The organism is Type-C symbiont of Plautia stali, assembly GCF_059730935.1.
This window is the reverse complement of the sequence record NZ_AP035923.1, coordinates 916,418-974,088: the sequence shown is the minus strand read 5'-3', so window position 1 is coordinate 974,088 and position 57,671 is coordinate 916,418. Positions and strand designations below refer to the sequence as shown.

Here is a 57,671-nt window from a genome sequence, read left to right as displayed (position 1 = left end):
TGTAAGATCCTGCCGATTTTTGCGGGTGCGCACTGCTGCACACCCGCAGCAATTGCGCCCGTCAGCCTTCGTGTAACCCGCATTCGCGTTTGAGGCCGAAAAAGCGCGTCTCTTCCTCAGCCATCCCCGGCTCCCACTTGCGCGTGGTGTGCGTGTCGCCCACGGAGAGGTAACCTTCGTCCCACAGCGGATGGTACTTCAGCCCATGCTGCTTCAGATACTGGTGCACCTGACGGTTATCCCAGTCGATGATCGGCAGGATTTTGAACACGCCACGCTGCACGGCCAGTACCGGCAGGCTGGCACGGCTGCCGGACTGATCGCGGCGCAGGCCGGCAAACCAGGTCTGCGCACCCAACGTTTGCAGCGCGCGGTTCATCGGCTCGACTTTGTTAAGCTGGTTGTACTGCTCGATCCCTTCAACGCCCTGCTCCCACAGCTTGCCGTAGCGCGCTTCCTGCCACGCGGGTGAGGTTTCGGCGCGGAAGATCTGCAGATTCAGGTTCAGCTGCTGCGTCAGTTCATCAATGAAGCGGTAGGTCTCAGGGAACAGATAACCGGTATCGGTGAGGATCACCGGAATATCCGGGCGCTGCTGCGTGACCATGTGCAACAACACCGCCGCCTGAATACCAAAACTCGACGACAGCACAAAGGTGCCCGGCAGCTGCTCCAGCGCCCAGCTGACGCGCTGTTCGGCAGAGAGCTTTTCCAGCTGGACGTTGCTTTCCGCCAGCGCCATGATGCGATCGACTTTGCTGACGCTGTTCAGGCTGGCGAGATCGGGTAGTGTCATACTGCCTCCGGGTCCCAGAAATCACGGGCGGGATCGACCACCGGCTGCACAATGCCCGCGCGAATCACGAAGTCACCAAACCCTTCATCCGCCGTGCGCTCGCTGGCCCAGCGCGCCACCAGCTCATCGATGCTGGCGAGGATTTCGTTTTCCGTGATGTTTTCGCGGTACATGCGCGGGATGCGCGTGCCGATGCGATTACCACCAATATGCAGGTTGTAACGGCCCGGCGCTTTGCCCACCAGGCCCAGTTCGGCCAGCATGGCACGGCCGCAACCGTTCGGACAACCGGTAACGCGTAACACTATGTGCTCTTCGCCGACGCCGTGGCGGTGCATGATCTCCTCCACTTTGCTGACGAAGGACGGCAGGAAGCGTTCGGCTTCAGCCATCGCCAGCGGACAGGTCGGGAAGGCCACGCAGGCCATGGAGTTTTCACGCTGCGGCGTAACCGCTTCCATCAGGCCGTGCTCACGCGCAATGGCTTCGATCTGCGCTTTCTGCGCCTCCGGTACGCCGGCCACAATCAGATTCTGATTGGCGGTCAGGCGGAAATCGCCCTGATGCACTTTGGCAATCTCCGCGATACCGCGCTTCAGCGGACGGCCCGGATAATCCAGCAGGCGACCGTTTTCGATAAACAGCGTCAGGTGCCATTTTTTGTCGATGCCCTTCACCCAGCCGATGCGATCGCCACGGGTGGTAAATTCGTATGGGCGAATCGGCTCGAAGGTCAGGCCGGCACGCTTCTCGACTTCGGCTTTAAAGGTCTCGACGCCGACGCGCTCCAGCGTGTATTTGGTTTTGGCATTTTTACGATCGGTACGGTTACCCCAGTCGCGCTGCGTGGTGACCACCGCTGCAGCCACATCAAGGATCTTCTCCACCGGCAGATAGCCAAACTCGCTGGCGGTGCGCGCATAGGTGGCTTTGTTGCCGTGCTCAATCGACAAGCCGCCGCCGACCAGCAGGTTAAAGCCAATCAGCTTGCCATTCTCCGCAATGGCGATGAAGTTCAGATCGTTCGCATGCAGATCGACATCGTTATGCGGCGGCACCACCACGGTGGTTTTAAACTTACGTGGCAGATAGGTCTCACCGAGGATCGGCTCCTGATCGGTGGTGGCGACCTTCTCCTGATCCCACCAGATCTCGGCGTAGGCGCGCGTCTGCGGCAGCAGATGCTCGGAAAGCTTTTTCGCCCACTCGTACGCTTCCTGATGTAGCTCTGACTCCACCGGGTTCGAGGTACACAGCACGTTACGGTTGACGTCGTTGGCGGTGGCCAGCGCGTCCAGTCCGACTTCATGCAGCATCTGGTGAGTTGGCTTGACGTTCTTCTTCAGAATGCCGTGAAACTGGAACGTCTGACGGTTAGTCAGGCGAATGCTGCCGTACAGCGTTTTGTCGGTGGCAAATTTATCAATCGCCAGCCACTGCGTTGGCGTGATGATGCCGCCCGGCAGACGGCAGCGCAGCATCATCGCATGACGCGGTTCCAGCTTCTGCGCGGCGCGCTCGGCACGGATGTCGCGGTCATCCTGCTGGTACATGCCGTGAAAACGGATCAGCAGGAAGTTATCGCCGGTAAAGCCGCCGGTCAGGCCATTGTCGAGATCTTCTAAAATGGTGCCGCGCAGGTAGTTGCTCTGCTTTTTCAGACGCTCGGCGTCGGAAAGTTTGCCTTCAACCACCAGCGGTCCAGGATGTTTTTCGCTCATTAGTAAACGTCTCGCTGATAACGGCGCTCAATGCGCAGCTCACTTAAAAATTCGTCAGCGGTTTCACGATCCATGCCGCCGTGTTCGACCACCACATCCAGTAATGCCTGTTCAACGTCTTTCGCCATGCGATTGGCGTCGCCGCAGACGTACAGGTGCGCGCCCTCTTCAATCCAGCGCCACACTTCCGCTCCTCTGGCGCGGATTTTATCCTGTACGTAAATCTTTTCGGCCTGATCGCGTGACCACGCCAGATCGATATGGGTCAGCAGACCGTCTTTGACATATTTCTGCCACTCCACCTGATAGAGGAAATCTTCGGTGAAGTGCGGATTACCAAAGAACAGCCAGTTTTTACCGCTGGCACCGTCGTTTTCACGCTGCTGCATGAAGGCGCGGAACGGGGCAATGCCGGTGCCCGGGCCGATCATGATCACTGGCGCATCCGGATTGGCCGGCAGGCGGAAATTATCGTTATGCTCGATGAACACGCGGATTTCGCCATCTTCTTCCAGACGATCGGCCAGCCAGGTAGAAGCGCCGCCGCCGCGCTGACGGCCGTCAATTTCATAACGCACCGCGCCGACGGTGATATGCACTTCGGTTTCGCTCTCCGCCTGCGACGAGGCGATGGAGTAAAGCCGCGGCGTCAGCGGACGCAGCAGGCCAGTCAGCTGGCCGGCGTTCAGTTCGGTGGGTGCCTGGCGCACCATGTCGACAATCGGGAAACTCTGCGCGAAGCTTTGCAGCTTCGGCTTGTCGCCCGCCAGCGCCAGCAGCGCCTCGTTGCGCGACAGAGCCGCATACTGCTCGACGATCTGCGGCGTGTTGACCGTCAGCTCAAAATGTTTCTGCAGCGCCTCGGCCAGCGGCAGGGTTTCTCCGCGCACCTCGACCTGCTCATCGCCTTTCAGCCATACCAGCTGCAGCAGCTCCTGCACCAGTTCCGCATCGTTTTCATACCATACGCCGAGCGCATCGCCTGGCTGGTAACGCAGACCGGAACCTCCCAGATCGATTTCAATATGGCGCACGTCTTTATCTGAGTTGCGACCGGTAATTTTCTGGTTCAGAGCAAAGCTGGCGGTGAGCGGCGCTTCTTTGGTGTAAGGACTGCTGTCCACCAGGTTGACGCTGCCAGCCGCGCTGGCTGCCAGCTGCGCTGCCGGTTCCGCCGGCACGCGCGCTTTGAGAATATCGGTGAGCTGCAGACGCCAGGCGCTGGCCAGCTCGCTGTATTCAACATCGGCATCCACGCGATCCAGCAGGCGTTCGCCGCCCAGTTCGGCCAGACGCTGGTCGAAGTCTTTACCGGCCTGACTGAAAAATTCATAGGAGGTATCGCCAAGACCGAACACGGCAAAGGCGGTATCACTCAGCTTCGGCGCTTTCTTCGACAGCAGGAATTTATGCAGCGCCACCGCCTCTTCCGGCGGTTCGCCCTCGCCCTGCGTTGAGGTCACGATGACCAGCAGTTTTTCCTGACCGATCTGTTTGAATTTATAGTCGCCGGCATTCACCAGGTTGACGCTCAGTTTCGCCGCCAGCAAATCGTCACGCAGCTGCTCGGCCAGCCGGCGCGCATTGCCGGTTTGGGAGGCGGAGATCAGCGTAATGCCCGGCACCTCAGCGGCGACTGGCGCAGGCGCGGCAACGGTGCCCGGTGCCTGATTAACCATGCCCCAGAAGTAGCCAGAAAGCCATGCCAGCTGCGTTGGATTAAAATCGGTGGTCGCGGCCTGTAAGCGCGCAATTTGCTCCGGGGATAGCGGAAGCATCGCTGGGGGTGCCTGAGTCGTCATCGCGTTAAAAATTCCAGTGTCAGAAATCCGTACCGGGAAGCGGCGGAAGAGTGGGTAGGTTACCGGCCTGTATATTAACGATTAAATAAGGCTTCGACATAATAAATAACCAAAATGACTAAGTGGTTTTTTGGGTCAACCTAACCAGTAAAAGTGGTAAATAAAGTTGTCGTAATTCAATCAGTTAATTTACGGCGTAAACGGCACATCAGCAGAAATGCCCTTTTCAGCGCTGGCGGGTGCGAAAAATCTGCTTTTCAGGTAGACTTCAGCGGTTTTTACGTCTGAGAGCCATTATGTCTACCACGCTGTTTAAAGAGTTCCAGTTTGAAGCGGCCCACCGCTTACCTCACGTGCCGGAAGGGCATAAATGCGGTCGTCTGCACGGCCATTCATTTCTGGTGCGACTGGAAATTACCGGTGAAGTGGATGCGCATACCGGTTGGGTAATGGATTTTGCCGAACTGAAGGCGGCGTTCAGGCCGATCTACGATCGCCTCGATCACCATTATCTCAACGATATTCCCGGTCTGGAGAACCCGACCAGCGAAGTGCTGGCGAAATGGATCTGGGATGAGATGAAGCCGATTCTGCCTGAGCTGAGTGCGGTGATGATCAAAGAGACCTGCACCGCAGGTTGCGTCTATCGCGGCTGACAGCCGCGGTAAAGGTCAGAAGGTCGCCATCAATGGCGACCCTGCGGTGCAGAGCGGTTTTACAGGGTGTGCATTGATGCGCATCGTCTACCATTGGCCAGGTCGCCATCAATGGCGACCCTACGGTGTAATGCGTTTTACAGGGTGCGCATTGATGCGCACCAGCCACAATTGCGTTGATTTTGCCGGGTGCGCATTCGGTGAATCAGGCGATGTTCAGGTATTTGTGCGTCTGCATCGAAAGCCGCCAGTTGCGGGCAATGCAGGTTTCAATACACAGTCTGGTCGCCGCCTCGCCACGGCTGATGGGCTGCAGCGCCACAATGCGTTTTTTCTCATCCTGCAGGCCAGCCAGCAGCGCATCCAGCGCTTCCACGTCCCGCTCGCGCGCCACCGGATGTTTGATCTCATCGGCACGCTGCAGCGCCTGCGGCAGCACATCGTAGCCACCCCGCATGTTCACCTTCGGCGACACCGTCACCCAGGTGGCAGCGGAACAGTGCACTTCATGCGTGCCGCTGGTTTCAATCTGACACTGAAAACCAGCCGCTTCCAGCGCTTCGGTCAGTGGACGTAAGTCAAAAATTGCCGGCTCACCGCCGGTGATCACCACATGGCGGGCGGTCCAGCCCTGACGCTGAATGCTCTCAATCAGCGTGGCCGCATCGGCGCTGCCCCAGGCATCGCTCTCCACGGTTTTGACCAGAATGTCCCCCAGCGACGTCTCCCGATCCGCCCGCGTTTCCCAGGTATGTTTGGTATCACACCAGCTACAGCCCACCGGACATCCTTGTAAGCGGATAAAGATGGCCGGCACGCCGGTGTAAAAACCTTCGCCCTGCAGCGTCTGGAACATTTCGTTAATCGGGTAGAACATTTTTTACTCACGTCAGAAATTCGAGGCGCAGATTATGGCAGATTTTGTGCGTCGCTTCACAGCTGCTTCGTGCCATAAAAAGCAAAAGCCCCGCACGAGGCGGGGCTTGATGTCAGGCGATGTGGCCGTTTAGCCACATCCGCAGGCGATTACGCCTGGCCTTTAACTTCTTTCAGACCGTTGAACGGCGCTTTGTCACCCAGCGCTTCTTCGATACGAATCAGCTGGTTGTACTTAGCAACGCGGTCAGAACGGCTCATAGAACCGGTTTTGATCTGGCCAGCGGCAGTACCGACCGCCAGGTCAGCGATGGTCGCGTCTTCAGTTTCGCCAGAGCGGTGAGAGATGACCGCGGTGTAGCCAGCGTCTTTCGCCATCTTGATCGCAGCCAGGGTTTCGGTCAGAGAACCGATCTGGTTGAATTTGATCAGGATAGAGTTAGCGATGCCTTTCTCGATGCCTTCTTTCAGGATTTTGGTGTTGGTCACGAACAGGTCGTCGCCCACCAGCTGAATTTTGTCGCCCAGTACTTTGGTCTGGTAAGCGAAGCCATTCCAGTCAGACTCATCCAGACCGTCTTCGATAGAAACGATTGGGTACTGTTTGGTCAGGTCTTCCAGGAAGTGGGTGAACTCTTCAGAAGTGAAGGCTTTGTTGCCTTCGCCAGCCAGCACATATTTGCCGTCTTTGTAGAATTCAGATGCTGCGCAGTCCATCGCCAGGGTGATGTCTTTGCCCAGCTCGTAGCCTGCTGCTTTAACGGCTTCGGCGATAACGGCCAGCGCTTCGGCGTTTGAACCCAGGTTTGGCGCGTAGCCACCTTCGTCACCCACCGCGGTGTTCATGCCTTTGGCTTTCAGGACTTTAGCCAGGTGATGGAACACTTCAGAACCCATACGGATGGCTTCTTTCACGGTTTTCGCGCCAACCGGCTGAATCATGAACTCCTGGATATCAACGTTGTTATCCGCGTGCTCACCACCGTTGATGATGTTCATCATTGGCAGTGGCATAGAGTATTTGCCCGGGGTGCCGTTCAGTTCTGCAATGTGTGCGTACAGTGGCAGACCTTTAGACGCCGCTGCTGCTTTCGCTGCTGCCAGAGAAACCGCCAGAATGGCGTTTGCACCGAAGTTGGATTTGTTGTCAGTACCGTCCAGCTCGATCATGATCTTATCGATGTTCGCCTGGTCTTTGGCATCTTTGCCTTTTACCGCGTCAGCGATTGGGCCGTTAACCGCAGCAACCGCTTTGGTTACGCCTTTGCCCAGGAAACGAGACTTATCACCGTCACGCAGCTCCAGTGCTTCGCGTGAACCGGTTGATGCACCTGATGGCGCAGCAGCCAGACCAACGAAACCGCCTTCCAGATGCACTTCTGCTTCTACAGTCGGGTTGCCACGGGAGTCGATGATTTCGCGACCGATGACTTTAACGATTTTGGACATTCGATTTTCCTCAGTACAAGTTAGTCAATCCTAAGACAAACAACGCGCGAAAAGTTCGCGCGCTGTTCGTTAAACTCTTACTTCGCTAAACGCTTCTGGTGCTCCTGCGCGGCTTTCACAAAGCCAGCGAACAGCGGATGACCATCACGCGGGGTCGACGTGAATTCCGGGTGGAACTGGCAGGCTACAAACCATGGATGATTCGGGATCTCGATGATCTCCACCAGTTGATCGTCGCCGGAACGGCCTGCAATGTGCAGACCCGCCGCTTCAATCTGCTTCAGCAGCAGATTGTTTACTTCGTAACGGTGGCGATGACGCTCAGTAATGACGTCAGAGCCGTACAGCTGGCGCACTTTGCTTTCCGGCGTCAGCTGGCACTGCTGGCTTCCCAGACGCATGGTGCCGCCCAGATCGCTCTGCTCGGTACGCTGTTCAACGTTACCGTTTTCATCGCGCCATTCGGTGATTAACGCAACCACCGGGTACTTACAGTCTGGCACAAATTCAGTGGAGTTGGCGCCTTCCATCCCGGCCACGTTGCGCGCGAATTCCATCAGCGCAATCTGCATGCCAAGGCAAATGCCGAGGTACGGAATGTTGTTTTCACGCGCGTATTGCGCGGTCAGCAATTTCCCTTCCACACCGCGGTAACCGAAGCCACCAGGAATCAGGATAGCATCAAGATCTTTCAGAATTTCGACGCCGCGCGTTTCCACATCCTGCGAATCGATCAGCTTGATGTTAACGGTGACGCGATTTTTCAGGCCGCCGTGCTTCAGCGCTTCAATCACGGATTTGTAGGCATCCGGCAGTTCGACATATTTGCCGACCATACCGATGGTCACTTCGCCGCCCGGATTGGCTTCTTCGTAAATCACCTGCTCCCACTCGGCCAGATTGGCTTCCGGCGCGCTCAGGTTAAAACGCTTGCAGATGTAATCATCCAGACCCTGCGATTTCAGCAGGCCCGGGATCTTGTAGATCGAATCTACGTCTTTCAGCGAGATAACCGCTTTTTCCGGCACGTTACAGAACAGGGCGATCTTCGCGCGCTCGTTAGCCGGCACCGCGCGGTCTGAACGGCAAATCAGCACGTCAGGCTGAATACCAATCGACAGCAGCTCTTTAACCGAGTGCTGAGTTGGCTTGGTTTTCACTTCACCCGCCGCCGCCATGTAAGGCACCAGCGTCAGGTGCATATACATGGTGTGTTCACGGCCAACATCGACCGCCATCTGGCGAATCGCTTCCAGGAACGGCAGGGATTCGATATCACCCACGGTTCCGCCGATTTCCACCAGCACGACGTCATGCCCTTCGCCACCTTCAATGATGCGCTCTTTGATGGCGTTGGTGATGTGTGGGATAACCTGAATGGTCGCGCCCAGATAGTCGCCGCGACGCTCTTTGCGCAGCACTTCTGAGTAGATACGGCCGGTAGTAAAGTTGTTGCGGCGCGACATTTTGGTACGGATGAAGCGCTCGTAGTGACCTAAATCCAGATCGGTCTCGGCCCCGTCATCGGTGACGAACACTTCACCGTGCTGCGTAGGGCTCATGGTACCCGGATCGACGTTGATATACGGATCGAGTTTCATGATGGTCACATTCAGACCACGTGCTTCAAGGATGGCTGCGAGGGAGGCTGCGGCAATGCCTTTGCCCAGAGAGGAAACGACCCCGCCGGTCACAAAAATATAATTCGTTGTCATGCTGAACCTGAGAGTTTAGGTTTAAAGACGGTGGAATAACCAGGACGGGAAAACAGTATACCCGAAGTCGTCCGCAGCCACAATTGATGAATCACACCATCCTCCTCGCATTACAGCCTGTAACATAGCGGAGAGTGCCGGGTGAAATGTTGACGTACGTCACAAAGTTGCCGACTGGCTGAATCGAGTAAGCTCAGGCGGTGATTTTATGCGCAGCGCTGGAATAATCACCTGCGCTGCGCAGAGAGGCTGAATAAGGTTATTCGCCGGCTTTGACCTGCTGCCAGGCGGCTTCCATCTGCGCCAGCGTAGCCTGTTCCATGCTCAGCCCCTGGGCCTGAATAATATTCTCTACCTGACGGAAGCGGCGCTCGAACTTGTCGTTGGCCTTTTGCAGCGCGGTTTCCGCTTTGCTGCCAAGATGGCGTGACAGATTGACGGTGGCGAACAGCAGATCGCCAATCTCCTCTTCCAGCTTGTCGCTGTCCACCACCGCCTGCTGCGCTTCATGCATTACTTCGTCGATCTCTTCATGCACTTTATCCAGCACCGGCCCGAGGCTGTCCCAGTCGAAGCCTACGCTGTGACAGCGCTTCTGGATTTTATAGGCGCGCATCAGCGCCGGCAGCGCTTTAGGGATATCGTCCAGCACCGAGTGCTGCGACTTCTCCGCACGCTCGCGCTGCTTGATCGCTTCCCAGTTTTTCAGCACTTCAGCCGTGGAATCGACCTGGACTTCGCCGAAGATGTGCGGATGGCGACGCTCCAGTTTGTCACTGATGGCGTTGCAGATGTCATCGAAGTTGAAACGCTGCTGCTCCTCGGCCATGCGGGCGTAGAACACCACCTGAAACAGCAGATCGCCCAGTTCGCCGCGCAGATCGTCAAAGTCTTCGCGCTGGATGGCGTCGATAACTTCATAGGTCTCTTCCAGCGTATACGGCGCGATAGAGGCAAAGGTCTGCTGGCGATCCCACGAGCAGCCGCGCACCGGATCGCGCAGGGTTTGCATGATGGTGAGCAGGCGGTTTAAAGCAGTCATTAAAGTCCCCGGAACAACAAGATAAAAAGCCGCCATTAATGGCGACCCTGCAGGATAATTACGCGGTTTTGCCCGGGTGCGCATTGCTGCGCACCGGTCTCAGCAGGGCTTAATGTAAGCGGCGCGCATCGATAATATCCGGCACCTGATTAAGGCGCGCCAGCACGCGACCCAGCACCTGCTGGTTATAAATCTCGATATCCATATCGATGGTGGCGAGCTGCTTTTTGGTGTCGCTGCGGCTGGACACGCCCAGCACGTTGACCTTTTCATTGGCCAGAATGGTGGTGATGTCGCGCAGCAGCCCGCTGCGATCGTTGGCCGTCACGCGTACCACCAGCGAATAACCGCTGGAGTAACTTTCGCCCCACACCGCATCGACAATGCGTTCCGGTGCATGCGAAATCAGTTCGCTGAGCTGATCGCAGTCGGCGCGGTGAATCGAAATGCCGCGCCCCTGGGTAATAAACCCGACAATATCATCGCCCGGAATCGGCTGGCAGCAGCGCGCAATGTGGTGCAGCAGATTGCCGACGCCCTCCACCACCACGCGGCCACTCTCTTTGCGCGCCGACGACGGCTGATGCGATTTCTGCGTCAGCTGACGCAGCGCCTCGCGATCTTCCTCTTCAGCGCTCGGCTTGTTGAGCTTCGCCTGCAGGAAGTTAACCATCTGGTTAAGACGGATATCCCCGCCGCCAATCATCGCCAGCAGCTCATCCTGTGAGCTGACGTTATAACGCGGCAGCAGCAGCTTCTCGGCTTCGCGCATGCTGATATCCAGCTGGCCCAGCTCGCTATCCAGAATCTGCCGGCCGGCCGCGATATTTTTGTCGCGATCCTGTTTACGGAACCAGGCATGAATCTTCGAGCGCCCGCGGCTGGTGGTGATATAGCCGAGGTTGGGGTTCAGCCAGTCGCGGCTCGGGTTCGGCTGCTTCTGGGTGATCACCTCAATCTGATCGCCCATCTGCAGCTGATAGGTAAAGGGCACGATACGGCCGCCGATTTTGGCACCGATGCAGCGATGACCAATATCACTGTGAATGTGGTAGGCAAAGTCGAGCGGCGTGGAACCGGCCGGCAAATCGACCACGTCGCCCTTTGGCGTAAACACGTAAACGCGGTCATCAAATACCTGGCTGCGCACCTCTTCCAGCATCTCGCCGGAATCCGCCATCTCTTCCTGCCAGGTAATCAGTTTACGCAGCCAGGCGATGCGCTCTTCGTGCCCTGCGGCACCGCGCGCGTTGCTGGCCGTCGGTCCTTCTTTGTACTTCCAGTGTGCCGCGACGCCCAGTTCAGCGTCCTCGTGCATCTGGCGGGTACGGATCTGAATCTCGACCGTTTTGCCCTGCGGGCCCAGCACCACGGTATGAATCGACTGATAGCCGTTTGGCTTGGGATTGGCGACGTAATCGTCAAACTCGCTAGGCAGATGACGATACAGCGTGTGGACGGTGCCGAGCGCGCCGTAGCAGTCCTGCAGACGTTCAGCGACAATGCGCACTGCACGCACGTCGAACAGCTCATCAAACGCCAGCGACTTCTTCTGCATTTTGCGCCAGATGCTGTAGATATGCTTGGGACGGCCGTAAACTTCCGCACGCACGCCCTCTTTTTGCATCTCTTTACGCAGGTTATCGACGAAGTTATCAATGTACTGTTCACGATCGATGCGGCGTTCATGCAGCAGTTTGGCGATGCGTTTGTATTCGTCAGGATGCAGGTAGCGGAAGCAGTAATCTTCCAGCTCCCATTTGAGCTGGCCGATCCCGAGACGGTTGGCCAGCGGCGCATAAATGTTGGTGCTCTCTTTCGCCGCCAGCACGCGCTCATCTTCCGGCGCATCTTTCATCTCGCGCAGATGGGCAATACGTTCTGCCAGCTTGATGACCACGCAGCGGAAATCTTCCACCATCGCCAGCAGCATGCGGCGCACGTTATCCACCTGCTCCGAGGCCATCGAGTCGTTGTGAATGGCTTTCAGCTGACGGATGGCGTCCATATCGCGCACGCCGTGCACCAGCGAGACGATGCTTTTGCCAAAGGCCTTTTCCAGATCCTCTTCACTCACCACGCCCGCATTGGCCAGCGGGAACAACAGCGCGGCGCGCAAACTGTCGATGTCCATACTGAGCATGGTGAGAATTTCCACCATCTCAATACCGCGCCACAGCAGCAGAGCCTGATCTGGATGGTCGTGCGTTTCGGCTTCACAGTAGCGCCATGTTTCCGCCAGTCGTTCGCAGGATTGCGGATTACTGATACTCAAGCTGGCGATCCACTGGTCAAGGGCAAATTCCCCGGCCGTATTTAAATGCGCACTTCTAACCGCAACCATATCCTCTCCTGCCACAGCGACTTAAACATCGCTTATGTTTTGCTAAACAGCACCATGGATTCGAGATGGCTGGTATGAGGGAACATATCCAGCATCGCGACCCTTTCCAGATGGTAGCCCGCCGACAGTAATGTCTGACTGTCGCGGGCAAGTGTTGTCGGGTTACAGGAAACATAGACCACGCGTTGCGGCGCAAGTTTAACGATGTGCGACATCACGCCCGCGGCCCCGGCACGCGCCGGATCCAGTAACACCTTATTAAATCCCTGCGCCGCCCAGGGCTGGCGCGAGACATCTTCCTCTAAATTGTGCTGGAAGAAGCAGACATTTCTGAGATTGTTAAGCTGAGCATTATACTCTGCCTGGCGCACTAATGCTGCAACGCCCTCCACACCCACCGCATTTTGTACGAACTTTCCTAGCGGCAATGTGAAGTTGCCCATGCCGCAGAACAGATCGAGCACCCGATCGTCCGGCTGCAGATCCAGCCAGGCAATCGCCTGTGCCACCATCTGCTGATTCACGCCATCGTTGACCTGAATGAAATCCTGCGGGCTAAAGGTTAGCTGCAAATCAAACGAGCGGTAGTAAGGCTGCTCGGCACCGAGCGCCTGCAGCGCGTCACTGCCGTCCGCCAGCCAGATCATCAGCCGGTGCTCATGCGAAAAACGTTCCAGTTTTGTCCGGTCCGCAGCGGAGAGCGCATCAAGATGGCGCAGCACCATTAGCGGACCGTTATCCGCCAGCACCAGTTCCACATGCCCCAGCCGTTTCGCTGCGTGCAGGCTGCTGAGACAGTGGTGCAGCGGCTGCAGCAGCGCCTCAAGCTCGGGCACCAAAACGGGGCATTGCGTCACATCAATCAGATCGTTACTGCCCGCCTGACGGAAGCCCATCTGCAGGCGCTGCTGCTTCGGCAGCCACTGCAAACCGAGACGCGCGCGCCGGCGATAGCCCCAGGGCGCAGCGCTGATGATCTCATCCACCTGCACCGGCAGCGCCGCTTCCTGACTCAGCATGCGGCCCAGCGCCCGCGCTTTGCTCTCCTGCTGCAGCGCCACGGACACGTGCTGCTGCTGGCAGCCGCCGCACACGCCGAAATGGATGCAGCGCGGTTGCTGGCGCTGCGGGCTCGGTTGTGTAATCTTTTTGGCTTTGCCGCGCGCAAACTGACGCTTATCTTCGGTCAGGATCACCTCGGCCTGTTCGCCGGGCAGCGCGCCGCTGACAAACAGCGTTTTACCGTTATGGCGCGCCACGCCCTGACCAAAGGGATCGAGCTCGTCAATGGTGACGCTGAGACGTTGCTTCGTCGTCACGCGCTGTTTTGCGGAGTAAAATTGCGCCATAGTGTTGTGAATTCTCAGTTTTCATTAGGTGTGCAGCCGTACGCGGTTTTTGCACAGGGATAAAATGCCAGGAGTCGCCAGGCCACAATTATGACCAAATACAGCCTGCGGGCGCGAATGATGATTCTGATACTGGCGCCGACGCTGATGATTGGCCTGCTGCTCAGTACCTTCTTCGTGGTGCACCGCTACAACGAACTGCAGCACCAGGTGCGCGATGCCGGCGCTAACATTATCGAACCGCTGGCGGTGTCGAGCGAGTACGGCATGACGTGGCATAATCGTGATGCGATTCGCGAGCTGGTCAGCCTGCTGCATCGCCGTCATTCCGATATTGTCCGTGCCATTACGGTTTTCGACAACAACAATCACATCTACGTCAGCTCCAATAACAACCAGAACCTCGCGCTGCTGCAAAAAGCCGATATTTCCACGCTGGCGGATGGCGTGTCGGTGGAGCGACACGGCAACCTGATGGTGCTGCGCACGCCGATTATCTCTGAACGCTATTCGGTGGACGAACTGCCGGGTGAAGACGCCAAGCCGGCAGGCAATCCGCTGGGTTATGTGGCGATTGAGCTGGATCTGCAGTCGGTGCGGCTGGAACAGTACAAAGAGGTGTTTGTCGCCACTCTGCTGCTGCTGTTCTGCCTGTGTATCGCCATGCTGTTTGCCTATCGACTGATGCGCGACGTCACTGGCCCGATTCGCAATATGGTTACCACCGTGGACCGCATCCGGCGTGGCCAGCTCGACAGCCGCGTGGATGGCTACATGCTGGGCGAGCTGAGCATCCTGAAAAACGGCATCAACGCCATGGCGATGTCGCTCACTGCCTACCATGAAGAGATGCAGCAGAACATCGATCAGGCAACCTACGATCTGCGCGAAACGCTGGAGCAGCTGGAGATTCAGAACGTCGAACTGGACCTGGCGAAAAAGCGCGCCCAGGAAGCGGCACGCATCAAGTCGGAGTTTCTCGCCAATATGTCGCACGAGCTGCGCACGCCGCTCAATGGCGTGATTGGCTTTACCCGCCAGATGCTGAAAACCGGGCTGAGCACCAACCAGCGTGATTACATGAGCACCATTGAGCGCTCGGCCAATAACCTGCTGAGCATCATTAACGACGTGCTCGATTTCTCCAAACTGGAAGCTGGTAAGCTGGTGCTGGAGTCGATCCCGTTCCCGCTGCGCGCCACGCTGGATGAAACGCTGGTGCTGCTGGCGCCGTCCGCGCATGAGAAAGGCCTCGAGATCACCGTGTGCCTGGAGAAACAGGTGCCGGATAATGTGATTGGCGATCCGCTGCGTCTGCAGCAAATTCTGATCAACCTGATTGGCAACGCCATCAAATTCACCGAGCGCGGCCACATTGATCTGCGCGTCGAGCTGCGTCATCTCAGCATCACGCGGGCGGAACTGGAGATTCAGGTGCACGATACCGGCATCGGTATCTCTGAGCAGCAGCAGTCGCAGCTGTTCCAGGCATTTCGTCAGGCGGATGCCAGTATTTCGCGCCGTCACGGCGGTACCGGTCTTGGCCTGGTGATTACGCAGAAACTGGTGCACGAAATGGGCGGTGAGATCGCCTTCCACAGCCGGCAGAATCAGGGCTCCACCTTCTGGGTACAGGTACATCTGGATCTCAATCCTAATGCACCGGCGATTCCACGCATGCTGGACGATCTGCACGCCACACCGCTGGCTTATATCGAACCCCATCCGGCGGTGGCGAAAGCGGTTCAGGAGATGCTGAGCATTACGCCTTTGCAGGTGCAGCACTTTGCCAGCCTTGACGATCTGCCCGACGCCCATTTCCCGCTGCTGCTGATGGGGCTGCCGGTCAGCGATCCGCATCCGGCTACGCTGTCCGATGCGCTGATTGCCCGCCTGCGCGCACACGCCGACTCGGTGCTGCTGGCGCTGCCGAGCGAAATGATGCTGTTCGCCGATGATTTGCGCGCGCGCGGTATCGCCGGCTGCATTGCCAAACCGGTGTCGCTGACGCGATTGCTGCCGATGCTGCTCGATCTCAACATGCGTCACAGCGACGCCGCCCCGCGCGGCGTAAGACAGCCGCTGACGGTGATGGCAGTGGATGATAATCCGGCCAACCTGAAGCTGATCGGCGCATTGCTGGAGGAGCAGGTCCAGAACATCATTCTGTGCGACAACGCCAGTCAGGCGATTCATCAGGCGCGGCAGCAGCGGCTGGACGTGATTCTGATGGATATTCAGATGCCGGACATCGACGGCATCCGCGCCAGCGAGATCATCCGCAGCCTGCCACAGCACGCCAGCACGCCGATTGTCGCGGTCACGGCGCATGCGCTGGATGGCGAACGCGAGCAGCTGATCGCCGCTGGCATGAATGATTATCTCGCCAAACCGATTGATGAGGACAAGCTGAAGCAGCTGCTGCAGCGCTATGCGCCGGGCAGCGTGGCGAGCGCGGTGCGACAACCGGCGATCGCGCCCTCACTCGACTGGGCGCTGGCGCTGCGCCAGGCGGCGAATAAAGCCGAGCTGGCGCGCGATCTGCTGCAGATGCTGCTGGATTTTCTGCCGGAAGTGGAGCAGCGCGTGGCGCAATGTATGGCGCAGAATGACGTCGATGGGCTGCGCGAGATTATCCACAAGCTGCACGGCAGCGCCAGCTACAGCGGCGTGCCACGGCTGAAACAGCTGTGTCAGCAGCTGGAGAAGAGTCTGCATCAGGAGAGCGATATCGCAGCGCTGGAACCAGAACTGCTGGAGCTGAGCGACGAGATGGCGAATGTGGCGCGCGAAGCGCGTCAGGTGCTGGGCGTGGCGTAGTGAGGGTTGTGGGATGTGCGTTCTGGGTTGTGCGCTGGGCCCTCACCCTAACCCTCTCCCGGCGGGAGAGGGAACCGTGCGGTGCGATGAAGAGGAACAGCGCGAAATCCAAATCCGTGCACCATCAGCCCCCTCTCCCGCCTGCGGGAGAGGGCTGGGGTGAGGGGAAAACCGCACCGCCTCCCCCTTATAACCCCTGCCCCACCTTAATCGTGGCAGCAACATTCCTTGCCGTCAGGCGGACATTCTGCGCGGCATTGGCCAGCGCCTCTTCCAGCGAACAGATACCCGACAGCACGCTGTACACCGCGTCGATCCCGTGCTGATGCACCACACCGACATCCGCCGTCAGGCTGCCGGCAATACCGATCACCGGCTTATTGAACTGCTTCGCCACCTGCGCCACGCCAACCGGCACTTTGCCGTTGACTGACTGACTGTCGATGCGCCCTTCACCGGTAATCACCAGATCGGCATCCTGCACCTGCTGCGCCAGCCCCAGCGCTTCGGTGACAATCTCAATGCCGCGCCGCAGTTCCGCGTGGCAAAACGCATGCAGCGCCGCGCCCATGCCGCCGGCTGCGCCACCGCCGGCGATGTGCAGCACATCAATATCCAGGTCGCGCTGAATAATCGCGGCGTAATGGCCGAGCGCGGCATCCAGCTGCTGCACCAGCTGCGGCGTTGCCCCCTTCTGCGGGCCAAAAATCGCCGACGCCCCCTCTTCGCCAATCAGCGGATTGGTCACGTCGCACGCCACTTCAATGCGGCACTGCAGCAGGCGCGGATCCAGATCGGCGATCTCAATCTTCGCCAGCTGCGGCAGTGCCCCGCCGCCGTAGCCAATCCCGCTGCCGTCGCTGTCCAGCAGCCGGGCACCGAGCGCCTGTACCATGCCGGCACCGCCGTCGTTAGTGGCGCTGCCGCCGATGCCGATGATGATGTGATCGACGCCGCGATCCAGCGCGTTTTTGATCAGTTCACCGGTACCGTAGGAAGTGGTGATCAGCGGATCGCGCTGTGCCGCAGGCACCAGCTCCAGCCCGCTGGCCGCCGCCATCTCAATAAAGGCAGTACGCGCATCACCGGATAATCCGTAAAACGCGTCGACCGGCTCGCCGAGCGGCCCGGTCACCGTCAGTCTGACGATGTTGCCCTGGGTTGCCGCCACCATTGCTTCAACCGTGCCTTCTCCGCCGTCGGCGACCGGTATTTTGACATAGTCAGCGGCGGGGAAAATTTCGCGAAATCCCGCTTCTATCGCGGTAGCCACTTCCAGGGCGGACAAACTCTCTTTGTATGAATCCGGTGCGATGACAATTTTCATAGGCAATCCGAGCGCGGTAGGTGACGGAAATCCGTCTGGCTAAGGCAGTACAGCGTCCGGCATCCGCAGACACCGGACGCGGGCACTACCGGGTGATCTCAACTTTGGCTAATTTTTCATAATAGCAAGCCAGCGCGCTATGATCGGACGTACCCTGCCCGTCGACTTTTAGCGCCTGCATCATCTCCATCACCGCTGCGGTCAGCGGCAGATGTGCGCCAATGCCGTGTGAGGTATCAAGCGCATTGGCTAAGTCCTTGATATGCAAATCGATACGGAAGCCAGGCTTAAAGTTGCGATCCAGCACCATGGGCGCTTTGGCATCCAGCACGGTGCTGCCCGCCAGACCGCCGCGAATCGCCTGGTAAACCAGTTCCGGATTGACGCCGGCTTTGGTGGCCAGCGACAGCGCCTCTGACATCGCGGCAATGTTGAGCGCCACAATCACCTGGTTGGCCAGTTTAGTGACGTTGCCCGCGCCGATATCGCCGGTGTGCACCACCGAACCGGCCATCGCCTTAAGAACATCGTAGCACTGATCAAACAGCGCTTTATCGCCGCCGACCATCACCGACAGCGTGCCTTCAATCGCTTTTGGCTCACCGCCGCTCACCGGCGCATCCAGCATTCTGATGCCTTTTTCTGCCAGCACATCATGCACTTCGCGGCTGGCCAGCGGCGCGATGGAGCTCATGTCGATCACCACCAGCCCCGGCTTCGCCCCTTCGATAATGCCGTTCTCGCCCAGACACACCTCTTTCACCTGCGGTGAGTTCGGCACCATGGTGATCACCACATCAACCTGCGCGGCCAGCTCTTTCGGCGTTTTCGCCACGGTGGCACCCAGCTCCACCAGTTCGGCTTCGTTGCTGGCGTTGTGGTCGCGCACCACCAGGGTGTAACCGGCTTTCACCAGGTTTTTACTCATCGGTTTGCCCATGATGCCGAGGCCGATAAATCCAATTTTCATTGCCTTTCCCCTTCGTCAGTTACTGCTTAAATTTGTCGCACAGCGCCTGCGTGGCGTGGCGGAAAACACCCAAATCGCTGCCGACGGCAACAAAGCTGGCACCCCATTCGAGATAACGGCGTGCGTCAGCCTCCACCGGCGCCAGAATCCCGCTCGGCTTACCGGCGGCTTTGGCACGCTCAAGGATGTAACGGATGACTTTCAGCACTTCCGGATGCGCCGGCTGGCCAAGATAGCCCAGCGCCGCTGACAGATCGCCCGGGCCGACAAAGATGCCGTCTACGCCGTCCACCGCCGCGATGGCGTCAATGTTGTCCACCGCCTGCTGGGTTTCGATTTGCACCAGCACGGTGATGTTGTCATTGATGGTGGCGTTGTAGTCCGGCAGCGTGCCGTACATATTGCTGCGATGCGAAACCGACACGCCGCGTATACCGGCTGGCGGATAGCGGGTCGATGCCACCGCGCGCGCCGCCTCTTCTGCGGTTTCCACAAACGGAATCAGGAAGTTATAGAAGCCAATATCCAGCAGACGCTTGATGATGATCGGCTCATTGCACGGCGGTCGCACCACCGGCGCGCTCGGGCTGCCTTTCAGCGCCATCAGCTGCGGAATAAAGGTGGTGATGTCGTTCGGCGCGTGTTCGCCGTCCAGCACCAGCCAGTCAAAGCCCGCCAGCCCCAGCACTTCCGTGGTGAGAGGATTGGCAAGGGCGCACCAGCTGCCAATCAGGGTTTCCCCTGCCAGCAAACGACGACGAAAAGGGTTGGGCCAGGCATTGCTCATGATCTCTACTCCTGTTATTTAGCACCGCCGCCCGCGGGCGCGCGGAATAAAATCAGCGCACCAGGCACGGACGCTTGTTATCAAATGTCCAGTTCGGCACGAGGAACTGCATCGCCTGCGCATCGTCGCGCGCGCCCAGTCCATGCTGCTGATACAGCGCATGGGCCTGCATCACCTGATCCATGTCCAGTTCGACACCGAGACCCGGCTTCTGCGGCACCTGCACCATGCCGCCCTTGATCTGCAACGGCTCTTTGGTCAGGCGCTGGTTGCCCTCCTGCCAGATCCAGTGGGTGTCGATGGCGGTAATGGCGCCCGGTGCGGCGGCGGCCACATGGGTGAACATCGCCAGCGAAACATCGAAATGGTTGTTGGAGTGCGAACCCCAGGTCAGGCCGAAGTCGTGACACATCTGCGCCACGCGCACCGAGCCCTGCATGGTCCAGAAGTGCGGATCGGCCAATGGAATATCGACCGACTGTAGCGACAGCGTGTGGCCCATCTGACGCCAGTCGGTGGCGATCATATTGGTGGCGGTAGGCAGACCGGTGGCGCGCCGGAACTCGGCCATCACTTCACGTCCGGAGTAACCCTGTTCAGCGCCGCACGGATCTTCTGCATAAGCCAGCACGCCTTTCAGCTGTTTACCGAGCAGGATGGCCTCATTCAGCGACCAGGCCCCGTTGGGATCGAGCGTCACGCGCGCCTGCGGGAAACGCTTCGCCAGTGCGGTTACTGCTTCGGCCTCTTCACCGCCGCGCAGTACGCCGCCTTTCAGTTTGAAATCGTTAAAGCCATATTTTTCGTAGGCGGCTTCTGCCAGGCGCACCACCGCGTCCGGCGTCAGCGCTTCCTCATGCCGCAGGCGATACCAGTCGCACGGATCATCGGTCTGGCTCTGATACGGCAGTGACGTTTTGCGGCGATCGCCGACGTAAAACAGGTAGCCGAGCATCTCGACGCGGTCACGCTGCTGTCCTTCGCCCAGCAGCGACGCCACGTTGACGCCCAGATGCTGGCCGAGCAGATCCAGCAGCGCCGCTTCGATGCCGGTCACCACGTGAATGGTGGTGCGCAGGTCAAAGGTCTGATTGCCGCGCCCGCTTGCATCGCGATCGGCAAAGGTGGTGCGCACCAGGGTGAGGATATTTTTGTACTCGCCGACGGTTTTTCCGGTTACCAGCGCCGCCGCGTCTTCCAGCGTCTGACGAATTTTCTCGCCGCCGGGGATCTCGCCCACGCCCGTGTGGCCGGCGTTATCTTTCACAATCACGATATTGCGGGTAAAAAACGGCGCGTGGGCACCGCTCAGATTCAGCAGCATGCTGTCGTAACCGGCCACCGGAATGACCTGCATTGCTGTAATTTTCGGGGTGTGACTCATTTCCTGCTCCTTATGCATGGCGGCGTCCAAAAGCCGGACGCTTGCGGTCGAACGACCATCCGGGAACCAGATATTGCATTGCCGTGGCGTCATTACGTGCGCCTGCCGGCAGCGATTGATACAGGGCGTTAGCCTGGCGCAGGCGATCCCAGTCCAGCTCAACGCCGAGGCCGGGCTTGTCCGGCACGGCAATTTTGCCGTTGCGGATCTGCAGCGGCTCTTTGGTCAGACGCTGGTCGCCCTCCTGCCAAATCCAGTGGGTATCGATGGCGGTCGGTTTACCCGGTGCCGCTGCGCCGACGTGGGTAAACATCGCCAGCGAAATGTCGAAGTGATTATTGGAGTGGCAGCCCCAGGTCAGCCCCCACTCATCACACAGCTGCGCCACGCGTACCGCGCCGCTCAGCGTCCAGAAGTGCGGGTCGGCCAGCGGAATATCGACCGCGTTGAGCATCACCGCGTGGTTCATCTCCCGCCAGTTGGTGGCGATCATATTGGTGGCGACCGGCAGACCGGTGGCGCGGCGAAACTCGGCCATGACTTCGCGCCCGGAATATCCCTGCTCGGCACCGCACGGATCTTCGGCATAGGTCAGCACCTCGTGCAGGCCTTTGCACAGCGCGATGGCTTCATCCAGATGCCAGGCGCCGTTGGGATCCACGGTGATGCGCGCGTCCGGGAAACGCTGCTTCAGTGCCACTGCCGAGGCAATCTCCTGCTCGCCCGGCAGCACGCCGCCTTTCAGTTTGAAATCTTTGAAGCCGTACCTGTCCTGCGCCGCTTCGGCTAAGCGCACCACCGCGTCCGGCGTCAGCGCCTCCTGATGGCGCAGGTGATACCAGTCGTGACCGGCCGCGTCGCCGCTCTGATACGGCAAATCAGTTTTACGCCGATCGCCAATGTAAAACAGGTAGCCCAGCACCGTGACCTCATCGCGCTGCTGACCTGGCCCCAGCAGCTCGGCTACTGGCACGCCGAGGCACTGGCCGAGCAGGTCGAGCAGCGCCGCTTCCAGCGCCGCCACCGCATTGACCCGCAGCTCAAACGTCCAGGCGCCGTTGCCGAAAGTATCGAAATCCGCCGACTGGTTGCCTTTGTGCACCTGTTGCACCAGCCGGTTCATGCGCGCCACCTGCTGCCCTTTCACCTGCGGTATTGCCGCGACCAGCGTCTCATAGATGGTTTCACCGCCCGGCGCTTCGCCGACGCCGGTGTGGCCGGCGCTGTCGGTCAGCACCACGATATTGCGGGTGAAGCAGGCGCTGTGCGCGCCGCCGATGTTGAGCAGCATGCTGTCGTAACCCGCCACCGGAACCACCTGCATGTCGGTAATCACCGGGGAACTTTGCGTATTCATATTCGGTTCCTTATGACCGGGGTTTGAGTTCGACACGTTTGATATCGCCGGTTATCACCAGGAAGCTGAACGCCGCCACAAACGCATGGATGCCGACATAAATCAGCGCCCCTTCAAACGAACCGCTGGTGGCGATGATGTAACCAATGGCAATCGGCGTGACGATGCCAGAGAAGTTACCGAACATATTGAACAGACCGCCGCTCAGGCCGCTGATCTCTTTGGGTGCGGTATCGGCCATCACCGCCCAGCCCAGCGCGCCAATGCCTTTACCAAAGAACGCCAGCGCCATAAACAGCACCACTACCCATTCGGTTTCGGTGTAGTTACACATCACCATGCTGATGGAGAGCAGCATACCGATGACAATCGGGGTTTTACGCGCGATGTTTAGCGAGCCGGTTTTACGCATCAGATAATCTGAAATCACGCCGCCCAGCACGCCGCCGAGGAAGCCGCAGATGGCGGGAATCGAGGCGATCATGCCGGCTTTAAGAATCGACATGCCGCGCGCCTGCACCAGATACACCGGGAACCAGGTAATAAAGAAGTAGGTCAGGGCGTTAACGCAGTACTGACCGAGATAGATCCCCCACATCATGCGGGTGGAGAGCAGTTGCTTGATTTGAAACCACTTCTCATCCCAGCTCACTTTACGCTCGGCTTTCTTCGCATCCATGTTGATCAGCGCACCGCCCTGCTCCATGTACTCCAGCTCGGCTTTGTTCACGCCAGGGTGATCGTTCGGGTCATGAATTACTTTCAGCCAGATAAAGCTGAGAATGATGCCCAGCCCGCCCATGAACCAGAACACGTGCGCCCAGCCCACCTCGGCCACCAGCCAGCCCATGATCGGTGCGAAAATCACCGTGGCGAAGTACTGGGCGGAGTTAAAGATGGCGACGGCGGTACCGCGCTCCTGCGCCGGGAACCAGGCAGCAACAATACGGCTGTTACCCGGGAAAGACGGCGCTTCCGCCAGTCCCACCATGAAGCGCAGCAGGAACAGCGACACCACAATGCCGAAGCCGCTAAAGATGTCGACAAAGCCCTGCAGCAGGGTAAACAGCGACCACAGGAAGATGCTCCAGAAATAGACCCGTTTGGAGCCGAAGCGGTCCAGCAGCCAGCCGCCAGGAATCTGACCAATAACGTACGCCCACGAGAAGGCGGAGAAGATGTAGCCGAGGCCGACGGAATCGAGACCGATCTCCTTCGACATCGCCGAACCGGCAATCGAAATGGTGGCCCGGTCACCGTAGTTGAACGAGGTGACGATAAATAACATCACCACAATCCAGTAACGGGCGTTGGTGCGCTTCTGCACCGCTGCCGCTGTCTGGCTGTAACTATTCATGATGCACTCCTGAAATATAGCGAACGCTACATTCACTCTGACTGCATACACATCGCGTTGGGTATCAGAATGATTTTGGGTTAAACACGGCGATTGTTGTTATGGCAAAACGATGTTGCGTCGTGACGAATAACCAAACGTTGAAGAACGGCAATCAGTATAGGAACAGCATCGCCGCGAAACACTGGAGGAACGCCCGAGGATAATCCCCAATCCGGCACAATTTTGTGGCATTTGCCCATAACGCTGCGGCGTGGCTCACGGAACCCGCCATCCAGCCGCCAGATTGCTGTAAAAGCGAACAGCAAGCGTACGCTTTGTGAGGCTCTTCACTTGCGTTTGGTAAAACGAACCAAACTGCGCGCCGATCGCGGCACAAAGCCAGTCAGTTGCACAATGCGTGGGCCAATACCCCTGCTTATACTGAGGCTGGCAAATAACGATGATGTGACGGACGTGATTTCAACCGCACCGCTATGACCGGTGCGACGAACCGGAAGGTGAGCAATGAACCGACCTCTGACAGACAAACCGCGCTACATTAAAGTGCACGACGCCGATAACGTGGCGATTGTGGTCAACGATCAGGGATTGCCCGCAGGCAGCCGCTTTGATGACGGTCTGCAGCTGACTGAGCATGTGCCGCAGGGGCACAAAGTGGCGCTGAGCGATATCGCCCTGCACGGTGCCATCGTGCGTTACGGTGAAGTGATTGGTACGGCGCTGCGCCCGATTGCGCGCGGCAGCTGGATTGAGGAGTCGCTGGTGGCGCTGCCCGCCGCCCCACCGCTGGCCAGCCTGCCGCTGGCATCTAACGTGCCGCCGCCCCTGCCACCGCTGGACGGCTACACCTTTGAAGGCTATCGCAATGCCGACGGCAGCGTCGGCACGCGCAATCTGCTCGGCATCACCACCAGCGTGCACTGCGTGGCGGGCGTGGTGGATTACGTGGTGCAGCTGATTGAGCGCGATTTGCTACCGCGCTACAGCAACGTCGATGGGGTAGTGGCGCTCAACCATTTATATGGCTGCGGCGTGGCGATCAACGCACCGGCGGCGGTGGTGCCGATTCGCACCATTCACAATCTTGCGCTGAATCCTAATTTTGGCGGCGAAGTGATGGTGGTGAGCCTCGGCTGCGAGAAATTACAGCCGGAGCGCCTGCTCACCGGTACACCGGACGTACAGGCCATTTCGCTGGATGAGCGCGATATCGTGCGCCTGCAGGATGAGCGTCACGTGGGCTTTGGCGCGATGGTCGATGAAATTCTGCAGGTGGCCGAGCGCCATCTGAAAAAACTCAACCAGCGTCAGCGCGAAACCTGCCCGGCGTCAGCGCTGGTGGTCGGCACCCAGTGCGGCGGCAGTGATGCGTTTTCCGGCGTGACGGCCAATCCGGCGGTTGGCTTTGCCTCGGATCTGCTGGTGCGCTGTGGTGCGACGGTGATGTTCTCGGAAGTGACCGAGGTACGCGATGCGATCCATCTGCTGACGCCGCGTGTGGTAAACGAAGCGGTGGGCAAACGGCTGCTGGAGGAGATGGCGTGGTACGACGATTATCTGAGCCAGGGGCAAACCGACCGCAGCGCGAATCCGTCGCCGGGCAATAAAAAAGGCGGCCTGGCCAATGTGGTAGAAAAAGCGCTGGGCTCAATTGCCAAATCCGGCCGCAGCCCGATTGTCGAAGTGCTGTCACCCGGACAGCGCCCGACGCAGCGCGGGTTGATTTACGCCGCCACGCCGGCCAGCGATTTTGTCTGTGGCACCCAGCAGATGGCTTCCGGCATTACGCTGCAGGTGTTCACCACCGGGCGCGGCACGCCTTACGGTCTGGCGGCAATTCCGGTGATCAAAATGGCGACGCGCAGCGCGCTGGCGAACCGCTGGCATGACCTGATGGACATCAATGCCGGCACCATCGCGACGGGCGAAGAGAGTATTGAACAGGTCGGCTGGCGGCTGTTTGAGCTGATTCTGGATATCGCCAGCGGGCGTAAACAGACATGGTCAGATCGCTGGGGAATACGTAACCAGCTGGCAGTATTCAATCCGGCACCGGTGACGTGATGTGCGCAAACCTGGAGGAAGAGGAAGCTGTTCGGGTGAACCATTAAGTTTCATCCCTGCAGCCCCCCGCGCACAGGCTGTTCCCTCTCCCGCCTGCGGGAGAGGGTTAGGGTGAGGGCGTGAACCAGGCCAAACTACAACAGCTTACCCCAGCTCTCCACCCACGGCGTGGTCACTGACTCGGGCTCCGGATTTTCCGTCGCATCCACCAGCAGCACCTCGCCAATACGCTGCGCCTGCTGCTCCTGCAGCGTGGCATCAAAAGTCTTTCCAGCCCCGCAGAAATGGTCGTAACTGCTGTCGCCTAAAGCGATCACGCCATAGCGCAGCTCAGGCTGATAGCCCAGTTCATCGCGCACCTGCACATACAGCCGCGCGATATTGTCCGGAAAATCGCCCTGCCCGGTGGTCGAGGTAACAATTAACGCGACCTCTTTGCTGTAAGCCTGCCAGTCGGCCAGTGACGGATCTTCAAACACCTTCACCTCATGCCCCTGCGCTTCCAGCACCGGCTGCGCCTCTTCGGCAACCAGCAGCGCGTTGCCGTACACCGTACCTGTAAAAATGCCAATCTTTGCCATTTTGCCGCTCCTTTATTCTGTCGGCTTATCCTGGACTGCCTCAGCGGCAAACTCAACCCTCGGCACCTCGGACAGTTGCTGCTGCCAGCCAAACGATTGCAGCATCTGCTGCCAGACGCGATCCAGCCCGGCGCGAATCACCAGCGGTTCGCCGGTCACCGGATGCGTTAGCGTCAGCGCACTGGCGTGCAGCATCAGTCGATCCATGCCAAAGTGGGCTGCGGCACCGCGGTTCTGCCGCAGATCGCCGTGCGAGCTGTCACCAATAATCGGATGACGCAGGTGCGCCATATGGCGTCGCAGCTGATGCTTGCGCCCGGTGTGCGGCGACAGCTCAACCAGCGTATAACGTGTGCTGGGATACTTACCGATAGCCACTGGCAGTTCCGCCTGCGCCAGCGCGCGATAATCGGTGACCGCCGGCTGCTGCGCGCGCGGTTCCGTGACAAACTTGTCCGCAATTTTATCCAGCTCTTCCACCAGCGGATAATCCAGCGTTGCGCTACCGTCCAGCCAGCCGCGCACCACTGCGTGATAGGTCTTCTGTATCTGATGCTGCTCAAACTGCTGCGCCAGCAGCCGCCCGATTTCGCTGGAGAGCCCCATTAGCAGCACGCCAGACGTGGGACGATCGAGGCGATGCGCGGTAAATACGTGCTGACCAATCTGATCGCGCACCGTCTGCATCACCACCACTTTCTCTTTGCGATCGAGCCAGCTGCGGTGCACCAGCCAGCCCGCCGGTTTATTTACCGCAACCAGCCATGCATCCTGATAAATGATCTCCAGCATCAGGCGTCCGGCGGCGCAAACAGCGCATCAAGCTGGCTGAGCGTCAGCAGCAGCGCTGCATGGCCCGGCGTGGTGGGCGGCAGGGCCATCTCATAATAAGGTGTAACGGCGAAGTTTTGCGGCAGCGCGGCGCCGGCGTCAAGCAGCGCCTGCATGCGCGGCAGCAGGACCCACTGCAGCCATTCGAGCGGCTGCAGGGTATCGAGACAGAAAGGTTGCGTGCTATTAAAGGCTTCCGCCGCCGGGGCGTGCGTCTGCCAGTGGCCGTGTTCGCGCATCACCGCTTCGACCTGCTGCAGCCGCTGAATAATCAGGTGCGTCGACATACGCTACCTCCGCGTCAAAAAGGGGCGGCAAGCATATCATTAGTGGGTGCGCGCGCAAAAACGGCATAAAAAAAGGGAGCACTGTGATTACAGTGCTCCCGGTTCGTTTGCAGCATTCCCGCCACCGCTGTGCTCCCTGCTCATCCTTGACAACTGTTCCTGCGCTTTCCGTCGCCTGTCATCGTGACATTGGTCCTTAGCATCCTGGCCCGCCACATCCCGCGTGGCTCTCATTCTCCATCCTGGAGGTGTCCTTTACTCACTCCGGAGTGTCCCGCTTCATCCTGAAGCCTTCCCTGTGACGTAAACTCGGTTACGTTCCTGCCGCCTGGCTGACATTCTCCTGAACGTCTCTCAATCCGTGGCTTCCTGCCAGTGGTGACTATTCTGGCAGAAACCATCGCAATAACAAGTCAGTAAGCGCTGTTAAACGATTAAGCCATGTCTGTATTTTCGGATTGATGCCATAACTGCATGATTCACAATATTTTTACATTGCGGACTTCCGGAAGTCTGCGCAATGTTCTGGCGATCTCGCACAACAGTTGTGAGAGATCTCTTACAAAGGCTGCGAGAAAAGTCTGCAACTCACGAACTAACCGGTTGTAAAGCATTAAGAAATGTCTGAATATCCACCGCCAGTTTCTGCCGTTTTTTCGTTCCCGGCTGCTCCACAATCACCTCACCGGTCAGATTACACACCGCGATAACATCCTGCTCCGAATCTGTAGTGGCGATAAACAGCGTCGGGCTCTGTTTCAGACGGCGCTTCATCACCAGATGACCAATCAGGTTCTCCTGCAGGCGGGTAAAATCGTCCTCGCTCCACACCTGCAGCAGCGTCAGCGGCTGCTGCGCAAACTGCGCATGCATGTCGCCGGCAAATTGCGTGGTATAGAACGTGGTGAGGTCCGGCTGCAGCTGAATATCCAGCGCGCGCTCAACGGCTGCCAGCGAGGCTGGCAGGGTAAAGTCCTGCGGCTGCCACAGGACGCGCTCATCCAATTCACTGATGATGCAGGGCGACGGCACGCCGTACAGCTCTGCGCTGGCGGGAAAATGGCCGTGCTGCTGCTGCCAGTGCGCTACATAACGGGCGGTAAAATCGCGCAGGGCCTCTGCGGTTTGCTGCATCATTCATCTTCTCGCTGGTGATCGGTTACACTGACTCCCTTTGATGGATTTTAGTGGTAACCGTTATGTCTTCTGAAAACCGGGATACGGCGCTGAGCGGCCTGACTTTAGGTAAGCCCACCGCGTATGTTGATCGCTACGATAACACGCTGCTGCAGGCGGTGCCGCGCAGCCTGAATCGCGAGCCGCTCGGGCTTTATCCCGATAACCTGCCGTTCCACGGCGCAGATATCTGGACGCTGTATGAACTCTCCTGGCTAAACAGCAAAGGCGTGCCGCAGGTCGCGGTCGGCGAAGTGGTGCTAAGCGCCGACAGCGTGAATCTGATCGAGTCCAAAAGCTTCAAACTCTATCTTAACAGCTTTAACCAGACGATTTTCGCCGACTGGGGCGCCGTGCGGCAAACGCTGGAGCGCGATCTCAGCGCCTGCGCTAACGGCAAGGTCAGCGTGGCGCTGTTTCGCCTGAGCGAAGTGGAAGGTCAGCCGATCGGGCACTTCGCTGGCGATGTCATCGACGAGCAGGATATCACCATCAGCGATTACGGCTTTAACGCTGATTACCTCGCCAGCGCAACGGGCAGCGAAGTAGTTGAAGAGACGCTGGTCAGCCATCTGCTGAAATCGAACTGTCTGATCACCAATCAGCCGGACTGGGGCTCGGTAATGATTCGCTATCAGGGCCCGCGTATCGATCGCGAAGCGCTGCTGCGCTATCTGATTTCGTTCCGCCAGCACAATGAGTTTCACGAGCAGTGCGTCGAGCGTATTTTTAACGATATTCAGCGCTTTTGTCAGCCAGCAGCATTAACCGTCTACGCGCGCTACACGCGGCGCGGCGGGCTGGATATCAATCCGTGGCGCAGCAATGTCCCCTTCACGCCGGGCTACTCCCGCCTGGTGCGCCAGTAACAGATTGCGAGATGTCTCGCAGGCCGCCGCACGGATGCGCGGTTCCACTTGAGCATTCGCGGCCGACAACGGTACTCTGGTACAGGCGCGAGGGCGACAGCGTGCTTACCGAAGGATTTTCGTCACTGCGCTCAACGGGTTAAGCGCAGCGTCATCAGTCACGCATTTGCGTGTAAAGGAGTTCTCTTGATTACACATATCAGCCCGCTTGGCTCAATGGATCTGCTCTCCCAGCTGGAAGTCGACATGCTGAAGCGCACTGCCAGCAGCGATCTCTACCAGCTGTTTCGTAACTGCTCGCTGGCGGTACTCAACTCCGGCAGCCAGACCGACAGTAGCCACGAACTGCTTTCCCGCTTTGAAAACTTTGACATCAACGTGCTGCGCCGCGAGCGCGGCGTGAAACTGGAGCTGATCAACCCGCCGGAAGAGGCGTTTGTTGACGGCCGGATTATCCGTTCGCTGCAGGCGAACCTGTTTGCCGTACTGCGCGATATTCTGTTTGTTAACGGTCAGCTCTCAGCGGCGGATCGTTTACAAAATCAGGACGTCACCGACTCCGCGCACATCACCAATCAGGTGTTCTCCATTCTGCGCAACGCGCGCGCGCTGCACGTGGGCGAATATCCCAACACCGTGGTGTGCTGGGGCGGTCATTCCATCAACGCGGTCGAATATCAGTATTGCCGCAATGTCGGGACGCAGATGGGCCTGCGCGAACTGAACATCTGTACCGGCTGTGGTCCGGGCGTGATGGAAGCGCCGATGAAAGGGGCGGCGGTAGGCCATGCACAGCAGCGCTATCACGACAGCCGGTTTATCGGCCTGACCGAACCGTCGATCATCGCTGCGGAGCCACCTAACCCGCTGGTGAATGAACTGATCATCATGCCGGATATCGAAAAGCGTCTGGAAGCCTTTGTGCGCATCGCGCACGGCATCGTGATCTTCCCGGGCGGCGTAGGTACAGCTGAAGAGCTATTGTATCTGCTGGGCATTCTAATGAATCCGCAGAACAGCGATCAGGTGCTGCCGCTGATCCTCACCGGGCCGAAAGAGAGCGCCGATTACTTCCGCGTGCTGGATGATTTCATCGTTAATACGCTGGGTGAAGCTGCGCGCCGGCATTACAAAATTATCATTGATGATGCTGCGGAAGTGGCGCGTCTGATGAAGAAAGCCATGCCGCAGGTGAAAGAGTACCGCCGCGAAACCGGCGATGCTTACAGCTTTAACTGGTCGATTCGCATTGCGCCGGATCTGCAGGTGCCGTTCCTGCCAACCCACGAAAATATGGCCAACCTCAAGCTGTTCCCGAATCAGCCAGCAGAAAAACTGGCGGCGGATCTGCGGCGTGCCTTCTCGGGCATCGTGGCCGGTAACGTCAAAGAGATGGGGATCCGCGAAATCCGGGAAAAAGGTCCGTATCAGCTGCAAGGCGATGCCGATCTGATGCACCGTATGGACGAACTGCTGCAGGGCTTCGTCGCGCAGCAGCGCATGAAGCTGCCCGGCAGCGCTTACATCCCCTGCTACGAAATCATCAAATAACCCATCAGGAAGGCAGCCTGCGGGCTGCCGGTATCACTATGTCGCTTCATCTGCTTATTATCGACGCGCTCAATCTGATCCGCCGCCTGCACGCGGTGCAGGGTTCGCCCTGTCGTGAGGCCTGCGTGGCGGCGCTGCATCAGCTGTTGGGCCACACGCGACCAACGCACGTGGTGGCGGTGTTTGACAGCCATGACCGACAGCCTGGCTGGCGTCATCAGTTATTGCCGGACTATAAAGCGGGTCGCCCGCCGATGCCGGACGATTTACAGCAGGAGATGGCCTCGCTGCAGGCGGCCTTTGAGGCCAGCGGTGTCAGCTGCTGGGTTGCCGAACATGATGAAGCGGACGATCTGGCCGCGACGCTGGCAGTGAAGATGGCCGACGCCGGTCATCAGGCCACCATCGTTTCCACCGATAAAGGTTACTGCCAGCTGCTGGCGCCGAGCATCCGCATCCGCGATTATTTTCAGAAGCGCTGGCTGGACGTGCCGTTTATCGAACAGGAGTTCGGCGTCGCGCCGGCCCAGCTGGCGGATTACTGGGGCTTATGCGGTATCAGCAGCAGCAAAATTCCAGGCGTGCCCGGCATCGGGCCGAAAAGCGCACGGGAACTGCTGCTGCAGTTTGGTTCGCTTGAGGCCCTGTATCAGCAGCTGGATCAGGTACCTGAGAAGTGGCAGAAGAAGTTACGCGATCACCGCGCAATCGCCGAGGTGTGCCGACAGGTGTCAACGCTGAAGCGGGATTTGGTGTTGCAGGGGAATTTAAATACGCTGCGGTATCAGGGTCCGGCGCGTCATTGAGGTCGCCATGAATGGCGCCCCTACAGCAGCACGGCAAGCCTGAGCTGGTCAGGCAGGTTTCAGTCCCATTCCGCAACGATCGCGGGTTTGGTTGCGGCGCAATTTATTGCGCGATGAATCGCGCCGCTACAAATGTTATGCGGCCTGCAGTTACCTGCATTAATACGAAGCAGCCAATCTGCGAAATAATTTGTGCTAGCGCAAGGCGGCAAGCCTGAGAGTCCCCGGGAGCATACATCAGTATGTGACCGGGGCGAGCAGGCGCAGCCAACGCTGCGGTAGTGCAAAGTATGAAGCAGAAGTTCTGCGAAATAATTTGTGCCACCGCAGGACGGCAAGCCCGAGCTGGTCAGGCAGGTTTCAGCCCCATTCCACACCGGTTGCGGTTTTGGTAGCGGCGCAATTTATTGCGCGATGAATCGCGCCGCTACAAATGTTATGCGGCCTGCAGTTACCTGCATTAATACGAAGCAGCCAATCTGCGAAATAATTTGTGCTAGCGCAAGGCGGCAAGCCTGGGAGTCCCCGGGAGCATACATTAGTATGTGACCGGGGCGAGCAGGCGCAGCCAACGCTGCGATTGAAGCAGAACTAGCGTTCGTCGCGCCGTCCGCCGACTGCCGCCCAAATCCGGCGCACATGCACGGTCACTTCTTCGCGGTCGTGATACAGCTGGCGCGCCTGGATCTGAGCGTTTACGCCCTTCTCCTTCAGCGCCGCGTCCATCATTGCCAGGTTCTGCGTGACTTCTTCATAGCGCTTTTTCATTGGCAGCTTGAGGTTGAAGATCGCCTCACGGCACCAGCCGTTAACCAGCCATTCGGTCATCAGGCTGGCGACGCGCACCGGTTTTTCCACCATGTCGCACACCAGCCAGCTGATGTTGCTGCGCGGCGGGCGGAATTTGAACCCGTCTTCGCGGCAGTGCGTAACCTGTCCGGTATCCATCAGGCTGGGCGCCATCGGGCCGTTATCCACCGCGTAGACCCACATGCTGCGCTTCACCAGCTGATAGGTCCAGCCGCCGGGGCAGGCACCAAGATCGACCGCATACATGCCGCTGCCCAGCCGTTCGTCCCACTCATCGGCCGGCACGAACACATGGAATGCTTCTTCCAGCTTCAGCGTAGAGCGGCTTGGCGCATCGGCCGGGAACTTCAGGCGCGGAATGCCCATGTAAAACGGCGAGTTGTTGTGCGGCAGCGAATAACCCACGTAGCAGGTGCCCGGCGCGATAAAGAACACATGCACCACCGGACGTTTATTGCTCTCATAATTCAGCAGGATTTTGCTGTCGCGCAGGCTGGCGCGCAGCGGTACCGTCAGCTTGCGGCAAAATTTGGTCAGCTCTTTGGCTTCATTGGTGTCGGGCACTTCAACGCGCAGCTCGCCGCCTTTCTCCACCACGCCGCTCAGCATGCCAACGATCGGGGTAATACGATCTTCCGGCGGGAGATCGCGCAGCAGCTCGCCCACCACCAGCATTTGCCGGGCAAAAATCAGCTCTGCGAACGGCAGCGTGGCGATCAGTTTTTCCGCCTCTTCTGGCTGATAGCACTCAAACAGCACGTAACCGGCGTCATCTTTAACACGCGGAAAACCGTAGATTTCACGTTCCGCTGCTTTGGCACTGATTTCTGCCGCACACTCTTTCTCAAATCCCGGACGGCAATAGAGTAAAACTTTATTCATGGCGATCTGCCTTTCGTTTCAGACGCAGCGCGCCAATCAACATCAAAAACCAGCCAATCAGGAAGCACAGGCCTCCAACCGGCGTAACAAACACCCAAAACTTCAGGTGCGACAGCGCCAGACAATACAGGCTGCCGCTGAACAGGACGATACCCAGCGCCATCGCGGCGCTGCTCCAGTAAAACCAGATATTGGCGCGACGCAGCATCGCTGCGCCAATACCGATAATCGCCAGCGTATGATACGCCTGATATTCAAGGCCGGTATGGATCCACGCCATCTCGGCCGCGCCGAGCGCTTTGCTCAGCACGTGCGCCCCAAAAGCACCAAACGCCACCAGCAGAAAGCCGCTAATGGCGGCAAATATAAACATGGCACGACTGGACATTCATTTATCCTCAAGGTGAAACCGCACATCACTGTGCGGCAGGCAACGCGTTAGTGATCGTAGCGGAAGCGGAATTTTTCTTGTTCAGTTGCGGCTTTTTCCAGAATCCACTGCCGAAAGGCGGCTATTTTACCCAGTTCTGCCTGGCTGTCATGACAAACCAGATAAAAAGCATTTTTACTCACTAAGACATCGTTGAAAGGACAGACCAGCCGTCCGGCCTCAATTTCACTCTGCGCCATCACATTATTGGCCAGCGCCACGCCCTGGCCGTGGATCGCCGCCTGCAGCACCATGGCGCTGTGGCTGAAGATCGGCCCCTGCTGAACATTAATGTGCTGCAAGCCCAGCTGACGAATATAGGATTGCCAGTCACGGCGCGAGGCGTCATGCAGCAGCGTGAAATGCGCCAGATCGGCCGGTGATTTGAGCGGATTGTCGCCGGTCAGCAACAGCGGCGAGCAGACCGGCAGCAGATATTCGGCATACAATTTTTCTACCCGCAAACCGGGCCAGTTGCCGCGGCCGTAAAAAATCGCCACGTCGACATCGTCGGCCAGCTTCTCCTCATCACGGTCCACCGCCTGGATACGTACATCAATGCCCGGATAAGCCAGATTAAAGCTGGAGAGGCGCGGAACCAGCCACTGAATGGCAAAACTCGGCAACAGGCTGACGGTGAGGGCCCCTTTGGCACTGCGCGCCTGCAGTTTGCGCGTGGCATCGTTCAGTGCCGAAAAAATCTCTTTGATATCGAGATAGTAGCTTTGACCCTCTTCGGTCAGTAACAGCGAACGATTGCGCCGGCGAAACAGCTTGAGACCGAGAAAATCTTCCAGCGATTTAATCTGATGGCTGACAGCCGCCTGGGTTACAAACAGCTCCTCAGCGGCTTTGGTGAAGCTCAAATGACGGGCCGCAGCGTCGAAGACGCGAAGAGCATTAAGCGGCGGAAGGCGTTTTGACATGGTTTTCCGTACCCGGATTGACGGCGTAACACTACAACTTATACAAAGTCGTTACGTATTAGATTTTTTAATCCGAGACATTATAATTTGTCCGTTGAGGAAGCTCCAGCAAATACCTATAGTTGCCGCACTTCCTGAGCCGGAACGAAAAGATTTCTGGAAACGTGCGAGAGATCGCAGACTTTTAGAGAGCTTTTGGCTTGTGGTCGTGATGTTGTGTTTGCATTTTGATCTGACGATTGCAGATCAAACTTTTAATTCCTGTAGATTTACCCTGTCTGTCCATAGTGATTTTAAATAGCACCGCAAATTGCGGTGCTTTTTTTTACCTGCTAACCGGGCTTACTGGCCCATTTCCACCATCTCTTTCACATCTGAGCGGTTAATCTGCTGCTCGTTGCCATTGGCATCTTTATAGCTGATCATACCGGTTTCATCGTCAACTTTTGGTTTGCCATCCGCAACAATGGTGCGACCATCATTAGTATGCATGACGTAGTTGCTGGAACAGGCGGCCAGGGTAAAGGCCATGGTGCACACGGCCAGCACTGCGGCGAGTTTATTCATCTTCTATCTCCTTGCAGATTGATTGCATTAAACCACCCGCGTGCGCTGATCAGTGGCAGCAAACAGAGCGATCGACTGGAACAGACCGATTCGTTATGCGGGTTTCGGTTCAAACCTTGCAATAATTAGCATAACGCGCTTTTCCAGCTTTGCCAGGCCACGGCGTGGCTTTCAGCCTGGTCCTAACATCCAAGTAAGTGAGCTGAGTATGACCCATTTCTCTCCTGGCGAGTTTCGTCAGCAGTTTCCCGCGCTGAGCGATGCGGGTGTCTATCTCGACAGCGCTGCCACCGCGCTAAAGCCGCAGGCGGTGATTGACGCGACCGCGCAGTTTTATTCGCTGAGCGGCGGCACCGTCCACCGCAGCCAGTTCGCCGCTGCCCGCGCGCTGACGGCACAATATGAACAGGCGCGGGCGCGCGTGGCGCACTGGCTGCAGGCGGCGGACGATCGGCAAATCGTCTGGACGCGTGGCACCACGGAGGCCATCAACCTGGTGGCGCACAGCTGGCTGGCGCCGCGCCTGCAGCCGGGCGACGAGATTGTGGTGAGCGAAGCCGAGCACCACGCCAATCTGGTGCCGTGGCTGATGGTGGCACAGGCCAGCGGTGCGAAAGTGATAAAGTGGCCGATTGGCGCAGACCGGCGGCCGGATATCGCCCTGCTGCCGCAGTTACTTAACGCACGCACCCGGCTGCTGGCGATAGGTCAGATGTCTAACGTGACCGGCGGCTGTCCGGATCTGGCGCAGGCGATTACGCTGGCGCACGGCGTCGGGGCGAAAGTGATGGTGGATGGCGCGCAGGGCGTGGTGCACTGCCCGCCGGATGTGCAGGTGCTGGATATCGACTTCTACGCCTTTTCCGCGCACAAGCTGTATGGTCCGATGGGCACTGGTGTGCTGTACGGCAAAGCGGAGCTGCTGGACGCGATGCCGCCGTGGCAGGGCGGCGGCAAAATGCTGACGCAGGTCGATTTCAGCGGCTTCACGCCGCAGCCGGTGCCGTGGCGCTTTGAAGCAGGCACGCCGAACGTGGCGGGCGTGGTCGGGCTGAGTGCGGCGCTGGACTGGCTGGGGCAGTACGATGCGGAAAAAGCCGAACGCTGGAGCCAGCAGCTGGCCAGCCTTGCCGAAGAACAACTCAGCGCTATTCCCGGCTTCCGCAGTTTCCGCTGCGGCAGCGCCAGCCTGCTGGCGTTTGATATCGCCGGTATTCACCACAGCGATATCGTGACGCTGCTGGCGGAACAGGGCATCGCGCTGCGCGCCGGCCAGCACTGTGCCCAGCCGCTGATGGCGGCGCTTGGCGTCAGCGGCACGCTGCGCGTCTCATTTGCCCCCTATAATAATCTGCAGGACGTGGACGCGCTGGTGCGCGCCATGCACCATGCCGTGGATTTACTGAGTGAGTAACGTAATGACATCAGCCCTGCTTGCCCCCCATCCGTTTGGTGACCTGATTACCGAAGCCAGCCTGACGGAGAAGTTTGCCCATTTTCATCAGTGGGAAGATCGCTACCGCCAGCTGATTCAGCTCAGCCGCCAGCTGCCGGCACTGCCGGAAGCGCTGAAAACGGCGGAAATTGAGCTCTCCGGCTGCGAAAACCGCGTCTGGCTCAGCAGCCAGCAGCGGGCCGACGGTACGCTGCATTTTTACGGTGACAGCGAGGGACGCATCGTGCGCGGATTGCTGGCAGTGCTGCTGACAGCGGTGGAAGGAAAAACGCCCGCCGCGCTGTTAGCCACGGACCCGCTGGCGCTGTTTGATACCTTAGGGCTGCGCGCGCAGCTGAGTGCCTCGCGCAGCAGTGGTTTACAGGCGCTGGCTGAGGCAGTACAGCGCGCCGCCCGCGCGCATCAGGCAGACTGACGCGCCGCGCGCGCGAGAAATTTTTTCAGCGCGTGCGACACCGCAACAAAACCAAAGGTGGCGGTCACCATGGTGGCCGCACCAAAGCCGGCGGCACAGTCCATGCGCTTTGGCCCTTCCGCCGTGCTGCGCGAAGCGCATACGCTGCCGTCCGGCTGCGGATACACCAGCGCCTCGGTAGAGAACACGCAGTCGATCCCCAGTTTACCCTTGCTGTTTTTCACTACGCCAAAATCACTTTTCAGCCGCTCGCGCAGTTTGGCAGCCAGCGGATCCTGAATGGTTTTGGCTAAGTCACTGACCTGAATCTGCGTCGGATCGATCTGTCCGCCGGCGCCACCGGTAGTGATCAGCGGGATCTTATTACGCCGGCACCAGGCGATCAGCGCAGCCTTAGGGCGCACGCTATCAATCGCGTCAATCACATAGTCGAACGCCGCCGCCATCAGCTCAGCGGTATTGTCCGGCGTGATAAAGTCATCGATGCAGATCACCTCACACTCCGGATTGATGGCGTGGATACGCTGCGCCATCACCTCGGTTTTCGCCTGACCGACATGCCCCTGCAACGCATGAATCTGACGGTTGGTATTGGTAATACACACATCGTCCATGTCGATCAGGGTAATTTTACCGATGCCGGTGCGCGCCAGCGCTTCGGCCGCCCAGGAACCGACGCCGCCGATGCCGATGACGCAGAAATGCGCGTCAGCAAAACGCTGCAGTGCTTCCTGCCCGTAGAGACGCGCCGTGCCGCCAAATCGCTGGCGCCAGGCGTCGCTGACAACTTTCATAGCTAACCTTTTAGTACGATGCGCAGACGCGCACCCGACAAACCCAGGGTGCGCAGCCTATCAATTTGCGCCGATAATCAATGAACCATTATTGCCGTTTTGCGGATTGCTGAACAGCGGCTGGCCAGTTCCCGGTGCGGCTTTCAGCACCCAGACGCGGCCATAATGGTTGTAGAAGCCCGCCAGATGCGCCGCATCCGGGCCGACGCCCTGGTAGATATCGAAGTGCTGGCCTTTGATCGCGCCGCCCACGTCCAGTGCGACCATCAGGCGCATCTCATATTTGCCGTTGAATTTGCCCTTCTCATTCAGCTGCGGCACTTCAGCCAGCAGCGCCGTACCGGCGGGAATCAGCGAACGATCGGACGCCACCGAGGCTTTGGCAATCAGCGGTACCGCGCTGGCACCGCGCACCGGCACATACTCTTCCGGCTTAAAGAACACGAACGACTGATTGGTTTCCAGTACGTTGCGCACTTCCTGCGGTGAGTGCTCCTGCGCCCACTGGCGAATCGCCTGCATCGACATGTCTTCGCGCTTCACTTCACCGCGATCGATCAGCTCTTTACCAATACTGTGGTAAGCCCAGCCGTTCTTGCCGCCGTAGCCGAAGAAACGCAGCGGACGGCCATCGCCGAAATCGACATAGCCGCTGCCCTGCACGTCCATCATAAAGTTGTCGATCAGCGAGTTACTCCAGGCAATCACATAACGCTCATCCAGTGCGCCACTATAGATAGAAGCGCGGCTTGGCAGCTTCTGTCCGCGCGGACGCGGCGGCATGCGATAAATCGGATACTGGAATTCGCCCTGACGGGTATAACGCGCTTCCACCACCGGCGTATAGTAACCGGTAAACTGTACGTTGCCGTAGCTGTCGGTGCCTTCCATCTGATAGGCGTTCAGGCCGAACTGGCGCAGCTGACGCGTATCGGCGCCGGAGAGCAGCCAGTTCTGAATCGCACTGTAAGTGCCGAGGTTGCGGCCATACAGACCGGACGACGCCGACTGGATCTGCTGCACCTGCAGGCCGAAATCACGGCCATTGACCGGACGCCCTTTGGCGTTCGGCTCATTCACCAGCCCGAGCGGTTGCTCCAGCTTGCCATCAATATATTGCTGACCGCGATCGGTCGGCTTAGAGCTACAACCGGCTAACAGCGCCAGAAATGCGCCAGTAAGTGCATACTTCGCCCAATGTCCTTTCATTACCTTCTCTTTTTAAGCTGGTTGTTTGCACGGCGACGATAGCAAAGGGGCAGACAGAATGAAATCTGCCGCAGGCTAGCGCGCTCACATCTGTATAATAAATCGCCCAATGGCCAAATAATTCAGCAACTGTTTGTCTATTTAGCGCTTTAACGCAAAAAAGGGGTTGCATCATCATACGCCCGGTGTATAGTGCGCATCCACGGACGCGGGGTGGAGCAGCCTGGTAGCTCGTCGGGCTCATAACCCGAAGGTCGTCGGTTCAAATCCGGCCCCCGCAACCAATTCTTCGTGATGAAGAGACAATGTGGCAAGTCGCTAAGCGCGACAGACGGACGCGGGGTGGAGCAGCCTGGTAGCTCGTCGGGCTCATAACCCGAAGGTCGTCGGTTCGAATCCGGCCCCCGCAACCAATTGTCTTAACGAAGAATACAATGTGCAAAGTCGCTCAGTGCGACAGACGGACGCGGGGTGGAGCAGCCTGGTAGCTCGTCGGGCTCATAACCCGAAGGTCGTCGGTTCGAATCCGGCCCCCGCAACCACTTCTTCTGACGAAGAACATCACAACACCCTGACGGGTGTTTTTTTGTTTCTGCGCCCGGTAAAAAAGCGGCATCGCTGCCGCCCTGCCCTAACGTCGTGCCAGCACGCCGCCTTTGTCAAAATACGCCTTAATACCGTGCAGAATGGCTTCCGCCACCTGATGCTGATAGCGCGGCGTACGCAGCTTCCGCTCCTCTTCGACGTTACTGATAAACGCCGTTTCCACCAGAATCGACGGGATATCCGGCGCTTTCAGCACCGCAAAGCCGGCCTGATCCACCGTGCGTTTATGCAGATGGTTAATGTGGCCCATGCGCGTCAGCACTTCTTTGCCAAACTTCAGACTGTCGCTGATGGTCTGCCGCTGCACCATATCGAACATGGTGTGGTCGAGATAGCGATCGCCGCTCATGCTGACCCCGCCGATCAAATCCGCTTCGTTCTGCGTCTGGGCGAGAAAGCGCGCAGCGGCCGAGGTTGCGCCGCTGGTGGAGAGCGCGAAGACCGAAGAGCCACGCGCCGCCCGGCTGGTAAAAGCGTCGGCGTGAATTGAGACAAACAGATCGGCGCGCTGCTTGCGCGCTTTCGCTACCCGCACGCGCAGCGGTATAAACACATCTTCGTTGCGCGTCATGTAAGCCTTCATATTACGTTCTTTGTCGATCAGCGCTTTCAGATAGCGTCCAATCTTCAGCACGATATCTTTCTCGCGCGTTTTGTACTTGCCGTGCGCCCCGGGATCTTCCCCGCCGTGACCGGGATCGATCATGATAATAATCGGTCGATCGCGCCCGGCTTTACCCGGTAGCGGCGCCTGCGCCGGTTGATCGCGCTCCAGTTCGCCCTGGTTGTAATCCTTCAGTAACGCCAGCAGCGGATCCTCTTCCTGTGACGACTGGCTGGGATAGAGATCGACCACCAGCCGGTGGCGAATACCCGCGACCGGATCGAGGGTGAAGGTTTTCGGTGCCACGCTGCGCTTCAGCTCCAGCACCACGCGCACCGTGGTGGGATCGAACTGACCGACGCGCGCGGTTTTAATGTAGGGATCGTCCACCCGCACCAGCTTATCGATGCCTTTCAGCGCGCTGTTGATGTGCAGGTTCTGGATATCGATCACCAGCCGTTCGGGATTGCTCAGCGTGAACTGCTTATAGTGCAGCGCGACGTTGGATTCCAGCGTCACGCGCGAGTAAGTCGAGGATGGCCAGATGCGCACGGCCACAATGTGCTGACTTGCCGCAAAACCGCTGCGCGTCACGCTCAGCAACCACAGCGCACCTGCGCCCTGTAAAAGTCGTCTTCGGGTAAAAGCTTCGGACATGCCGCTCCAGCTACTGTGTTATGTCTAAAAAATCGTCAGTTGACGAGCAGAAGGCGAAAACTTTATTCAATGAGGAATGTCTTGTCTTGCCGGAAAAACCAGATAATGCAGTCTGTTAGCGTGGCTTGCATCAGGAAAATCGTAAAGTAACGTCAGGTCCGATGCTTGCAAAAAGTGGCGAAAGAGCATAAAAATACATAAATTTCGAATAACCATTCACAGAGGGTTTGCCGTGAAGGAACGCAGTACCGAACTGGTTCAGGGTTTTCGCCATACCGTTCCCTATATTAATGCCCACCGTGACAAGACGTTTGTCATCATGCTGGGTGGCGAGGCCATCGAGCATGAGAACTTCTCCAGCATCGTTAACGATATCGGCCTGTTGCATAGTCTCGGCATTCGCCTGGTGGTGGTTTATGGCGCGCGGCCGCAGATCGATGCCAGCCTCGCGCAGCAGCAGCTGGAACCGATTTATCACAAACACACCCGCGTGACCGATGCCCAATCGCTGGAGCTGGTGAAGCAGGCGGCCGGGCGTTTACAGCTCGATATTACGGCGCGTCTGTCGATGAGCCTGAATAATACGCCGCTACAGGGCGCGCATATTAATGTGGTGAGCGGTAACTTCATCATCGCTCAGCCGCTGGGCGTGGATGACGGCGTCGATTACTGCCACAGCGGCCGCATCCGCCGCATTGACGAAGAGGCGATCCATCGTCAGCTGGATAACAATGCCATTGTGCTGCTGGGGCCGGTAGCGGTCTCGGTGACCGGCGAGAGCTTTAACCTGACCTCGGAAGAGGTGGCGACGCAGCTGGCGATTAAGCTGAAAGCCGAGAAGATGATCGGTTTCTGCTCCGAACAGGGCGTAACCGATCGCGAAGGCACCATCATTTCCGAGCTGTTCCCGAACGAGGCGCAGACGCGGATTGATGAAATGGAGAGCGACGGTGATTTTCTCTCCGGCACCGTGCGCTTCCTGCGTGGCGCGGTCAAAGCCTGCCGCAGCGGCGTGCGCCGCAGCCATCTGATCAGCTATCAGGAAGATGGCGCACTGCTGCAGGAGCTGTTCTCGCGTGACGGTATCGGTACGCAGATTGTCATGGAGTCGGCCGAGCAGATTCGCCGCGCCAACATCAACGACATCGGCGGGATTCTTGAACTGATTCGACCGCTGGAGCAGCAGGGCATTCTGGTGCGCCGTTCGCGCGAGCAGCTGGAGATGGAGATCGACAAATTCACCATTATTCAGCGCGACAATATGACCATCGCCTGCGCAGCGCTCTATCCGTTCCCGGACGAGCAAATCGGCGAGATGGCCTGCGTGGCGGTGCATCCCGACTATCGCAGCTCGTCACGCGGCGAGCTGCTGCTGGAGCGCGTGGCGCTGCAGGCACGGCAGATGGGGCTGAAGAAGCTGTTCGTGCTGACCACGCGCAGTATCCACTGGTTCCAGGAGCGCGGCTTCACGCCGGTGGATATTGAGTCGCTGCCTGAAAGCAAAAAGCAGATGTACAACTATCAGCGTCGTTCCAAAGTGCTGATGGCAGACTTACGCTAAGCGCCACTGCTCATCAAAGCGCCGCTGAGGGCTATTCCCCGCGGCGGCGCAATCATCTGCCCTCTTCTCCCCCTAAGCGATCCAGCAACCCGCTGCGCCGCTGCGTGCGCAACTGCACCGCACGCCGGAACACCGCTTCATCACTGAACAGCGTCAGCTGGCTGCGCGCCCGGGTAATAGCCGTGTATATCAGCTCGCGCGTCAGTACCGGCAGGAACTGAGCCGGCATCACCAGCGCGGTGTGGTCAAACTCTGAACCCTGTGATTTGTGCACCGTCATCGCCCATGCCGTGTCATGGGCCGGCAGGCGACTTGGCTGTACCGCTTTGATGCTGCCATCAGGCAGCGGGAAGAACACCTTGAGCAGCCCTTCCTCATCGAACAGCGTAATGCCGATGTCACCATTGAACAGGCCGAGCGCGCTGTCGTTACGCGTCACCATCACCGGACGCCCCTGATACCAGCGGCTGCCTCCTGCCGGACGACGAATCAGCTGCAGCTGCATCAGCTTGTGCTCAATACGCTGATTGAGCCCCTGCACGCCAAATGGCCCTTCACGCAGGGCGCACAGCAGCTGATAACGGCCAAACGCAGCAATCACCTCGGCCGGTGCAGCACGCTGGTTAATCAGCTGGAGAAATGGCCGATAGCCTTCGGCAATCTGCGTCAGCATCGCCTGATACGCTTCGGCATCGTTGAGCGGCTGGCGCACGATATCACTGAAGCCCGCCTGAAAGGCCGCCTCGACCGCCTGCGCTTCGCCGGCGTTGACCGCCGCAGCCAGCTGACCGATGCCGGAGTGCGCCGCGAAACGGTAGCTTTTGCGCAGCAGGCAGATGGCATCGCGCACCGCCGGGGCCACCGCATCATCGGTGCCGGCAACCTCGCAGCCGGTCAGCGTGGTGAGCTGCAACGCGCGCACCGGACTGTAGCCCGCCTCGGCACAGCGGCAGATATCCCCGAGCACCGCACCGGCTTCAACCGAGGCCAGCTGGTCGCGATCGCCGAGAAAAATCACCCGCGCGTGATCGGGCAGCGCGGCGATCAGGTTTGCCATCATGCCAAGATCGACCATCGAGGCTTCATCGACCACCAGCACGTCGAGATGCAGCGGATTACCGGCGTGGTAGCGCAGGCGCTGCGTCTCCGGCTGGGCACCGAGTAAACGGTGCAGCGTGGTGGCTTCTGCCGGAAAACGCTGGCGCTCCGCATCGCTGACGTCGAGACTGCGCAGCGCCTTACCCAGCGACTCGGTGAGCCGCGCCGCCGCCTTGCCGGTAGGGGCGGCCAGCTGAATGCGCAGGGTTCCCTCACTGAGGCGAATCAGCGCCGCCAGCAGCTTCGCCACCGTGGTGGTTTTGCCGGTGCCAGGCCCGCCAGAAATCACCGCGGTTTTTTGCGTCAGCGCCACCGCCGCCGCAATTTTCTGCCAGTCCTCAGGCTGGCTGCCGAAAAAGGTATCCAGCACGAGGCGCACCTGTTCGGGCGCAAACAGCTGCGGCGCCGCCTGTGGCTGGAAGAAGCGCGCCACTTCCCCTTCGTGATGCCAGAGCCGGTGCAGATAGAGCCGGTTATCACGCAGCACCACCGGTGCCGGGCGATCGCTGGCGCTGAGCGCCTGCCAGTCCGCCAGCAGCGCCGGCCAGTCCTGCGGCTCGCCGGCGGCCTGCCAGATGGCGTGCGCCAGCTCCGGATGACGACCGCTAAACAGCCCTTCGCGGGTAAGCTGCGACAGCGGCAGGCAGACGTGACCGTCACCGGCTTCCGCGCTGAGACAGGCAGCCGCCAGCAGATGCGCGGGCCGATCGTCGTCGGCCAGCAGCCGGGCAAACTGAATATCCAGCGCCCGCAGCAGGCGCAGTTCTGCCGCCTGTGCCAATAGCGTACTCATGCTACTCATGCTGCTGCTCCCGGCCCGCGAAACAGGCTATCCAGTTGTGAAACGAAATCTGACGTCGGTCGGGTATGGAACACCCCGTTATCCGGCGAGCTGCCATCCATGCCGCGTAAAAACAGATAGAATACGCCGCCAAAATGCTGTTCATAATCGTAATCCGTCAGGCGGTGCTGCAAATAGCGATGCAGCGCCAGCGTATACAGCTGATACTGCAAATCGTAACGGTGGTCGATCATCGCCTGCGCCATCGCCTGCGGTGTGTATGCCTGATGGCTCTCGCCCAGCCAGTTAGATTTGTAATCCAGCAGATAGTATTTGCCCTGCCAGCGAAATACCAGGTCGATGAAGCCTTTCAGCATGCCCTGCACCTGACGGAAGTCGAGCGGCGGCGCCTGACGCGACAGCGGATCCTGCCGCATCAACGCGTCCAGCGCCGGTGCCGTCAGCAGTCCATCAATCGGCAGATAGAACTCCATCTCGATCAGGCGATTGCCCGGTGTGATGTCGCTCAGCCGGATCCCTTGAGTGTTGAGCGGCGTGTTCACCACGCGGGTAATCCACTCGCTCAGCATCGGCTGCCAGTGCAGCGGATAGCCGCTCTGCTGTAACTGCTGTTCCAGCTGCGGCGCTAAAGGCGGCTGGGTGAAGTCGAGCGATTCAAACAGCGTATGCAGGAAAGTCCCGGGCGCTGCGCCACGCGGGAAATGGTGCGGCGTCAGCGCGGCTTCCAGCACTTCCGCCTCGCGATCTTCCCCGACCGCTTCCGCATCGAAGCCCGGCATCACATCCAGCAAACGGTGACTGCCGTGCTGCTGCAACCCGGAGTAGCTGGTGACACGCCACGGATCGGCCAGCGCGCGCGTGACGCTGCGCGCATCCAGCTCATCGTCAACCTCGTCCAGCGCCTGCCAGCGTTCATGGCCCTGCGGCTGCGCCAGCACCACTTCGGTTCCGGTCACGCTGATGTCGTGCAGTAAACTCGCCAGCTGTTCTGCGGTGGCCGGCTCGCCGCGCTGCAGCAGGAAACCCAGCGCGCTTTTATGTAAATCGCTCTCGCCCTCTTTCTTGCGCGTGCCGCGAAACAGCGGTGCCACGCCGACGCTGCAGTGATACACCGAACGCGTCAGCGCCACGTACAGCAGGCGTAAATCCTCTGCCAGCCGCTCCTGCTCTGCCAGCGCCAGACTTTGCTCATCATTCTGCAAATCCAGCACCGCGTTGTAATGCTCGCGGTCGTGATAGAGCGCGATATCGGCCTCGCGGAAACCGGCGGCAAACGGCAGCCACACCAGCGGATACTGTAACCCCTTGGATTTATGGATAGTGACAATCTGCACCAGGTGGCGGTCGCTCTCCAGCCGCAGCTGCTGGCTGGCCGACTGGCTGTCCGGTCGGGCGATTTGCTGCGCCAGATAACGCACCAGCGCGTGCGGACTGTCGAGCTGTGCCGCCGCCTCCTGCAGCAGTTCGCCGAGATGCAGCAGATCGGTCAGGCGACGCTCGCCATTCTCTGAGGCCAGCAGATTTTCTGCCAGCTGGCGCTCCAGCATCAGCTGACGCAGCATCGGCAGTACGCCACGCTGGTGCCACAATTGCTGCCAGCGGGCAAAGGTATCCACCAGCGCATCCCAGCCGCGTGCATCCTGATCCAGTGCGTCCAGCTGCGCGGCATCAAAGGCAAACAGCGACGTGGCCAGCGCGGTGCGCAGCATCCGCTCCTGCTCGGGTGCAAGGATCGCCTGCAACAGCCACAGCAGTTCTCGCGCCTCGGGCGTGGTATACACGCTGTCGCGGTTGGAGAGATACACCGAAGGGATGCCGAGCTGATTGAGCGCGGCGCGAATCAGATTGGCTTCGTTCCGGCTGCGCACCAGTACCGTGATGTCCGAGGCCTGCACCGGCCGCTGATCGGGGGTTTTGCCCAGCAGCGCGCGCTGTTGCTGACCCGCCTGCAGCCAGCGGCTGATATCAGCGGCGCACTGCTGCGCCATCAGCTGCTGGTATTCGCTGACGCTGCAGCCTGCGCCCGGCTGTAGCCAGAAGCGCAGCGCGGCCTGTTCCTCGCCGTCGATACTCAGCGACAAACGCTGATTGGGCGGCGCGGCATTGACCGGCAGAAACGGGATGTCCGCAAACAGAAACGGTGCGGGCTGGCGCATAAACAGCTGATTGACGCTCTCCACCATCGCCGGTGACGAGCGCCAGTTGGTATCCAGCGTGTAGTGCGCGTGAACTTCACCGCGCGCGCGAATATAGGTAAAGATGTCCGCACCGCGGAAGGCGTAGATAGCCTGTTTCGGGTCGCCAATCAGCAGCAGCGCATGCTGCGGCTGCTGTAAATAGAGCGTGCGGAAAATACGGTACTGCAGCGGATCGGTATCCTGGAATTCATCAATCAGCGCCACCGGAAAGCGCTGGCGAATCGCCTGCGCCAGCTGCTCGCCGCCGGGCTGTTGCAGCGCCTCGTCCAGCCGGCTCAGCAGATCGTCAAACCCCAGCAGCGCCTGCAGGCGTTTCTCTTTACGCACCGCGTGACGCACCTCCACCAGCGCGCGTGCAATCACCAAATCGCGCAGCGACAGCGGCTGCGCCAGGAACGTATCAATGGCAGCAAACAACGGGTGCTGTGGTGGCGCGCCCTTTTTAGTTTTTTCATTGAGCACCTGCTGACCGAAACGCGCCAGCTCGGCGGGGATCTGGTAATCCGCGGTCTCGCTCTGCGCCCAGGCGCTGACTTTGCTGACCCACAGCGGCAGGTTTTTGCTGCTGTAGCTGCGCTTATCGACATCAGACTGCCCGACCAGCGTCAGCACCTCTTCGCCCAGCGCCCGCCACTGCGCTTTCATTTCGGCAATACGCGCCAGGTTGCTGCTGTGGCGCGATGTCAGGGTTTCACTGTCGTGCGGCGCCAGACGCAGGCTGGGCGACTCGCCCTGCAGCCACGGGCGCAGCGTCGACAACAGCTGTTCCGGCCCGCTCCATTCCGCAACGATGACGCGCGCAATATCCAGCGTCAGCGGATAGCAGTGGCGCCGCCAGAAATCCGCCGTCGCCTGACGCAACAGCTGCTGTTCATCTTCAATCAGCTGCTGCTCGAACAGCATACCGGACTCAAATGCATTGAGATTGAGCATGCGCTGGCAGAAGCCGTGAATGGTGAAAATCGACGCCTCGTCCATCTGCCGTTCCGCCGCCAGCAGCAGCGAGGCCGCCTCAGCGGGCTGGGCAATGTCGGCCAGCAGCTGCATCAGCATCGGATTTGCGCTGACGCCGCGCAGACAGGCCAGCCGCAGCTCATGAATATTTTCCCGGATACGGCCGCGCAGTTCGGCGGTGGCGGCTTCGGTAAAGGTCACCACCAGAATCTCTTCCACCGACAGCGGGCGCGCATAGGCATTTTGCCCGCCGAGTCCCAGCAGCAAACGCAGGTAGAGCAGACCAATGGTAAAGGTCTTACCGGTGCCAGCGGAGGCCTCAATCAAACGCTCACCCTGCAGCGGCAGCGTCAGGGGATTGAGCGATTCAGGGCGCTGACTCATGGCGCATCACTCTTCACGGAGAGCGACTGCTGCAGCCGGGCGACTTCATCCCAGGTGGTAAAGCCCGGCAGCGGCGCGTAATCCGCATCGTGGGTGCCATCGTGACTGCCGCCAATCTGCGAGATCATCGCCATGCCCTGCTGCGCCAGCACGGCCTGATGGAAAAAGTCAGCCAGGCTGGCCGGTGTCAGCTGCTGAATTTGCGCAATGGCTTTTTCGCGTGTATCAAACGCGAAGTTCTGGCGATTGAAATCACGACTGTAACGGTTGGCCTCTTCATCCAGCGTTTGCGGACGCTGTTTCAGATCGTTGATCAGTGCCTGCTGATACTGGGCGAAATCCTCCGCTTTCATGCTGCGCAGACGCTGTTCCGCCTGCGGATAGAACGCCTGGAAACGCTGCAGCAGATAAGCGGGCGGTTTACTGTTGCTTTGCAGCAGGAAGCCAATGCCCCACTGGCGACCAATCGGCATCTGATAAGCGAACACCGCATAGCCCAGCTGCTCCTCGGTGCGCAGCTGATTGTAGAACCACGGCTGCACAATCTGGCTCAGCATGGTGCTGTTAGCCATACTTTGATACTCGCTGTAGCCGAGCGGCACATACAGCGTCGCCAGCGCTGAGTCGGTGCTGCTGCCGGTTTTCTGCAGGTTGGCTTTGATCGGCTTATCCACCACCACATAATTGCTGTGCCAGTAACCGTGCCCCGTGCTGTGCAGCTGCTGTTTAAGCTCTTCGCCCAGCTGCCTGACGCGATCGGCCGACAGGTTGCCGACCACCATCATTTCCGGCGTGGCGTGCTGGATCAGCGCATCGCGGTAATCCATCACCTCCTGCAGCGTGATCTGTTTCACCAGCTGGCGTCGCGCCTCACGCTGGGTATAAGGCAGCTGGGACAGCATTTGCATCGGCTGAATCGCCTGTTCAAACGCTTTGCCCTTTTCCGCTGCTTCCAGCCGATCCAGATACCAGGATTTCGCCTGCTCCAGCTGCTGCGCATCCGGCTGGAAGTTGGCGTAGCCTTCAACCAGCTTTTTCAGCAGCTCCGGCAGGCGCTGGGTGAAGCCGCTGGCATTGAATACCAGCCCGTCGTCCTCACCGGTGGAGAAGCTGATGCCGCCCACCGAAGCCTGCGAATTCAGCTCATCCAGCGCCAGGCTGGAGAGGTAGTCGTTGAGACCAAACAACACCTGCTGGCGCGCATCGCTGATCGCGGATTTGTTACGCAGCGCGAGCGTAATAGCGGCCTTCGGCTCGCTGGCGTAGAACTGGCTCGGCATCCAGTAGATGCGCATGCTGTCGCCATTGGTCAGCGCCACCGGATGATCGTAATGCTTACCGTCAGAGGGGATGAGGGAGAAATCCGACGGAATGTAGGGATTCAGGGTCGGCAGCGACAGCGGAATCTGCTGCGCCTGCTGCTGCCAGTCGCTAAACTGCGCGGCGGTGATTTTATCCACCTGATAAGGCGCATTCACAAAGTAAGCCTGTTTGTTGTGCGGCTCAGCGGGACTGATGTACCAGATGCGGGCGTTCTGCGGCGTCATCTCAGCCAGACGGGCGTTGATCGCGGCCGCATCATAGCGGTCGGCCAGATAAGGCGCATCCAGCGTGTGCGTTACCGGCACGCGCAGCATGGTATCCACCAGCCACTCAATGTAATCCATATCGCGGGTAATTGATGGATAGCGGAAATCCAGCGCCAGCACGTGCGCAACTTCATCGAAATAGCGCTTGTCGATGCCTTGTTTGCGCAGCATATCAAGGTAGCTGAATACTGCAGCCACCACGCGATCGCGCTGTGCCAGGCCTTTGTCGGTCAGCGAAACCGAGATGGCAAACACGCCGCTGTTGCGCTCGGTCATCGGATCCGCGCCGGCATTGACGCCATCCGCCAGTCCCTGCTGCTGCAGCCAGTCGTTCAGGGTATTTTTGCTGCGGTTGCCCAGCAGATAACTGATTAAGGTGTCGGTTTTGCTACGGAACTGGTCGCTGTCGTTGGCGATGCGAAACTCAATTTTCAGCTGCTTGCGCGGCTGTGCTGGCACGTAATGAATGATGATGCCTTTCTGCGCATCGGTGACCACCGGCACGGTAATGTCCGGCACGCTGGCCTGATGATTGGCCACGCGACCAAAGGTCTGTGCAGCGATCGTCGCCATCTCCGGCAGCGGTTTGTTACTGTAAATCACCGCTTTCATCAGATTCGCCGAATAGTGGCGGTGATAGAAATCGAGCAGCGCCTGATGCAGGTTGCTGTCGGGTTTGTCACTCAGGGTATCAAGGTTACCGCCCGAATAGCGCGAGCCGGGGTGCGCCGGGTTGAGGGTTTCCGCGCCAACCTGCGCCATACGCAGCCCATCGCGCGAGCGTGCCATCGTCAGCTCAGCGTTAACCGCATGCCGCTCGCGGTCCGCGTTGGTCGGGTCGAGCAGGGGTTGCGCAATCGCATCCGCCAGACGATCCACCGCCGGTTGCAGCGCATCGTTTTCGACTTCCAGGTAAAACGCGGTGCGGTACGAGGCTGTGCTGGCATTGTGGCTACCACCGTGCTTCTTGAGAAACTCCGCCAGGTTATCCGGCTGCGGATAATTTTTTGACCCCATCAGCACCATGTGTTCCAGATAGTGTGCCAGGCCCAGCTGACTGTCGGGATCGTCCAGAGAACCGATCGGTAACGTCAGCGCTGCCAGCGATTTCGGCGCGGCAGCATCTGACACCAGCAGCACCGTCATGCCGTTGCTCAGGGTAATGGCCTGATAACTGCGCGGATCGTGATCGCTCTTGCGGATGGTTTCATCAATCGGCTGCCAGCCGCGCCCGTCGTCGGCAAAGGCATTCAGCGCCAGCATGCTCAGCAGCAGCGCTCCTATCCAGCGTGCGTAAATCCGCATTTCAACCCCTTAACGTTACCCTTATCCGCCGGCGTTGCGCCGGTCGGGATACTCAAACACTTTCTTATAAGACGGTGGCTGCCAAGGTACAGGCCGCACTTCCGTTGCTATTCATCATCCTGATGCGCGAGGCGCACCGGCAAATACCACTGACGCGCCGCAGCGATGATCTGCTGCTGCGTCGGCTCGTCCAGCGTGCGGCACAGGCGCTGCAGATAGGGATCGCTGCCTTCGCCTTCAACCTGGTAGCCACCCTGCCACGCCTGCAACAGCTTGTTGAGCGCCTTTTTCTGCGTGGCGTCATCTTCCTGAAGCTGGCCGGATTTGCTGTCAAAGCTGGCGTCCAGCCACGCGCCGCCGGATTTATTCAGCAGCAGCAGCGGCTGCGCCAGACCCGCCTCACAGGCGGCCACATATTCAGCCAGCTGCGCCTGCGCCTGGGCAGGTGCCACGGCCGCGAAGCGCCAGCGGCTCTGTTTGCGACCATACATGCGGCTGGTGCCGTTGCCGCCCAGCGCACAATACACCAGATGTTCCAGCCACAGCAGCAGGCCATCGTTGATGTTGAGCACGCCCGGACGCCAGCGTAACAGCCCATCAGCTTGCACCTGAGTCAGCCAGCCGGTCAACTGCGTTGCGCCCAGCGTCAGGTTGACTTCCCAGCTCTCCGCCGGCAGCCGCTGCGCGCTCACTTCCGCCGCCACTTCCTGCATCTCTTCGGTCTGGCTTTGCCAGAAAAGTTCCCCGAAGGCGCCGTAAGGCAGATTACCGGCGGCGCGGTGGTGCGCATACAGCTGGGCCGGATCGTCACCGTTGACCAGCGTATTGAGCAGTTCAGCATTAATCTGATAGCGCTCCAGGCTGTCCGGTGCGAACGGTTCGCTGTCCGGCAGCTCGCTCTCCTCCATCCAGAAAGCCACGCCGAGGCGCTGCTGGAACCACGCCCGCACCGGATGACGCCAGAAGCGCAGCAGCTGCTCCAGCGACAGCGTGGTCAGCGGCTGAACCGGCAGCGGCTGGACAAACCCGGGCTGCGCCACGCCGCTGCCGGTCGCCGCAGGCAACCATTCTGCGGCGAAGCTCTGCACGTGGCTTCCCGGCTGAAAATTTTCCGCTGCAAACGGCATGCGGCTGTGCAGGCGTTGCAAATGTGCCCGCACCCGCTGCTCACTGACGTCCGGCTCACAGGCTTCATCGCCCGGCAGACAGAAGCTTTGCGCCAGATAATCCACCAGTTCAGTCACCAGCACCGAGGGATAGCGCTCGGTATTGTCCTGAATCGCCCGGCCAATGTAGCTGATGTACAGCTGCTGCTGCGCCGAGATCAGCGCTTCAAGGAACAGATAGCGGTCATCATCACGCCGGCTGCGATCGCCTTTCCGCGTCTGCTGCTGCATCAGGTCAAAACCGAGCGGCGCCAGGGTGCGCGGATAGACGCCGTCGTTCATGCCCAGCAGGCACACCACTTTAAACGGGATGGAGCGCATCGGCATCAGCGTACAGAAGTTGATCGGCCCGGCCAGGAAGCGCTGGCTGATGCGCTGCTGATCCAGGCGCGCACGCAGCTCATCGCGCAGCAGCGTGACCGGAATCGGCTGCTGATACGCGGCCTGCATCCCCTGTTCAATGATCTCCTGCCACTGCGTTTCGACCAGCAGCAGCGCCGCCTCGCTGTCAGCATCGCCGCTGAAGAAGCTGTCGATCAGCTCGCGGCACAGCGGCAGCCATTCGGCCAGGGTGCGCGTCTGCGCAAGGCGCGTGCGCCAGCTGTCGAGCCGCGCCAGCAGCTCGGCCAGATGGCCCGCCAGCTCGGCGATCAGGCCGCTGGATTCGTCATACGGCAGAATGCCCTGCCAGTCGCCGTTGCGGCTTTCCAGCGCGTAGCCCAGCAGCATACGCTGCAAGCCGAAGCGCCAGGTGTGCTGGCCGGTGACCGGCAGCGCCAGCGCTTCCACGCTGGCGTCATCCAGTCCCCAGCGGATGCCGGATTCCATCACCCAGCGGCGCAGCAGGCGCAGGCCGCTCTCCTCTACGGAGAAACGCTGTGCCAGCGCCGGCACCTCGAGCAGCGCCAGCACCTCTTCTGAGGCAAAGCGACTGTCCGGCAGTGCCAGCAGGCTGAGCAGCGCGAGGATGGCCGGATGCGCCTGACTGGCGCGCCGGTCAGAAATGGCGAACGGCAGATAGCGCTCAGGCGGCGCACTGGCAAAAGCCGCCTGAATAAAAGGCGCGTAGCTGTCGATGTCTGCCACCATGACGATGATATCGCGCGGCTTCAGCTCCGGATCGGCTTCCATCAGCGCCAGCAGGTGATCCTGCAGCACTTCCACTTCACGCTGGGCGCTGTGACACACCTGCAGCGTGATGGAGCGATCGTGCGGATCGAGCCGGCGCTTGTCCATGCTGTCTGCCAGCTCGCCAGCGCTGAGCCCAATCACCGCGCGATCGTCAAGATTGAGCAGATCGGCCTGCAGGCAGTGCAGCAGATTATCCGGTGACATCTCCACAAACGCATCGATGTCGTTGGCGGCTGACTCCATCTGGCTCAGCAGAAACAGGTTGTCGCGGCCCAGCTTGCCCCACGAGGCCAGCAGTGGATTGGTCAGCTGCTGCTCGCCCAGTTCGTTAAACAGCGCTGGCGCGGCATCCGGGTCGCGGAACAGCGGCTGCGTCTCCTGCGAATGCAGGCGCAGCCGCTGGCGGCTCTGCAGCTTCGCGAGGAAGGCGTAATCCTGAATGTCGCCCCAGTAGTGACGACAGGGATTGGTAAACAGCAGGTGAATATCAATATGGCGGCCCAGCGCTTCCAGCGCCTGCAGATAAACCGGCGGCAGCGCAGAGATACCGCAGATGAAGACGCGCTGCGGCAGTCCCGGCGGCGGCGTTGACGCCTGCTCCAGCGCCTGGATAAACCGTGCATAGAGGTTGGCACGGTGCCACATCGGCTGACCGAGGCTGCGCGTGAATTCGACCAGATCGCGCCACAGCGCCGCCTGCCACTGCTGAGCATCGCTCAGCCCGTCCACCTGTTCGCCGCGCTCCCAGCGGTTCAGCCAGTCGGAGCGGTAAACCAGATACTGGTCGAACAGATCCGCCACGCGCGCGCTGAGCTGGTAAAGTTTGCGCTGATCGTCGTCGTCATGCAGATAACTGCGCAGCGGCTGAAACGCCTCCTGCTCCAGCAGCACCGGCAGCCGGTGCATCAGCTTCCAGCTCATACTGGCTTTGGTGAAAGCACTCTCTTCCGGGATATCCGGCAGCACTTTAACGAACATGCTCCAGATAAAGCTGGCGGGCAGCGGAAAATCAATGTTGGCGGCAATGTTGAAGCGGTTAGCCAGCTCCATCTGCAGCCACTGCGCCATGCCCGGGCTCTGTACCAGCACCTGCTCAGCCGCGAGCGGATCGGCCAGCGGCTGGAGTTTTATCAGCTCTACCGCTAAGTCTTTCAATAAATCTAACCGATTGGAGTGGTAAACCCGGAACATAAAACTCCTTAAAGAAGGGAAAGCGCAGCCCGGTCACTCTACCCTTAATCGTCTGGCCTGCCTACCCGCCGGCATCACCTTCGCGGCAATTGAGCCGCGCCAGCGACGCCGTGCGCTGATGGGGTCCGGTGACGGTAACGCGATCCAGCACGCAGCCACCAGGTAAACTCTGCGGCTGGTGCACAATGTGCCAGCCGGCGGTATCACGCCCGAGCAGCGCCTGCCCGGCTACCTGCCACGCCTGGCGCTGCTGCCACTGCTGGCTAAATCCCAGCGCCAGTGCGCGATGATACTGCAGCAGCGTGCTGATGGTCATCGCCAGCAGCAGCATCGCGACCAGCGTTTCCGCCAGGCTAAAACCCTGCTGTCGCCTCTGGCAACTGACACTGCTCCGCCTTTGCCAGCGGGCAGTAGTCGATCCAGCCATGCGGCTGTGGCTGCAGCTGACCGTTGTGCAGCGACACCCACTGATAGAGCACGAGCGCGCGTCCGGTGCCGCGCGCCAATAATAAGCCATGATTCTCCTCCTGCCGCAGCAGACAGCTTTGCCACGCGTCGGCCTGAGCGGTCTGACACTGCCAGCCCGCGGCCTGCGGCCAGTTTTGCTGCCGGCCCCACGTTAAAGCGGCCTGCGCCTGCCAGAAATCCTGCTGATGCTGCTGCTCGTCGGCGACCAGCGCCATGCCCTGCGTCAGCTGCGTGCGCGCGGCGTGCAGCGTGAGCCCGCCCATCAGCAGTAACATCACCACCATGCCTAGCGTGCTGTTGCCGCGCTGCTTCACAGATTCAGCCCCTCCGCTATCATCGTCAGCTCTGCCTGCTGGCGGCCCGCCGTGGCGGCCATCTGCAACAGCAGCCGCGTGCCCTGGCGCTCAACCCGGAAGGTGCTGAGGGTGAGGAATGCCGGATCGGTGATGCGCTCCCAGCCGTTGCTGTTGCACTCGTCCACTCCGCGCTGCATCTCCAGCTGTCCGTTGCGCAGACGATAGCCGTAATAATCGCTTTCACTGTGACCGACACCTTCCCAGCGTCCGTTACTGTTTTCGTCCCAGCGCAGCAGTACACAGCTGCCGCTGCTCATCAGCGTGAGCGCCGCACCGGCGCACTGACCGTGACAGTAACCGGCACGGCGCAGCGCTTTGGCCAGCGAGCCGGCAATCTGCTGCAGCTCCTGTTGCAGCTGGACCCGCTGCTGCAGGCGCAGGTTCTGCTCCAGCAGCAGCGGCAGAAAGCGGCCGACGCTGACCATCAGCACTGCGCCAATCGCCATGGCGATCAGCATCTCCAGCAGACTGAAGCCCCCCTGCGCTATTCGCATCCCTTCTCTCCTGGCTGGCAGACCCGGATGCGCGCCCGGGCGGAGAGGATGACGCGCCAGCGGCCAGCTGCGCTCTCCAGTTCGATACTGCCGGGCCGGGCCACATCGCGTCGGCCGTAAAAGCCCGGCTCGCCGATCAGCGCAGTAATACGCACTTCGCGATAAGGCGGCCGGAACAGCCAGCGCGACGGCAACTGACACCCTTCTGCAGGCTGCGGCCCGGTGCCGAGGCAGCCGTTTTCGCCCGGTTGCAGCCACAGGCTGAGGTCGCGGTTGTGCCAGCTGGCGTGCGCGCGCAGCCGCAGCAAAAAGCTCTGCAGCTGCAGAACGCTGTCACGCAGTTGCTGATACTGTTGCCAGCGCTGCCAGCCCTGTAAGGCTGCGATGCTGAGGATGCCGGCAATCACCATAACCAGCAGCAGTTCCGGCAGCGTAAAGCCGGCGTTTTGGGTTCTGTTCATAACCGGCACTCTGCGCCTGCCGGATGAAAAGCAACAGCGGCAAATAGAGAAGATGGAAAGCGTGCCGCAGGAAAGTTATGCCCGGTGCAGACAACACCCTTTTTTTGCGCGTCGGATTCAGAAAATCCCCGCAGAAGCGGGCGGAGGCCAGGCAAAAAAAAGCCCTGCGCGATGGCAGGGCCTGATGCTGAAGAGCGGCAGATTACACGGCAACCGGCGCTTTGATCGCCGGATGCGGATCGTAGCCTTCGATCTCAAAATCATCGAACTGGTAATCAAAAATCGACGCGGGCTTACGCTTAATCACCAGTTTCGGCAGCGGTCGCGGTTCACGCGTCAGCTGCAGTCGCGCCTGTTCGAGATGGTTGCTGTACAGGTGCGTATCGCCGCCGGTCCAGACGAAATCACCCACCTCAAGATCGCACTGCTGTGCCACCATATGCACCAGCAGCGCATAGCTGGCGATATTGAACGGCAGGCCGAGGAAGATATCGCACGAACGCTGGTACAGCTGGCACGACAGCTTGCCATTCGCCACGTAGAACTGGAAAAACGCGTGGCACGGCGCCAGCGCCATCTGATCCAGCTCACCGACGTTCCATGCCGAAACGATAATGCGGCGCGAATCCGGATCGCGTTTCAGCTGCTCAATCACCTTGCTGATTTGATCGATCTCTTCGCCGGAAGCCTTGCCCCAGCTGCGCCACTGCTTGCCGTAGACCGGTCCCAGATCGCCGTTTTCATCCGCCCATTCGTCCCAGATGGTGACCTTGTTCTCTTTCAGGTAGCCGATGTTGGTGTCGCCTTTGAGGAACCACAGCAGCTCATGAATGATTGAGCGCAGATGCACCTTCTTGGTGGTGACCAGCGGAAAACCGTCCTGCAAATTGAAACGCATCTGGTGGCCAAAGATGGAGAGCGTGCCGGTACCGGTACGGTCGGCCTTTTCTGCGCCTTCATTCAGCACATGTTGCATCAAATCCAGATACTGTTTCATTTTACCTCACGCGTTTGTTGCTGCGGGCGACGACGATACGCCCAGACCATCATAATCACTCCGGCCAGAATCATCGGGATCGACAGAATCTGGCCCATACTGATACCGCCTTCGAACAGGCCAAGCTGGGCATCCGGCTGGCGGAAAAACTCCACGATAATGCGGAATGCGCCGTAGCCAATCAGGAACAGGCCGGAGACGCTGCCCATCGGGCGCGGCTTGCGAATAAACAGGTTGAGA

The 57,671-nt window shown here is 59.3% G+C and carries 46 protein-coding genes and 3 tRNA genes (2 of these 49 running past the window's edge); 13 read left to right on the top strand and 36 right to left on the bottom strand.

Translation table 11 applies throughout. The annotated features are described in order from the left end of the window. Window positions 1-5, top strand: partial view of an aminopeptidase gene (locus AC6I7J_RS04360; protein ID WP_058780265.1) — the final stretch only. The gene continues 1,015 nt to the left of window position 1, outside the view; only the last 5 of its 1,020 coding nucleotides appear in the window; its start codon lies off the left edge, out of view; the stop codon is at window positions 3-5. Between the two features lie 56 nt (window positions 6-61). On the opposite strand, the gene AC6I7J_RS04355 is transcribed toward AC6I7J_RS04360, so the two are convergent. Genes AC6I7J_RS04355 through cysJ form a run of 3 tightly spaced genes read right to left on the bottom strand, consistent with a single transcriptional unit; the run spans window position 62 to window position 4,319 of the window. Next, window positions 62-796, bottom strand: coding sequence for a phosphoadenylyl-sulfate reductase (locus AC6I7J_RS04355; RefSeq protein WP_498006899.1), 735 nt, complete (start codon window positions 794-796; stop codon window positions 62-64). Continuing rightward, entirely contained in the window at window positions 793-2,517 is a 1,725-nt protein-coding gene (gene cysI, locus AC6I7J_RS04350; protein WP_021507358.1) for an assimilatory sulfite reductase (NADPH) hemoprotein subunit, read from the bottom strand. The genes AC6I7J_RS04355 and cysI overlap by 4 nt, the downstream gene beginning before the upstream one ends. Further along, window positions 2,517-4,319 carry an NADPH-dependent assimilatory sulfite reductase flavoprotein subunit gene (cysJ, locus tag AC6I7J_RS04345; RefSeq protein WP_215481460.1) on the bottom strand — a complete coding sequence of 601 codons (1,803 nt, stop codon included), beginning with the start codon at window positions 4,317-4,319 and terminating at the stop codon, window positions 2,517-2,519. Before cysJ ends, cysI begins: the two co-directional genes overlap by 1 nt. A 293-nt stretch (window positions 4,320-4,612) precedes the next feature. Here cysJ and queD point away from each other — a divergent pair, with 293 nt between their 5' ends. Further along, window positions 4,613-4,975: a 6-carboxytetrahydropterin synthase QueD gene (queD, locus tag AC6I7J_RS04340; protein ID WP_176428100.1), complete on the top strand. Its 363-nt coding sequence runs from the start codon at window positions 4,613-4,615 to the stop codon at window positions 4,973-4,975. A 205-nt stretch (window positions 4,976-5,180) separates the two neighbouring features. On the opposite strand, the gene queE is transcribed toward queD, so the two are convergent. The 6 genes from queE to rlmD form a co-directional block, all read right to left on the bottom strand. Next, window positions 5,181-5,852 carry a 7-carboxy-7-deazaguanine synthase QueE gene (gene queE, locus AC6I7J_RS04335; protein WP_021507361.1) on the bottom strand — a complete coding sequence of 224 codons (672 nt, stop codon included), beginning with the start codon at window positions 5,850-5,852 and terminating at the stop codon, window positions 5,181-5,183. A 149-nt stretch (window positions 5,853-6,001) separates the two neighbouring features. Beyond that, complete coding sequence (gene eno / locus AC6I7J_RS04330; protein ID WP_021507362.1) at window positions 6,002-7,300, bottom strand: phosphopyruvate hydratase; 1,299 nt, start codon at window positions 7,298-7,300, stop codon at window positions 6,002-6,004. Between the two features lie 77 nt (window positions 7,301-7,377). Continuing rightward, window positions 7,378-9,015, bottom strand: a complete 1,638-nt coding sequence (pyrG, locus tag AC6I7J_RS04325; protein WP_021507363.1) for a glutamine hydrolyzing CTP synthase — start codon at window positions 9,013-9,015, stop codon at window positions 7,378-7,380. A gap of 259 nt (window positions 9,016-9,274) precedes the next feature. After that, window positions 9,275-10,057, bottom strand: a complete 783-nt coding sequence (mazG, locus tag AC6I7J_RS04320; protein WP_394515923.1) for a nucleoside triphosphate pyrophosphohydrolase — start codon at window positions 10,055-10,057, stop codon at window positions 9,275-9,277. A gap of 109 nt (window positions 10,058-10,166) precedes the next feature. Next, window positions 10,167-12,401 (bottom strand): GTP diphosphokinase, encoded by a 2,235-nt coding sequence (relA, locus tag AC6I7J_RS04315; RefSeq protein WP_021507365.1) that lies wholly within the window; start codon window positions 12,399-12,401, stop codon window positions 10,167-10,169. 32 nt (window positions 12,402-12,433) lie between these two features. Then, a complete protein-coding gene (gene rlmD, locus AC6I7J_RS04310) occupies window positions 12,434-13,750 on the bottom strand; it encodes a 23S rRNA (uracil(1939)-C(5))-methyltransferase RlmD (RefSeq protein ID WP_166720473.1) in 1,317 nt (438 codons plus the stop codon). Between the two features lie 90 nt (window positions 13,751-13,840). On the opposite strand from rlmD, the gene barA reads away from it, so the two are divergent. Then, window positions 13,841-16,570, top strand: coding sequence for a two-component sensor histidine kinase BarA (gene barA, locus AC6I7J_RS04305; RefSeq protein WP_059010902.1), 2,730 nt, complete (start codon window positions 13,841-13,843; stop codon window positions 16,568-16,570). Between the two features lie 187 nt (window positions 16,571-16,757). Here barA and AC6I7J_RS04300 read toward each other — a convergent pair whose 3' ends face one another. The 6 genes from AC6I7J_RS04300 to AC6I7J_RS04275 form a co-directional block, all read right to left on the bottom strand. Continuing rightward, the gene (locus tag AC6I7J_RS04300; protein ID WP_058757043.1) at window positions 16,758-17,897 is read right to left on the bottom strand and encodes a glycerate kinase; all 1,140 of its coding nucleotides are present in this window, start codon (window positions 17,895-17,897) and stop codon (window positions 16,758-16,760) included. Between the two features lie 85 nt (window positions 17,898-17,982). Next, the gene (garR, locus tag AC6I7J_RS04295; RefSeq protein ID WP_104189653.1) at window positions 17,983-18,867 is read right to left on the bottom strand and encodes a 2-hydroxy-3-oxopropionate reductase; all 885 of its coding nucleotides are present in this window, start codon (window positions 18,865-18,867) and stop codon (window positions 17,983-17,985) included. A gap of 19 nt (window positions 18,868-18,886) precedes the next feature. Next, a complete protein-coding gene (gene garL, locus AC6I7J_RS04290; RefSeq protein WP_136545562.1) occupies window positions 18,887-19,654 on the bottom strand; it encodes a 2-dehydro-3-deoxyglucarate aldolase in 768 nt (255 codons plus the stop codon). Between the two features lie 52 nt (window positions 19,655-19,706). Continuing rightward, on the bottom strand, window positions 19,707-21,038 hold the full coding sequence (gudD, locus tag AC6I7J_RS04285) for a glucarate dehydratase (protein ID WP_040679678.1): 1,332 nt from the start codon (window positions 21,036-21,038) through the stop codon (window positions 19,707-19,709). Window positions 21,039-21,048: 10 nt separating this feature from the next. Next, on the bottom strand, window positions 21,049-22,395 hold the full coding sequence (locus AC6I7J_RS04280; protein WP_104094368.1) for an enolase C-terminal domain-like protein: 1,347 nt from the start codon (window positions 22,393-22,395) through the stop codon (window positions 21,049-21,051). A 10-nt stretch (window positions 22,396-22,405) separates the two neighbouring features. Next, the gene (locus AC6I7J_RS04275; protein WP_058771607.1) at window positions 22,406-23,752 is read right to left on the bottom strand and encodes an MFS transporter; all 1,347 of its coding nucleotides are present in this window, start codon (window positions 23,750-23,752) and stop codon (window positions 22,406-22,408) included. 507 nt (window positions 23,753-24,259) lie between these two features. On the opposite strand from AC6I7J_RS04275, the gene garD reads away from it, so the two are divergent. Beyond that, window positions 24,260-25,819 carry a galactarate dehydratase gene (gene garD / locus AC6I7J_RS04270; protein ID WP_264442048.1) on the top strand — a complete coding sequence of 520 codons (1,560 nt, stop codon included), beginning with the start codon at window positions 24,260-24,262 and terminating at the stop codon, window positions 25,817-25,819. A 134-nt stretch (window positions 25,820-25,953) separates the two neighbouring features. Here the strand turns inward: garD and AC6I7J_RS04265 are convergent, their stop codons facing one another. From AC6I7J_RS04265 to syd, 4 genes are all read right to left on the bottom strand, one after another. Next, entirely contained in the window at window positions 25,954-26,400 is a 447-nt protein-coding gene (locus tag AC6I7J_RS04265) for a flavodoxin (protein ID WP_021507375.1), read from the bottom strand. A 12-nt stretch (window positions 26,401-26,412) separates the two neighbouring features. Beyond that, complete coding sequence (gene truC / locus AC6I7J_RS04260) at window positions 26,413-27,192, bottom strand: tRNA pseudouridine(65) synthase TruC (RefSeq protein ID WP_498006898.1); 780 nt, start codon at window positions 27,190-27,192, stop codon at window positions 26,413-26,415. Further along, on the bottom strand, window positions 27,192-27,518 hold the full coding sequence (locus tag AC6I7J_RS04255) for a YqcC family protein (RefSeq protein ID WP_058771608.1): 327 nt from the start codon (window positions 27,516-27,518) through the stop codon (window positions 27,192-27,194). Before AC6I7J_RS04255 ends, truC begins: the two co-directional genes overlap by 1 nt. A gap of 588 nt (window positions 27,519-28,106) precedes the next feature. Continuing rightward, window positions 28,107-28,655, bottom strand: a complete 549-nt coding sequence (syd, locus tag AC6I7J_RS04250; RefSeq protein WP_059010890.1) for a SecY-interacting protein — start codon at window positions 28,653-28,655, stop codon at window positions 28,107-28,109. 62 nt (window positions 28,656-28,717) lie between these two features. Here syd and queF point away from each other — a divergent pair, with 62 nt between their 5' ends. From queF to xni, 3 genes are all read left to right on the top strand, one after another. Beyond that, window positions 28,718-29,563: an NADPH-dependent 7-cyano-7-deazaguanine reductase QueF gene (gene queF, locus AC6I7J_RS04245; protein ID WP_021507380.1), complete on the top strand. Its 846-nt coding sequence runs from the start codon at window positions 28,718-28,720 to the stop codon at window positions 29,561-29,563. A gap of 186 nt (window positions 29,564-29,749) precedes the next feature. Further along, a complete protein-coding gene (ppnN, locus tag AC6I7J_RS04240; protein ID WP_021507381.1) occupies window positions 29,750-31,114 on the top strand; it encodes a nucleotide 5'-monophosphate nucleosidase PpnN in 1,365 nt (454 codons plus the stop codon). A gap of 38 nt (window positions 31,115-31,152) precedes the next feature. Then, window positions 31,153-31,920: a flap endonuclease Xni gene (gene xni / locus AC6I7J_RS04235; RefSeq protein ID WP_215481468.1), complete on the top strand. Its 768-nt coding sequence runs from the start codon at window positions 31,153-31,155 to the stop codon at window positions 31,918-31,920. Between the two features lie 591 nt (window positions 31,921-32,511). Here xni and rlmM read toward each other — a convergent pair. The 4 genes from rlmM to AC6I7J_RS04215 all read right to left on the bottom strand — a co-directional run bounded on the left by rlmM (window position 32,512) and on the right by AC6I7J_RS04215 (window position 35,535). Further along, window positions 32,512-33,612: a 23S rRNA (cytidine(2498)-2'-O)-methyltransferase RlmM gene (gene rlmM, locus AC6I7J_RS04230; protein WP_021507383.1), complete on the bottom strand. Its 1,101-nt coding sequence runs from the start codon at window positions 33,610-33,612 to the stop codon at window positions 32,512-32,514. Continuing rightward, the gene (locus tag AC6I7J_RS04225; protein WP_021507384.1) at window positions 33,605-34,000 is read right to left on the bottom strand and encodes a DUF423 domain-containing protein; all 396 of its coding nucleotides are present in this window, start codon (window positions 33,998-34,000) and stop codon (window positions 33,605-33,607) included. The genes rlmM and AC6I7J_RS04225 overlap by 8 nt, the downstream gene beginning before the upstream one ends. A 50-nt stretch (window positions 34,001-34,050) precedes the next feature. Further along, a complete protein-coding gene (locus AC6I7J_RS04220; RefSeq protein ID WP_010616414.1) occupies window positions 34,051-34,968 on the bottom strand; it encodes a transcriptional regulator GcvA in 918 nt (305 codons plus the stop codon). Between the two features lie 342 nt (window positions 34,969-35,310). Continuing rightward, window positions 35,311-35,535 (bottom strand): YgdI/YgdR family lipoprotein, encoded by a 225-nt coding sequence (locus tag AC6I7J_RS04215; protein WP_010616412.1) that lies wholly within the window; start codon window positions 35,533-35,535, stop codon window positions 35,311-35,313. Window positions 35,536-35,743: 208 nt separating this feature from the next. On the opposite strand from AC6I7J_RS04215, the gene csdA reads away from it, so the two are divergent. Then, a complete protein-coding gene (gene csdA, locus AC6I7J_RS04210; protein ID WP_498006897.1) occupies window positions 35,744-36,949 on the top strand; it encodes a cysteine desulfurase CsdA in 1,206 nt (401 codons plus the stop codon). 4 nt (window positions 36,950-36,953) lie between these two features. Next, window positions 36,954-37,406, top strand: a complete 453-nt coding sequence (csdE, locus tag AC6I7J_RS04205) for a cysteine desulfurase sulfur acceptor subunit CsdE (protein ID WP_021507386.1) — start codon at window positions 36,954-36,956, stop codon at window positions 37,404-37,406. Here the strand turns inward: csdE and tcdA are convergent. Next, complete coding sequence (tcdA, locus tag AC6I7J_RS04200) at window positions 37,394-38,200, bottom strand: tRNA cyclic N6-threonylcarbamoyladenosine(37) synthase TcdA (RefSeq protein ID WP_498006896.1); 807 nt, start codon at window positions 38,198-38,200, stop codon at window positions 37,394-37,396. The genes csdE and tcdA overlap by 13 nt on opposite strands. Window positions 38,201-38,260: 60 nt before the next feature. Continuing rightward, complete coding sequence (mltA, locus tag AC6I7J_RS04195; RefSeq protein WP_021507388.1) at window positions 38,261-39,409, bottom strand: murein transglycosylase A; 1,149 nt, start codon at window positions 39,407-39,409, stop codon at window positions 38,261-38,263. 207 nt (window positions 39,410-39,616) lie between these two features. Between mltA and AC6I7J_RS04190 the strand changes: the two genes are divergently transcribed. The 3 genes from AC6I7J_RS04190 (at window position 39,617) to AC6I7J_RS04180 (ending at window position 39,951) form a co-directional block, all read left to right on the top strand. Beyond that, a tRNA-Met gene (locus AC6I7J_RS04190) sits at window positions 39,617-39,693 on the top strand. 52 nt (window positions 39,694-39,745) lie between these two features. Then, a tRNA-Met gene (locus AC6I7J_RS04185) sits at window positions 39,746-39,822 on the top strand. A gap of 52 nt (window positions 39,823-39,874) precedes the next feature. Then, a tRNA-Met gene (locus tag AC6I7J_RS04180) sits at window positions 39,875-39,951 on the top strand. An 89-nt stretch (window positions 39,952-40,040) separates the two neighbouring features. Here AC6I7J_RS04180 and amiC read toward each other — a convergent pair. Then, the gene (gene amiC, locus AC6I7J_RS04175) at window positions 40,041-41,276 is read right to left on the bottom strand and encodes an N-acetylmuramoyl-L-alanine amidase AmiC (protein WP_031279511.1); all 1,236 of its coding nucleotides are present in this window, start codon (window positions 41,274-41,276) and stop codon (window positions 40,041-40,043) included. Window positions 41,277-41,508: 232 nt separating this feature from the next. Between amiC and argA the strand changes: the two genes are divergently transcribed. Continuing rightward, a complete protein-coding gene (argA, locus tag AC6I7J_RS04170; RefSeq protein ID WP_021506712.1) occupies window positions 41,509-42,837 on the top strand; it encodes an amino-acid N-acetyltransferase in 1,329 nt (442 codons plus the stop codon). A gap of 52 nt (window positions 42,838-42,889) precedes the next feature. On the opposite strand, the gene recD is transcribed toward argA, so the two are convergent. The 10 genes from recD to lgt all read right to left on the bottom strand — a co-directional run. Beyond that, window positions 42,890-44,737 carry an exodeoxyribonuclease V subunit alpha gene (gene recD, locus AC6I7J_RS04165; RefSeq protein ID WP_498006895.1) on the bottom strand — a complete coding sequence of 616 codons (1,848 nt, stop codon included), beginning with the start codon at window positions 44,735-44,737 and terminating at the stop codon, window positions 42,890-42,892. Further along, the gene (recB, locus tag AC6I7J_RS04160; RefSeq protein WP_498006894.1) at window positions 44,734-48,273 is read right to left on the bottom strand and encodes an exodeoxyribonuclease V subunit beta; all 3,540 of its coding nucleotides are present in this window, start codon (window positions 48,271-48,273) and stop codon (window positions 44,734-44,736) included. Before recB ends, recD begins: the two co-directional genes overlap by 4 nt. Beyond that, entirely contained in the window at window positions 48,270-51,167 is a 2,898-nt protein-coding gene (ptrA, locus tag AC6I7J_RS04155; RefSeq protein ID WP_498006893.1) for a pitrilysin, read from the bottom strand. The genes recB and ptrA overlap by 4 nt, the downstream gene beginning before the upstream one ends. 107 nt (window positions 51,168-51,274) lie before the next feature. Continuing rightward, entirely contained in the window at window positions 51,275-54,655 is a 3,381-nt protein-coding gene (gene recC / locus AC6I7J_RS04150; RefSeq protein ID WP_150059307.1) for an exodeoxyribonuclease V subunit gamma, read from the bottom strand. 61 nt (window positions 54,656-54,716) lie between these two features. Then, window positions 54,717-55,007, bottom strand: coding sequence for a prepilin-type N-terminal cleavage/methylation domain-containing protein (locus AC6I7J_RS04145; RefSeq protein ID WP_230857086.1), 291 nt, complete (start codon window positions 55,005-55,007; stop codon window positions 54,717-54,719). Between the two features lies 1 nt (window position 55,008). Beyond that, the gene (locus AC6I7J_RS04140; protein WP_498006892.1) at window positions 55,009-55,437 is read right to left on the bottom strand and encodes a DUF2509 family protein; all 429 of its coding nucleotides are present in this window, start codon (window positions 55,435-55,437) and stop codon (window positions 55,009-55,011) included. Then, window positions 55,434-55,973: a prepilin peptidase-dependent protein gene (locus AC6I7J_RS04135; protein ID WP_104188428.1), complete on the bottom strand. Its 540-nt coding sequence runs from the start codon at window positions 55,971-55,973 to the stop codon at window positions 55,434-55,436. Before AC6I7J_RS04135 ends, AC6I7J_RS04140 begins: the two co-directional genes overlap by 4 nt. Continuing rightward, on the bottom strand, window positions 55,964-56,434 hold the full coding sequence (locus tag AC6I7J_RS04130) for a prepilin-type N-terminal cleavage/methylation domain-containing protein (RefSeq protein ID WP_166720487.1): 471 nt from the start codon (window positions 56,432-56,434) through the stop codon (window positions 55,964-55,966). Before AC6I7J_RS04130 ends, AC6I7J_RS04135 begins: the two co-directional genes overlap by 10 nt. Window positions 56,435-56,636: 202 nt before the next feature. Further along, window positions 56,637-57,431 (bottom strand): thymidylate synthase, encoded by a 795-nt coding sequence (gene thyA / locus AC6I7J_RS04125; protein WP_021506704.1) that lies wholly within the window; start codon window positions 57,429-57,431, stop codon window positions 56,637-56,639. Next, on the bottom strand, window positions 57,428-57,671 hold the end of the coding sequence (gene lgt, locus AC6I7J_RS04120) for a prolipoprotein diacylglyceryl transferase (protein WP_021506703.1). 638 nt of this gene lie beyond the right edge of the window; 244 of the gene's 882 nt are visible here — the last part of the coding sequence; the start codon falls outside the window, past its right edge; its stop codon occupies window positions 57,428-57,430. The genes thyA and lgt overlap by 4 nt, the downstream gene beginning before the upstream one ends.

Excerpts from the sequence above, each read along its gene's own strand:
- AC6I7J_RS04215 (WP_010616412.1), bottom strand. The coding sequence starts at position 35,535 with ATGAATAAACTCGCCGCAGTGCTGGCCGTGTGCACCATGGCCTTTACC.
- queF (WP_021507380.1), top strand. The coding sequence starts at position 28,718 with ATGTCTTCTGAAAACCGGGATACGGCGCTGAGCGGCCTGACTTTAGGT.
- AC6I7J_RS04300 (WP_058757043.1), bottom strand. The coding sequence starts at position 17,897 with ATGAAAATTGTCATCGCACCGGATTCATACAAAGAGAGTTTGTCCGCC.
- recD (WP_498006895.1), bottom strand. The coding sequence starts at position 44,737 with ATGAGTAGCATGAGTACGCTATTGGCACAGGCGGCAGAACTGCGCCTG.
- recC (WP_150059307.1), bottom strand. The coding sequence starts at position 54,655 with ATGTTCCGGGTTTACCACTCCAATCGGTTAGATTTATTGAAAGACTTA.
- AC6I7J_RS04255 (WP_058771608.1), bottom strand. The coding sequence starts at position 27,518 with ATGTCGACGCACCTGATTATTCAGCGGCTGCAGCAGGTCGAAGCGGTG.
- mltA (WP_021507388.1), bottom strand. The coding sequence starts at position 39,409 with ATGAAAGGACATTGGGCGAAGTATGCACTTACTGGCGCATTTCTGGCG.
- gudD (WP_040679678.1), bottom strand. The coding sequence starts at position 21,038 with ATGAGTCACACCCCGAAAATTACAGCAATGCAGGTCATTCCGGTGGCC.
- rlmM (WP_021507383.1), bottom strand. The coding sequence starts at position 33,612 with ATGAATAAAGTTTTACTCTATTGCCGTCCGGGATTTGAGAAAGAGTGT.
- AC6I7J_RS04220 (WP_010616414.1), bottom strand. The coding sequence starts at position 34,968 with ATGTCAAAACGCCTTCCGCCGCTTAATGCTCTTCGCGTCTTCGACGCT.
- AC6I7J_RS04135 (WP_104188428.1), bottom strand. The coding sequence starts at position 55,973 with ATGCGAATAGCGCAGGGGGGCTTCAGTCTGCTGGAGATGCTGATCGCC.
- mazG (WP_394515923.1), bottom strand. The coding sequence starts at position 10,057 with ATGACTGCTTTAAACCGCCTGCTCACCATCATGCAAACCCTGCGCGAT.
- recB (WP_498006894.1), bottom strand. The coding sequence starts at position 48,273 with ATGAGTCAGCGCCCTGAATCGCTCAATCCCCTGACGCTGCCGCTGCAG.
- AC6I7J_RS04275 (WP_058771607.1), bottom strand. The coding sequence starts at position 23,752 with ATGAATAGTTACAGCCAGACAGCGGCAGCGGTGCAGAAGCGCACCAAC.
- tcdA (WP_498006896.1), bottom strand. The coding sequence starts at position 38,200 with ATGAAAGTTGTCAGCGACGCCTGGCGCCAGCGATTTGGCGGCACGGCG.
- barA (WP_059010902.1), top strand. The coding sequence starts at position 13,841 with ATGACCAAATACAGCCTGCGGGCGCGAATGATGATTCTGATACTGGCG.
- cysI (WP_021507358.1), bottom strand. The coding sequence starts at position 2,517 with ATGAGCGAAAAACATCCTGGACCGCTGGTGGTTGAAGGCAAACTTTCC.
- AC6I7J_RS04355 (WP_498006899.1), bottom strand. The coding sequence starts at position 796 with ATGACACTACCCGATCTCGCCAGCCTGAACAGCGTCAGCAAAGTCGAT.
- thyA (WP_021506704.1), bottom strand. The coding sequence starts at position 57,431 with ATGAAACAGTATCTGGATTTGATGCAACATGTGCTGAATGAAGGCGCA.
- cysJ (WP_215481460.1), bottom strand. The coding sequence starts at position 4,319 with ATGACGACTCAGGCACCCCCAGCGATGCTTCCGCTATCCCCGGAGCAA.
- rlmD (WP_166720473.1), bottom strand. The coding sequence starts at position 13,750 with ATGGCGCAATTTTACTCCGCAAAACAGCGCGTGACGACGAAGCAACGT.
- queE (WP_021507361.1), bottom strand. The coding sequence starts at position 5,852 with ATGTTCTACCCGATTAACGAAATGTTCCAGACGCTGCAGGGCGAAGGT.
- csdA (WP_498006897.1), top strand. The coding sequence starts at position 35,744 with ATGACCCATTTCTCTCCTGGCGAGTTTCGTCAGCAGTTTCCCGCGCTG.
- eno (WP_021507362.1), bottom strand. The coding sequence starts at position 7,300 with ATGTCCAAAATCGTTAAAGTCATCGGTCGCGAAATCATCGACTCCCGT.
- garL (WP_136545562.1), bottom strand. The coding sequence starts at position 19,654 with ATGAGCAATGCCTGGCCCAACCCTTTTCGTCGTCGTTTGCTGGCAGGG.
- amiC (WP_031279511.1), bottom strand. The coding sequence starts at position 41,276 with ATGTCCGAAGCTTTTACCCGAAGACGACTTTTACAGGGCGCAGGTGCG.
- AC6I7J_RS04225 (WP_021507384.1), bottom strand. The coding sequence starts at position 34,000 with ATGTCCAGTCGTGCCATGTTTATATTTGCCGCCATTAGCGGCTTTCTG.
- pyrG (WP_021507363.1), bottom strand. The coding sequence starts at position 9,015 with ATGACAACGAATTATATTTTTGTGACCGGCGGGGTCGTTTCCTCTCTG.
- xni (WP_215481468.1), top strand. The coding sequence starts at position 31,153 with ATGTCGCTTCATCTGCTTATTATCGACGCGCTCAATCTGATCCGCCGC.
- truC (WP_498006898.1), bottom strand. The coding sequence starts at position 27,192 with ATGCTGGAGATCATTTATCAGGATGCATGGCTGGTTGCGGTAAATAAA.
- csdE (WP_021507386.1), top strand. The coding sequence starts at position 36,954 with ATGACATCAGCCCTGCTTGCCCCCCATCCGTTTGGTGACCTGATTACC.
- ptrA (WP_498006893.1), bottom strand. The coding sequence starts at position 51,167 with ATGCGGATTTACGCACGCTGGATAGGAGCGCTGCTGCTGAGCATGCTG.
- AC6I7J_RS04280 (WP_104094368.1), bottom strand. The coding sequence starts at position 22,395 with ATGAATACGCAAAGTTCCCCGGTGATTACCGACATGCAGGTGGTTCCG.
- garR (WP_104189653.1), bottom strand. The coding sequence starts at position 18,867 with ATGAAAATTGGATTTATCGGCCTCGGCATCATGGGCAAACCGATGAGT.
- garD (WP_264442048.1), top strand. The coding sequence starts at position 24,260 with ATGAACCGACCTCTGACAGACAAACCGCGCTACATTAAAGTGCACGAC.
- syd (WP_059010890.1), bottom strand. The coding sequence starts at position 28,655 with ATGATGCAGCAAACCGCAGAGGCCCTGCGCGATTTTACCGCCCGTTAT.
- AC6I7J_RS04130 (WP_166720487.1), bottom strand. The coding sequence starts at position 56,434 with ATGAACAGAACCCAAAACGCCGGCTTTACGCTGCCGGAACTGCTGCTG.
- relA (WP_021507365.1), bottom strand. The coding sequence starts at position 12,401 with ATGGTTGCGGTTAGAAGTGCGCATTTAAATACGGCCGGGGAATTTGCC.
- AC6I7J_RS04265 (WP_021507375.1), bottom strand. The coding sequence starts at position 26,400 with ATGGCAAAGATTGGCATTTTTACAGGTACGGTGTACGGCAACGCGCTG.